The 56418-nt window shown below is 64.0% G+C and carries 53 protein-coding genes (1 of these 53 only partly in view); 26 read left to right on the top strand and 27 right to left on the bottom strand.

What is annotated here, in order from left to right; all coding sequences use genetic code 11:
• Window positions 1-951: the 3' portion of a lipoprotein-releasing ABC transporter permease subunit gene (locus tag BKY26_RS01635; protein ID WP_071688657.1), read on the top strand. 336 nt of this gene lie to the left of the window's left edge; 951 of the gene's 1287 nt are visible here — the last part of the coding sequence; its start codon lies off the left edge, out of view; the stop codon is at window positions 949-951.
• Window positions 944-1636, top strand: coding sequence for an ABC transporter ATP-binding protein (locus BKY26_RS01630; RefSeq protein ID WP_071688656.1), 693 nt, complete (start codon window positions 944-946; stop codon window positions 1634-1636). Before BKY26_RS01635 ends, BKY26_RS01630 begins: the two co-directional genes overlap by 8 nt.
• 117 nt (window positions 1637-1753) lie before the next feature.
• Here BKY26_RS01630 and BKY26_RS01625 read toward each other — a convergent pair whose 3' ends face one another.
• Both BKY26_RS01625 and BKY26_RS01620 read right to left on the bottom strand, forming a co-directional pair.
• Window positions 1754-2698: an alpha/beta hydrolase gene (locus BKY26_RS01625; protein ID WP_071688655.1), complete on the bottom strand. Its 945-nt coding sequence runs from the start codon at window positions 2696-2698 to the stop codon at window positions 1754-1756.
• 6 nt (window positions 2699-2704) lie between these two features.
• Window positions 2705-2998 (bottom strand): SCP2 sterol-binding domain-containing protein, encoded by a 294-nt coding sequence (locus tag BKY26_RS01620; RefSeq protein ID WP_071688654.1) that lies wholly within the window; start codon window positions 2996-2998, stop codon window positions 2705-2707.
• Window positions 2999-3083: 85 nt separating this feature from the next.
• Here BKY26_RS01620 and BKY26_RS01615 point away from each other — a divergent pair, with 85 nt between their 5' ends.
• The 5 genes from BKY26_RS01615 to BKY26_RS01595 all read left to right on the top strand — a co-directional run bounded on the left by BKY26_RS01615 (window position 3084) and on the right by BKY26_RS01595 (window position 8055).
• Complete coding sequence (locus tag BKY26_RS01615; RefSeq protein ID WP_227434870.1) at window positions 3084-3635, top strand: tetratricopeptide repeat protein; 552 nt, start codon at window positions 3084-3086, stop codon at window positions 3633-3635.
• A 38-nt stretch (window positions 3636-3673) separates the two neighbouring features.
• On the top strand, window positions 3674-6502 hold the full coding sequence (locus BKY26_RS01610; protein ID WP_071688653.1) for a helicase-related protein: 2829 nt from the start codon (window positions 3674-3676) through the stop codon (window positions 6500-6502).
• Window positions 6499-6876 carry an RNA-binding S4 domain-containing protein gene (locus BKY26_RS01605; RefSeq protein ID WP_071688652.1) on the top strand — a complete coding sequence of 126 codons (378 nt, stop codon included), beginning with the start codon at window positions 6499-6501 and terminating at the stop codon, window positions 6874-6876. Before BKY26_RS01610 ends, BKY26_RS01605 begins: the two co-directional genes overlap by 4 nt.
• Before the next feature lie 49 nt (window positions 6877-6925).
• Window positions 6926-7261, top strand: coding sequence for a ferredoxin FdxA (fdxA, locus tag BKY26_RS01600; protein WP_071688651.1), 336 nt, complete (start codon window positions 6926-6928; stop codon window positions 7259-7261).
• Window positions 7262-7542: 281 nt separating this feature from the next.
• Window positions 7543-8055 (top strand): CarD family transcriptional regulator, encoded by a 513-nt coding sequence (locus BKY26_RS01595; protein WP_071688650.1) that lies wholly within the window; start codon window positions 7543-7545, stop codon window positions 8053-8055.
• 142 nt (window positions 8056-8197) lie between these two features.
• Here the strand turns inward: BKY26_RS01595 and cobS are convergent, their stop codons facing one another.
• The gene (cobS, locus tag BKY26_RS01590; protein ID WP_071688649.1) at window positions 8198-8953 is read right to left on the bottom strand and encodes an adenosylcobinamide-GDP ribazoletransferase; all 756 of its coding nucleotides are present in this window, start codon (window positions 8951-8953) and stop codon (window positions 8198-8200) included.
• 89 nt (window positions 8954-9042) lie between these two features.
• Between cobS and cobT the strand changes: the two genes are divergently transcribed.
• Window positions 9043-10059: a nicotinate-nucleotide--dimethylbenzimidazole phosphoribosyltransferase gene (gene cobT / locus BKY26_RS01585; RefSeq protein ID WP_071688648.1), complete on the top strand. Its 1017-nt coding sequence runs from the start codon at window positions 9043-9045 to the stop codon at window positions 10057-10059.
• Here cobT and BKY26_RS01580 read toward each other — a convergent pair.
• The gene (locus BKY26_RS01580; RefSeq protein ID WP_071688647.1) at window positions 10056-11966 is read right to left on the bottom strand and encodes a cation:proton antiporter domain-containing protein; all 1911 of its coding nucleotides are present in this window, start codon (window positions 11964-11966) and stop codon (window positions 10056-10058) included. The two genes, cobT and BKY26_RS01580, sit on opposite strands and share 4 nt — an antisense overlap.
• 71 nt (window positions 11967-12037) lie before the next feature.
• Window positions 12038-12493 (bottom strand): Lrp/AsnC family transcriptional regulator, encoded by a 456-nt coding sequence (locus tag BKY26_RS01575; RefSeq protein ID WP_071688646.1) that lies wholly within the window; start codon window positions 12491-12493, stop codon window positions 12038-12040.
• A gap of 141 nt (window positions 12494-12634) precedes the next feature.
• Here BKY26_RS01575 and hppD point away from each other — a divergent pair, with 141 nt between their 5' ends.
• The 5 genes from hppD (at window position 12635) to BKY26_RS01550 (ending at window position 17873) form a co-directional block, all read left to right on the top strand.
• Complete coding sequence (gene hppD / locus BKY26_RS01570; protein WP_071688645.1) at window positions 12635-13747, top strand: 4-hydroxyphenylpyruvate dioxygenase; 1113 nt, start codon at window positions 12635-12637, stop codon at window positions 13745-13747.
• Window positions 13748-13872: 125 nt separating this feature from the next.
• On the top strand, window positions 13873-14559 hold the full coding sequence (locus tag BKY26_RS01565) for a D-lyxose/D-mannose family sugar isomerase (RefSeq protein ID WP_071688644.1): 687 nt from the start codon (window positions 13873-13875) through the stop codon (window positions 14557-14559).
• Between the two features lie 301 nt (window positions 14560-14860).
• On the top strand, window positions 14861-15943 hold the full coding sequence (gene hisC, locus BKY26_RS01560; protein ID WP_071688643.1) for a histidinol-phosphate transaminase: 1083 nt from the start codon (window positions 14861-14863) through the stop codon (window positions 15941-15943).
• Entirely contained in the window at window positions 15940-16875 is a 936-nt protein-coding gene (locus BKY26_RS01555; RefSeq protein WP_071688642.1) for a prephenate/arogenate dehydrogenase family protein, read from the top strand. The genes hisC and BKY26_RS01555 overlap by 4 nt, the downstream gene beginning before the upstream one ends.
• Window positions 16872-17873, top strand: coding sequence for an extensin-like domain-containing protein (locus tag BKY26_RS01550; RefSeq protein WP_071688641.1), 1002 nt, complete (start codon window positions 16872-16874; stop codon window positions 17871-17873). The genes BKY26_RS01555 and BKY26_RS01550 overlap by 4 nt, the downstream gene beginning before the upstream one ends.
• A gap of 175 nt (window positions 17874-18048) precedes the next feature.
• Here BKY26_RS01550 and BKY26_RS01545 read toward each other — a convergent pair whose 3' ends face one another.
• The 8 genes from BKY26_RS01545 to BKY26_RS01510 all read right to left on the bottom strand — a co-directional run bounded on the left by BKY26_RS01545 (window position 18049) and on the right by BKY26_RS01510 (window position 28316).
• Entirely contained in the window at window positions 18049-18942 is an 894-nt protein-coding gene (locus BKY26_RS01545) for a dihydrodipicolinate synthase family protein (protein WP_071688640.1), read from the bottom strand.
• Window positions 18943-18952: 10 nt separating this feature from the next.
• Entirely contained in the window at window positions 18953-19921 is a 969-nt protein-coding gene (locus BKY26_RS01540) for a D-2-hydroxyacid dehydrogenase (RefSeq protein WP_071688639.1), read from the bottom strand.
• On the bottom strand, window positions 19914-21260 hold the full coding sequence (locus tag BKY26_RS01535; RefSeq protein ID WP_071688638.1) for an MmgE/PrpD family protein: 1347 nt from the start codon (window positions 21258-21260) through the stop codon (window positions 19914-19916). The genes BKY26_RS01540 and BKY26_RS01535 overlap by 8 nt, the downstream gene beginning before the upstream one ends.
• Window positions 21257-22000, bottom strand: a complete 744-nt coding sequence (locus tag BKY26_RS01530; protein WP_071688637.1) for a maleate cis-trans isomerase family protein — start codon at window positions 21998-22000, stop codon at window positions 21257-21259. The genes BKY26_RS01535 and BKY26_RS01530 overlap by 4 nt, the downstream gene beginning before the upstream one ends.
• Window positions 21997-23079: a pyridoxal phosphate-dependent aminotransferase gene (locus BKY26_RS01525; protein ID WP_071688636.1), complete on the bottom strand. Its 1083-nt coding sequence runs from the start codon at window positions 23077-23079 to the stop codon at window positions 21997-21999. Before BKY26_RS01525 ends, BKY26_RS01530 begins: the two co-directional genes overlap by 4 nt.
• Window positions 23076-24725 (bottom strand): hydantoinase B/oxoprolinase family protein, encoded by a 1650-nt coding sequence (locus BKY26_RS01520; RefSeq protein ID WP_071688635.1) that lies wholly within the window; start codon window positions 24723-24725, stop codon window positions 23076-23078. The genes BKY26_RS01525 and BKY26_RS01520 overlap by 4 nt, the downstream gene beginning before the upstream one ends.
• Window positions 24722-26821, bottom strand: a complete 2100-nt coding sequence (locus BKY26_RS01515; RefSeq protein ID WP_071688687.1) for a hydantoinase/oxoprolinase family protein — start codon at window positions 26819-26821, stop codon at window positions 24722-24724. The genes BKY26_RS01520 and BKY26_RS01515 overlap by 4 nt, the downstream gene beginning before the upstream one ends.
• A 472-nt stretch (window positions 26822-27293) precedes the next feature.
• Window positions 27294-28316 carry a DUF2125 domain-containing protein gene (locus tag BKY26_RS01510; RefSeq protein ID WP_158514290.1) on the bottom strand — a complete coding sequence of 341 codons (1023 nt, stop codon included), beginning with the start codon at window positions 28314-28316 and terminating at the stop codon, window positions 27294-27296.
• 63 nt (window positions 28317-28379) lie between these two features.
• On the opposite strand from BKY26_RS01510, the gene BKY26_RS01505 reads away from it, so the two are divergent.
• The 4 genes from BKY26_RS01505 to BKY26_RS01490 all read left to right on the top strand — a co-directional run bounded on the left by BKY26_RS01505 (window position 28380) and on the right by BKY26_RS01490 (window position 33755).
• Window positions 28380-28922 carry a gamma-glutamylcyclotransferase gene (locus tag BKY26_RS01505; RefSeq protein WP_071688633.1) on the top strand — a complete coding sequence of 181 codons (543 nt, stop codon included), beginning with the start codon at window positions 28380-28382 and terminating at the stop codon, window positions 28920-28922.
• A gap of 154 nt (window positions 28923-29076) precedes the next feature.
• Window positions 29077-30237, top strand: coding sequence for a biopolymer transporter ExbB (locus BKY26_RS01500; protein WP_071688632.1), 1161 nt, complete (start codon window positions 29077-29079; stop codon window positions 30235-30237).
• Window positions 30238-30240: 3 nt separating this feature from the next.
• Window positions 30241-33381, top strand: coding sequence for a peptidoglycan -binding protein (locus BKY26_RS01495; protein WP_071688631.1), 3141 nt, complete (start codon window positions 30241-30243; stop codon window positions 33379-33381).
• Window positions 33378-33755 (top strand): DUF4440 domain-containing protein, encoded by a 378-nt coding sequence (locus tag BKY26_RS01490; protein ID WP_071688630.1) that lies wholly within the window; start codon window positions 33378-33380, stop codon window positions 33753-33755. Before BKY26_RS01495 ends, BKY26_RS01490 begins: the two co-directional genes overlap by 4 nt.
• A 35-nt stretch (window positions 33756-33790) precedes the next feature.
• Here the strand turns inward: BKY26_RS01490 and clpA are convergent, their stop codons facing one another.
• Together clpA and gloB are read right to left on the bottom strand one after the other, a co-directional pair.
• On the bottom strand, window positions 33791-36121 hold the full coding sequence (gene clpA / locus BKY26_RS01485; protein WP_071688629.1) for an ATP-dependent Clp protease ATP-binding subunit ClpA: 2331 nt from the start codon (window positions 36119-36121) through the stop codon (window positions 33791-33793).
• Between the two features lie 186 nt (window positions 36122-36307).
• Window positions 36308-37075 carry a hydroxyacylglutathione hydrolase gene (gloB, locus tag BKY26_RS01480; protein ID WP_193600169.1) on the bottom strand — a complete coding sequence of 256 codons (768 nt, stop codon included), beginning with the start codon at window positions 37073-37075 and terminating at the stop codon, window positions 36308-36310.
• 63 nt (window positions 37076-37138) lie between these two features.
• Here gloB and BKY26_RS01475 point away from each other — a divergent pair, with 63 nt between their 5' ends.
• The 7 genes from BKY26_RS01475 to BKY26_RS01445 all read left to right on the top strand — a co-directional run bounded on the left by BKY26_RS01475 (window position 37139) and on the right by BKY26_RS01445 (window position 43563).
• Window positions 37139-37927, top strand: a complete 789-nt coding sequence (locus BKY26_RS01475; RefSeq protein ID WP_071688628.1) for a class I SAM-dependent methyltransferase — start codon at window positions 37139-37141, stop codon at window positions 37925-37927.
• A 299-nt stretch (window positions 37928-38226) separates the two neighbouring features.
• The gene (locus BKY26_RS01470; protein ID WP_071688685.1) at window positions 38227-38787 is read left to right on the top strand and encodes a F0F1 ATP synthase subunit delta; all 561 of its coding nucleotides are present in this window, start codon (window positions 38227-38229) and stop codon (window positions 38785-38787) included.
• On the top strand, window positions 38788-40326 hold the full coding sequence (gene atpA / locus BKY26_RS01465) for a F0F1 ATP synthase subunit alpha (RefSeq protein ID WP_071688627.1): 1539 nt from the start codon (window positions 38788-38790) through the stop codon (window positions 40324-40326). It begins immediately after the preceding gene.
• Between the two features lie 12 nt (window positions 40327-40338).
• On the top strand, window positions 40339-41214 hold the full coding sequence (locus BKY26_RS01460) for a F0F1 ATP synthase subunit gamma (RefSeq protein WP_071688626.1): 876 nt from the start codon (window positions 40339-40341) through the stop codon (window positions 41212-41214).
• A gap of 19 nt (window positions 41215-41233) precedes the next feature.
• The gene (atpD, locus tag BKY26_RS01455) at window positions 41234-42658 is read left to right on the top strand and encodes a F0F1 ATP synthase subunit beta (RefSeq protein ID WP_071688625.1); all 1425 of its coding nucleotides are present in this window, start codon (window positions 41234-41236) and stop codon (window positions 42656-42658) included.
• 10 nt (window positions 42659-42668) lie between these two features.
• The gene (locus tag BKY26_RS01450) at window positions 42669-43064 is read left to right on the top strand and encodes a F0F1 ATP synthase subunit epsilon (RefSeq protein WP_071688624.1); all 396 of its coding nucleotides are present in this window, start codon (window positions 42669-42671) and stop codon (window positions 43062-43064) included.
• A 148-nt stretch (window positions 43065-43212) separates the two neighbouring features.
• Window positions 43213-43563 (top strand): H-type lectin domain-containing protein, encoded by a 351-nt coding sequence (locus tag BKY26_RS01445; RefSeq protein WP_071688623.1) that lies wholly within the window; start codon window positions 43213-43215, stop codon window positions 43561-43563.
• Here BKY26_RS01445 and BKY26_RS01440 read toward each other — a convergent pair.
• Together BKY26_RS01440 and BKY26_RS01435 are read right to left on the bottom strand one after the other, a co-directional pair.
• A complete protein-coding gene (locus BKY26_RS01440) occupies window positions 43557-44459 on the bottom strand; it encodes a cation diffusion facilitator family transporter (protein WP_071688622.1) in 903 nt (300 codons plus the stop codon). The genes BKY26_RS01445 and BKY26_RS01440 overlap by 7 nt on opposite strands.
• 70 nt (window positions 44460-44529) lie before the next feature.
• Window positions 44530-45546 carry a ribose-phosphate pyrophosphokinase gene (locus BKY26_RS01435; protein WP_071688621.1) on the bottom strand — a complete coding sequence of 339 codons (1017 nt, stop codon included), beginning with the start codon at window positions 45544-45546 and terminating at the stop codon, window positions 44530-44532.
• Window positions 45547-45637: 91 nt separating this feature from the next.
• Here BKY26_RS01435 and BKY26_RS01430 point away from each other — a divergent pair, with 91 nt between their 5' ends.
• On the top strand, window positions 45638-46237 hold the full coding sequence (locus tag BKY26_RS01430) for a 2-hydroxychromene-2-carboxylate isomerase (protein ID WP_071688620.1): 600 nt from the start codon (window positions 45638-45640) through the stop codon (window positions 46235-46237).
• Entirely contained in the window at window positions 46234-47010 is a 777-nt protein-coding gene (locus BKY26_RS01425; RefSeq protein WP_071688619.1) for an alpha/beta fold hydrolase, read from the top strand. The genes BKY26_RS01430 and BKY26_RS01425 overlap by 4 nt, the downstream gene beginning before the upstream one ends.
• A 108-nt stretch (window positions 47011-47118) precedes the next feature.
• Here the strand turns inward: BKY26_RS01425 and BKY26_RS01420 are convergent, their stop codons facing one another.
• The 10 genes from BKY26_RS01420 to BKY26_RS01375 form a co-directional block, all read right to left on the bottom strand.
• Window positions 47119-48171 (bottom strand): threonine aldolase family protein, encoded by a 1053-nt coding sequence (locus BKY26_RS01420; protein WP_071688618.1) that lies wholly within the window; start codon window positions 48169-48171, stop codon window positions 47119-47121.
• Window positions 48168-48620, bottom strand: coding sequence for a YcgN family cysteine cluster protein (locus BKY26_RS01415; RefSeq protein WP_071688617.1), 453 nt, complete (start codon window positions 48618-48620; stop codon window positions 48168-48170). Before BKY26_RS01415 ends, BKY26_RS01420 begins: the two co-directional genes overlap by 4 nt.
• The gene (locus BKY26_RS01410) at window positions 48617-49546 is read right to left on the bottom strand and encodes a bifunctional riboflavin kinase/FAD synthetase (RefSeq protein ID WP_071688616.1); all 930 of its coding nucleotides are present in this window, start codon (window positions 49544-49546) and stop codon (window positions 48617-48619) included. Before BKY26_RS01410 ends, BKY26_RS01415 begins: the two co-directional genes overlap by 4 nt.
• Before the next feature lie 178 nt (window positions 49547-49724).
• Window positions 49725-50168: a MaoC family dehydratase gene (locus BKY26_RS01405; protein WP_071688615.1), complete on the bottom strand. Its 444-nt coding sequence runs from the start codon at window positions 50166-50168 to the stop codon at window positions 49725-49727.
• A gap of 119 nt (window positions 50169-50287) precedes the next feature.
• The gene (locus BKY26_RS01400) at window positions 50288-51160 is read right to left on the bottom strand and encodes a TIGR01459 family HAD-type hydrolase (RefSeq protein WP_071688614.1); all 873 of its coding nucleotides are present in this window, start codon (window positions 51158-51160) and stop codon (window positions 50288-50290) included.
• 153 nt (window positions 51161-51313) lie between these two features.
• Window positions 51314-51835 carry a hypothetical protein gene (locus BKY26_RS01395; RefSeq protein ID WP_071688613.1) on the bottom strand — a complete coding sequence of 174 codons (522 nt, stop codon included), beginning with the start codon at window positions 51833-51835 and terminating at the stop codon, window positions 51314-51316.
• 105 nt (window positions 51836-51940) lie between these two features.
• A complete protein-coding gene (locus BKY26_RS01390; protein WP_071688612.1) occupies window positions 51941-52864 on the bottom strand; it encodes a manganese-dependent inorganic pyrophosphatase in 924 nt (307 codons plus the stop codon).
• Between the two features lie 91 nt (window positions 52865-52955).
• Complete coding sequence (locus BKY26_RS01385) at window positions 52956-54269, bottom strand: ferredoxin reductase family protein (RefSeq protein WP_071688611.1); 1314 nt, start codon at window positions 54267-54269, stop codon at window positions 52956-52958.
• Window positions 54270-54437: 168 nt separating this feature from the next.
• The gene (locus BKY26_RS01380; protein WP_158514289.1) at window positions 54438-55910 is read right to left on the bottom strand and encodes a bifunctional diguanylate cyclase/phosphodiesterase; all 1473 of its coding nucleotides are present in this window, start codon (window positions 55908-55910) and stop codon (window positions 54438-54440) included.
• 118 nt (window positions 55911-56028) lie between these two features.
• Window positions 56029-56418: Hint domain-containing protein (locus BKY26_RS01375; protein WP_193600168.1), on the bottom strand; the 390-nt coding region annotated here is incomplete at its 5' end.

The raw sequence follows: 56418 nt of genomic DNA, 5'->3' as shown, positions 1-56418 counted from the left end.
ATTCGCGGGCAGGTCATGGCCACTGCGAACGGGCGCAATGCGGGTGTGGAAGTCATTGGAATTACGCCGGAAAATCTGGATGAGGTGCCCCTGGTCGCCAACCCGGAACTGGCCTATGGCACGCTCAGCGACTTTCCCTATGGCGTGGCTTTGGGCGTCGGCGTGGCGCGGGAACTGGGCGTCAGCGTGGGCGACCGCATCCGCCTGATTTCCCCTGATGGTGCGCGTACGGCCTTTGGCACCAGCCCAAGGATCAGCGCCTATGAAGTAACCTATATCTTTCAGGTTGGGCGTTACGACATAGATCGCATTCGCATCTATATGCCGTTTGACGAGGCGCAGACCTATTTCAACCGCGACGAGGTGGCCGATGAGATCGAGGTCAGCGTGGCGGACCCCGATACCGTCCTGAACATGGTCATTCCCCTGACCCGCGCGGCTGAGGCCGACGTGATCATCTGGACCTGGCGCGACAGTTCCGGCGCGTTTCTGCGGGCCTTGCAGATGGAGGATAACGTGATGTTCATCATCCTCTCGATCCTCGTCCTGATTGCCACCATGAACATTGTGTCCGGCCTGATCATGCTGGTGAAAAACAAGAGCCGCGACATCGGCATCCTGCGCACCATGGGGCTGTCAGAGGGTTCAATTCTAAGGGTTTTCTTCATCTGCGGCTCCTCCATCGGCGTCGCGGGAACTCTGGCGGGCGTCGCCCTTGGCTGCGCCTTCGCGATCTGGATCGACCCCATTTTCGCCGCCGTGAACTGGATGGCGGGGGGCGGGGTCTGGGACCCGTCGGTGCGGTTCCTCTCGACGCTACCGGCGCGGCTGGAACTTAGCGACGTGTTGTCGGCGGTGACGCTGTCGCTTGGGCTGTCGTTCGTGATCACCATATTCCCGGCCCGGCGGGCGGCGCGGATGAACCCGGTGGAGGCGCTGCGTTATGAGTGATCCGGTGCTGGACCTCGATGGGATCGAGAAGGGCTACAAGCTTGGAAAACCAGGGGAAATCCGGGTGCTGCGGGGTGCGTCCGTGGCCATTCAGCCGGGCGAAGTGGTGGCGTTGGTGGCGCCCTCTGGGGCGGGGAAGTCGACGCTGCTGCATATCGCGGGGCTGCTCGATACGGCGGATGCCGGAACAGTGCGAATCGGGGGCGATGACCTGACCCGCGCAAGGGACCGGGCACGCACGACGGCGCGGCGGCAAGGTGTTGGATTTATTTATCAATTTCACCATCTACTGCCGGAGTTCACCGCCGCCGAAAACGTCATCCTGCCGCAGCTGGCCAATGGCATCCCGCGAGCTGAGGCAGAGGCGCGGGCGGCGGAGCTGCTGGCGCGCGTGGGGCTGGAAAACCGCGCCGATCACCGGCCCGCGGCGCTGTCTGGCGGCGAACAACAGCGCGTGGCCTTCTGTCGGGCCCTGGCAAACAAGCCATTGATTTTGCTTGCAGATGAGCCAACAGGAAACCTCGACCCCGGCACTGCAGACGTGGTCTTCGACGCGCTTTTGACGCTGGTCAGGGAAACCGGGATGGGGGCACTGATTGCCACCCACAACCTGGAGCTTGCCGCCCGGATGGACCGGGTTCTGCACCTTCAGGACGGGGTGCTGGTGGCGCAGCCCGAGGGCTGAAAACAGGGGGGTGCCATGCGTACACCCCCTGTACACCCCCCGTACACCGGGCGTGCAGACAGATGGCGGGTACAGGCACTGGTTTCTGAGCTGGCAGAAGCTGTGCGGGCAGACGGCTTAGCCGGTCTTGCGTTTGACGGTCAGCACCTCGGCGCACCAGTCGGCGATCATCTTCACCACCGGGCCGCGCATCGCGTCGCCCTCCATCAGGATCTCGTGCCGCCCGCCGTCGATCTGCTGCAACCGGCTGTCCGGCCAGCTTGCGGCGCGGGTGTGGATGGCAGGCGGTTCGACGATGCGTTCATCGCTGCCCAGAAACACCAACATCGGCATATCGGGCGGGTCCATCTCCATCAGCGCGGCGGTTTCTTCCAGCGCTGCATTGACCCACCGGATCGAGGGGCCGCCGAGCGCCAGTTCCGGGTGTTTGGCGACCTGACCTTCCATGTAGTTGAACATGTCCCGGTCATTGGTCAGCGGGTTGTCGTTGTATTCCATCGCGGTGGCGGGGCCGGTGGTGGGGGCAAAGTTCTTGTCCAGCCCGAACGGTTTGGACAGTCCCATGACCACGCCGGAAATCGCCTTGAGGAAGCCCGACATGCGGATGCCCCACATCGGTGAGGAAAAGATCACGCCCGACACCGGCAGCCCGTCATAGATCGCCCGCAGACCGATCGCGCCGCCCATGGAATGGCCCAGAAGGAACCAGGGTTTCGGCAGGTCGAGTTGGTCGAGCACGGCGCGCAGGGCGTCCACGTCTTCGCGGTATTCATCGAAGCTGACCACATGGCCCATGTCGCGGCGATGCGCTGGCCGGTCGGACAGGCCCTGACCGCGCCAATCCATCGCCAGCATGCCATAGCCGAGCCCCGCGAATTCCCGCGCGAGGCGGCCGTATTTCTCGATATATTCGGTCCGGCCCGGAAACATCAGGATGGTGCCCTTGGGTCCCGCCGGCCAGACGCCCACGCGCAGGCGCGTGCCGTCCCTGGCGCGAAGCCAGTAGGCATTGGCCCCTTCGGGACCTTCGGCGATATCCTGAAGAAACGGGGCCGGTTCCATCGTTGCTTATCCCAGAAGGCCACCCAGACGCATGGCGGTGCCCATGTCGCCGTCAAGGCGCAGGCGCCCACCCATGAAGGCGGAGGTCGGGTTCAACTCGCCCGACAGAATCTCCTGAAAGGTGTCGGCGTCGGCAGACAGGGTCACGTCGGCCTCGTCGCTGTCATCGGCGGCACGCACGCCGCTGCCGTCGACCATGATCGCGCCTTCGCCGTCGATGGAGAATTTCGCGGTGCCGTCAAAGCCGCCCGACAGTTTTTCGGAAAGTGCGGCCACGGCTGCTGTGATGATCTCGCTCATGTGATGCGTCCTTCGTCAGTTTCAGGCCGGAAATCACTGGAATGACCGGCCCCAGATGCTAAGTTCGGGAATGACCATGCGGAATATGCGTTCAACATACAACAGTGTCGTGACGGCAGCCATTGCCTTGTGTCTGTGGCTGCTGCCGGGGCAGGGCGTTGCCGATCAACTGGACGAGCTGTTCCGGCAACTGGCCGACCCCGGCACTACAAACTGGGAAACGGTGGAACGCGATATCGAGATCCAGTTGAGCCTGTCAGGCTCGGCTTCTGCCGATCTGCTACTGCGGCGCGGGCAGGACGCGATTGAGGAACAGGATTTCGAGGCGGCGATTGACCATCTGACCGCCCTGACCGACCACGCGCCGGAGTTCGCAGAGGGCTATAACAGCCGCGCGATTGCCTATTTCCTTGCCGGGCTGATCGGGCCGGCGCTGGACGATCTGCGCCATGTTCTGGTGCTGGAGCCGCGCCACTACGGGGCTCTGGCCGGAATCGGGGCGATTCTGGAAGAAGTTGGTGATCAGGAGGCCGCACTTGCCGCTTATCGTGCCGCCTTCGCTATACATCCGCACCGCGCCGACCTACATGGTGCCATAGCCCGGCTGGAACGGGCGACCGAGGGCACCGCCCTTTAAGTACCGCGATCCCGAGTGAAGGGCGACAGAGCAGAACCATGCAACGCCAGGGGCGCATCACGGCCGTTCTCGGGCCGACCAATACCGGCAAGACTCATTACGCCATCGAGCGGATGCTGGCGCATCGCACGGGGGTTATTGGTCTGCCTTTGAGGTTGTTGGCGCGCGAGGTCTATGACCGGATCGTCGCGCTGCGCGGGCCGCGCGTGGTGGCGCTGATCACCGGCGAGGAACGGATCGTGCCGGATAGCGCCCAATACTGGGTCTGCACGGTCGAGGCGATGCCCACGGGCATGGGCTGCGATTTCCTGGCGGTTGATGAAATCCAGCTGTGTGCGGACCCCGAGCGGGGGCATGTCTTTACCGACCGGCTGCTGCACGCGCGGGGGCTGCATGAGACGCTGTTCCTCGGCTCTGACACCATGCGCAGCGCGATTGCGGCGCTGGTTCCGGGTGCGCAGTTCATGCGGCGGGAGCGGTTTTCGGAGCTGACTTATACCGGATCGAAGAAGATCAGCCGGATGGTGACGCGGGCGGCGATCGTGGGGTTCTCGGTCGAGAATGTCTATGCGATTGCTGAATTGCTGCGCCGACAGCGGGGCGGGGCCGCCGTGGTGATGGGGGCGCTTAGCCCACGCACGCGGAACGCGCAGGTGGAGCTCTACCAGAACGGCGACGTGGATTACCTGGTGGCGACGGATGCCATCGGGATGGGGCTCAATCTCGATATTCGGCATGTGGCCTTTTCGGGCCTGCGCAAGTTCGACGGGCGCAAGATGCGGATGCTGGCGCCCAATGAACTGGCCCAGATCGCGGGCCGTGCCGGGCGGCATACGCAGCCGGGGACGTTCGGGGTGACGGGCGAGGCCAGTCCGTTGGAGGATGAGGTGGTCGAGGCGATCACCAACCATTCCTTCCGGCCCGTGGGCAAGCTGTTCTGGCGCAATGCGCGGATGGCGTTCGGCACCGTGGACCGGCTGATTGCCTCGCTGGAGGCCCCGGCGGAGGATGAATGGCTGACCCGTGCGCGCGAGGCCGACGATATCCGCGCGCTCAAGACCATCGCGGCGATGCCGGAAATGGCCGACCGGATCAGCGGCGCGAAGGATGTGCGCCTGTTGTGGGATATCTGCTGTATCCCCGACTTCCGGGGCATCAGCCACGCCGAACACGCGACCCTGCTGGCGCGGATTTACGAATTCCTGCACGGGGTGGGCCGGGTACCGGATGACTGGATGGCCCGTCAGGTGAAGCGTCTGGACCGGACAGATGGCGACATTGACACGCTCTCGAAACGATTGGCCTATATCCGCACATGGACCTATGTGGCGCAACGTTCCGGCTGGGTTGATGACGAAAGCCATTGGCGCGGAGCCACGCGTGCCGTAGAAGACCGCCTGTCAGATGCTCTGCATGAACGTCTGACCCAAAGATTTGTTGACCGGCGCACAAGAGTATTGATGCGCCGGTTGAAGCAGAAGGAGGGCCTTGTGGCCGACGTGAACGACAAGGGTGAAGTGACGGTTGAAGGCGAATTCGTCGGCCGTCTGGAAGGGTTCCGCTTCCGGCAGGATGCCAGCGCAACCCCGGATGAGGCAAAGACGCTGCGCCAGGCGGCGGTTGCGGCTTTGCGGCCCGAATTCCACTTGCGCGCCGACCGGTTCTACAACGCCCCCGATACGGAGTTCGACTTTACCGAACAGGGTGGCCTGATGTGGGGCGACCAGGCGATTGGCAAGCTGGTGAAGGGGGCGGAGCCTCTGAAGCCCGTGGCCGAAGCCTTCGTGGATGACGAAGCCGGCCCCGAGGTGATGCAGAAGGTGCAGCGCCGGTTGCAGCATTTCATCGACCGCAAGGTGGCGACCCTGTTCGAGCCGTTGCTGGCGATGTCGCGCGACGAGGCGATCACTGGGCTGGCCCGCGGCTTTGCCTTCCGTCTGGTCGAAGCGCTGGGCGTGCTGCCGCGCGCCGAGGTGGCCGAGGACGTGAAGGCGCTCGATCAGGACGCGCGCGGGTTGCTGCGCAAGCATGGTGTCCGCTTCGGTCAGTTCACGATTTTCCAGCAGCTGCTGCTGAAACCCGCGCCCACACGGCTGCGTCTGGTGCTGTGGGGTCTGGCCAATGACCATGACGAGTTCCACGAAAGCCCGCCACCGGGTCTGGTGACGATCCCTGCCGTCGAGGGCGCGCCGCGCGAATATTACACCAATTCGGGCTATCGCCTTGCCGGCGCCCGCGCGATCCGCATCGACATGCTGGAACGCCTGGCCGACATGCTGCGCCAGCAGGACAGCCGGGGCGGGTTCGAGGCAACCGCCGACATGCTGTCAATCACCGGCATGACGCTCGATCAGTTCGCCGATCTGATGGGCGGGCTTGGCTATGCCGCCGAGAAGGGTGAACGCGCCAAGGTGAAAGCGGCCCCTGCCGCTGCGGGTGGTGAGCCTGAGGCCCCCGCCGAAGTGCCGGGCGATGCGCCTGCGGAAGCGCCCGAGGCACCTGCCGAGACCCCTGCAGAGACGCCTGTCGAAGCGCCGGTCGAGGCCCCCGTCGAAACCCCGGCGGACGCGCCCGTTGAACTACCGGATGAGGGCAGCGCCGAGGCGGCTGAGCCCGAGATGGAGACCTTCTACACCTTCACCTGGGCACCCCGCCGCCGGACCGGCCCGCAAGGCCCGCGCCGCGAGGGTGGCAAACAGGGCGGCAAGCCGCGTGGCAAAGGCAAGCCGCAGGGCAAAGGCGGACCCAAGGGGCCCCGCAATGACAAGCCCAAGTCCTATTCGGCCAAGCCCGAGCGTCGCGAGAAGAAGATCGACCCCGATAACCCGTTCGCGCAGGCGCTGGCGGGGCTCAAGGGCAACTCCTGACCGAGGGGGCGACCCCTCGGCTGCGGCTCGACAAATGGCTGTGGCACGCGCGGTTCTTCAAGACTCGCACCCTGGCCGCACGCGTCGTGTCAGGTGGGCATGTGCGGGTGAATTCCCAGAAGGTCCACAAGCCTGCGGTGACGGTCGGCCCCGGCGATGTGCTGACCTTCGCGCAGGGGCGCGAGGTGCGGGTTGTGCGGGTCGTGGCCATTGGCGAACGCCGTGGACCGGCCCCGGAAGCGCAACAACTCTATGACGATTTGACACCGGTCAAGGAAACCGTCCCGCAAAACCCGTCATACGAGGGAAAGGGGCGGCCCTCGGGCAAGGATCGCCGGGCGCTTGGTTCTTTACGCCGCAGCCCGCTTGAATGATGCCCCGGCCCGGATTAAACCGGCCCCAGAGTTGCTGAACGGAAGTGCCATGACCTACGCCGTGATCGAAAACTGCATCAACTGCAAATACACCGACTGCGTCGAGGTATGCCCGGTGGATTGCTTCTACGAGGGGGAGAACTTCCTCGTCATTCATCCCGATGAATGCATCGATTGCGGCGTCTGCGAACCGGAATGTCCGGCGGATGCGATTCGGCCCGATACCGAGCCGGACATGGAAAAATGGGTGGAGCTGAACCGGAAATATTCCGAGATGTGGCCGGTTATTGTTTCCAAGAAGGATCCGCTGCCGACGGCAGAGGAATTTGACGGCAAGGACGGCAAGCTGCCGCTTCTGTCGGAAGCCCCGGGCGAGGGCGGCTGACCGATTCGCCCCGGCGCCGGCGGCGTTGCTGGTGCCAAATGTGATGTTGCACTGCGGCAAAACCCTGTGAAAACAGGGCTTTTGGCGATAGTTGCATTGCGAATCTTTGAAATGGTCGAATTTTGTGCTATATTCCTGTTACAAAGGATGTCTCGTGAACGCACAAGACGCGGTCGTGCCACACCGCGCATGAAATCAAAGAATGACAGCCCGTAGTGGAAAGTCCCGCTTTCCTCGCGGTGTTTTTGTCGCCCGTGACCGGGTTGTAAAAGGAAAACCATATGAGCAAATCGCGCAAATCGCAGGACTTTCGCCCGAACGACTATGTCGTCTACCCCGCGCATGGGGTCGGGCAGATCGTGTCCATCGAGGAACAGGAAATCGCCGGGCTGTCGCTCGAGCTTTTCGTGATTTCCTTCGAGAAGGACAAGATGACCCTGCGGGTGCCAACGGCAAAAGCCACCGAGGTCGGGATGCGCTCGCTGTCCAGCCCCGATGTGGTGAAGAAGGCCATGGATACGCTCAAGGGCAAGGCCCGGGTGAAGCGCGCCATGTGGTCGCGCCGGGCGCAGGAATATGAACAGAAGATCAATTCGGGCGACCTGATTTCGATCGCCGAGGTGGTCCGCGACCTGCACCGTGCCGATGATCAGCGCGAACAGTCCTATTCCGAGCGTCAGCTTTATGAGGCGGCGCTGGAGCGTCTTACCCGCGAATTGGCTGCCGTGAACGGCATGGATGAGGCCGGGGCGCAGAAGCGCGTCGATGAGGTGCTGACCGCCCGCGCCGCCTGATCCGTCCCTTCGGTTGAAGAGATTGACCCCGTTGCATTTTGCGGCGGGGTTTTTTCTGGGCGGGGAAGGGCCTTCGAAGGCCCTTGAAAGCGGTTTCGAAACCGCTTCCCCAAAGGCGCTTGCAAGCGCCTTGTCGCCTGGATCAAAGCGTTGTGGCCAGAATGGCGAGCGCCGCGATTTCGGCAAGCTGTTGGCTTGCCCCCAGGATATCGCCGGTCTGCCCGCCGATCTTGGCCCGTGCCAGCGCACCGATGCCGAGCGCCACGAGCGACACTGCCAGCGCCGCCCAGATCGCGGCCCCCCCGGTCAGGATCAAGGCCAGCAATAGCGCCACGCCTGCGCCGATCGCTGCGGCCTCCAGAGGGGGCCGTCCCACCGCCCGAGACAATCCGCCCTCGCGGGCGGGTGGCATCCAGGCCATCAGCGCCACCATCGGCACACGTGACAGCAGCGCGGCCGCCATCAACGCCGGCAAAGCCTGCCCTGCCGCAATCAGCCCGGCCAGCAGCGACCAGCGCGCCAATACCGACAGGATCAGCGCCAGCACCCCGTAGGTGCCGATATGGCTGTCCTTCATGATCTCCAGCCGCCGCTCCACCGTCCAGCCGCCCCAGAGCCCGTCTGCCGTGTCGGCCAGCCCGTCCTCATGCATCGCGCCGGTGACCATCGCCATGACCGCAAGCGCCAGGGCTGCCGACAGCCCGGCCCCGAGACCCGAGGTCAGCCAGATCGCAAGACCGGCCAGCAGGGCAGGGGCCAGTCCCGCCAGCGGCCAGGCCCAGGCCGCCGCCGCGCCACGGGTCAGGTCGGGCTCACCCGGCAGGGGCAATCGGGTCAGCAACCCGAGGGACAGGCGCAGATCGCCGGTAATCTGTTGCAGAATGTCGCGCGGGGCCATGATCCCGGATCCTTTCGGTCGCATTCCAATGGACAATCCGGCATATCCGCCCAAACGCCCCTTTGGCAATGACAGAGAGACCGACGCCGATGACCACGCCCTTCACCAGCCTTGCCGAGTTCCGTGCCCTTCTGGCGGAGGCCCCCGGCCCGGACAGCGCTGCCATTTCGGGTGCACAGGACCGCAACGGGCAGCTGACCAAGCCGCCGGGGGCGCTCGGTCGGCTGGAGGATCTGGCGATCTGGTATGCGGGTTGGCGCGGCGATGCGCGGCCGTCGCTCAATGCCCCGCAGGTGTTGATCTTCGCGGGCAACCATGGGGTGACGGCGCGCGGTGTCTCGGCCTTTCCGGCGGAGGTCACGGTGCAGATGGTCGCCAATTTCGAGGCGGGCGGTGCCGCGATCAACCAGCTGTCGAAGGCGGCGGGGGCGTCCATGCAGGTCCATGCGCTGGATCTGGACCGGCCCACGGCGGATTTCTCGACCGGCCCGGCGATGAGCGAGGCGGAGGTTCTGGTGGCACTGGCGACTGGCTGGAATGCGGTCGATCCCAAGGCCGACCTGCTGGTCACCGGCGAGATGGGCATTGGCAACACGACCTCTGCCGCCGCCATCGCGCTGGCGCTCTTTGGCGGGGAGGCCGCCGACTGGACGGGCCGGGGCACGGGCGTCGATGACGCGGGCCTGGCGCTGAAGGCGCAGGTCGTGGCCGAGGGGCTGGCGGCGAACCCGCAGGCGGGCGAGGATGCGCTGGAGGCGTTGCGCTGCCTTGGCGGGCGGGAGCTTGCGGCGATGGCGGGCGCGATTGCCCGCGCGCGGGTCTTGCGCGTTCCGGTCATCCTCGACGGGTTCATCTGCACGGCGGCAGCGGCCACTCTGGCGCAGGCCGTGCCGGGTGCGCTGGATCACGCGGTGGCGGGGCATCTGTCGGCGGAAACCGCCCATGGCGCGGTTCTGAAACGGCTTGGCAAAGAGCCGCTCTTGGCGCTGAACATGCGGCTTGGCGAAGGGTCGGGCGCGGCGCTGGCGATCAACGTGCTGAAAGGCGCGATTGCCTGTCATTCCGGCATGGCGACCTTTGCAGAGGCCGGTGTGTCGGACGGCTAAACGCCGTCGCGCGAGGACTCTTCGTCCTCGACCGGCTCTGGCAGCTCGGCCTCGTCCAGATGCGTGGCGATGGCGGTTTCCAGATTGGCGTTCAACTCGCGCGAGCGGGCCACATAGGCGTCATTCTCGGCCAGCGGAACGCCGGGCTGCCAGAGCTCTGCCAGTTCGCGCAGCACGTGACGGTCGTGGCGGTAGAAGGCCATTTCCATCTCATGCGCCTCGTATTCCGACAGCCCCATGTTTTCCAGCACGTAGCGCCCGGCGCGCAGCGAGCTGTCGAACATCTCGCGCACGATGTCATTGGCGCCCGCTTGGTAGAGTTCATAGGTGTGCACCCGATCATAGGCGCGGGCGACGATGTGGATATCGGGGCGGCGGCGGCGGGCGTAGCGCACTAGTTTCAGCACGTCCTCCTTGCCGTCCATGGCCACGACCAGCACCTTGGCATGGTCGAGCCCCGCCGCATGCAGCAGTTCGGGCCGCGTAGGGTCGCCGAAATAGCCGTGAATGCCAAAGCGGCGCAAAAGCTGGATCGTGGCGAGGTCCGCGTCCAGCACCACGGTCTTGAAGCCCGACAATTGCAGCATCCGGTTGACCACCTGCCCGAAGCGGCCTGTACCTGCGATGATGATGCTTTCGGGGTTGTCGATCTCATCGTGGGCGGGGCCTTCCTCGGCGGTGTCTTTCACCAGCTTTGACAGGAGCTCGTAGAGGATGAAGAAAAGTGGCGTCAGCAGCATCGACAGGGCGACGACCAGCAGCAGGATTTCAGAGATGTGATTGGGCAGAACGTGACTGCCGACCGCGTAGGAGATCAGCACGAAGCCGAACTCGCCCGCCTGCGCCAGGCTGAGGGTGAACAGCCATTGGTCGCGGCCCCGCAGGCCCGCTGCAAGGCCGATCCCGTACAGGATGAGCCCCTTGGAGATCATCACCGCCAGCGTCAGGCCAATGATCGTGAAAAGATGCGTCCAGAGCACATCGAAATGAATGCCTGCGCCCACGGTGATGAAGAAAAGCCCCAGAAGCAGGCCCTTGAAGGGCTCGATATTCGCCTCAAGCTCGTGCTTGAACTCGGAATTGGCCAGCACCACGCCCGCGATGAAGGCCCCAAGCGCGGGGGAGAGGCCGACCAGCAGCATCAGGAAGGCGATGCCCACGACGATGACCAGCGCCACGGCGGTGTACATCTCGCGCAGCCGCGCCATGTGGATGAACTGAAACAACGGCCGTGTCAGGAAGCGCCCCCCGACAATGACGGCGGCAACGGCGGCGATGGTGATCAGCGTCACGCCCCAGGCGGGCAGGCCCTCGACCAGCGACATACCGGTCTCGGCGGCGGCCTCCATGCCGGGGCGCTGGATCGAGCCATCGGGGGAAAACTGGGCGGCAGGTATGGTGGCAAGCAGCGGCAAGAGCGCCAGCATCGGGATGACGGCGATATCCTGCGTCAGCAGGACCGAGAAGGCGGATCGCCCGCCACCGGTGCGCAGCAGTTTCTTTTCGGTCAGGGTTTGCAGGACGATCGCGGTTGACGACAGCGCGAAGATCAGCCCCACGGCCAGCGCCTGTTGCCAGGGCAGGCCGAGGATGAAGGCCCCGCCCCCAAGAACCGCCGTAGACAGGCCGATCTGTGCGCCGCCAAGCCCCACCAGCTTGTCGCGCATTTCCCACAGGCCCTTGGGGTTCAGCTCCAGCCCGATCAGGAACAGCATCATGACAACGCCGAACTCCGCCACATGTTGCAGCCCGTGCGGATCGGCCCCAACCTGATAGAGAATGGGGGCCAGCGCGATGCCGGCGATGAGATAGCCCAACACGGACCCAAGCCCGAGCCGCACCGAAAGCGGCACCGCGATCACCATCGCGGCGAGGTAGAGCGTGGCCTCGAAAAGGATGGAATCCATGTGTAGCAGTCCTGACGTGTTCGCAGGTGCAGCATCGCGGGTCTGCGGAGGTTTGGCAACAGGACAGGCTGTCAGGTGGGCAGCGGCGCGTCGGGTTTCTGCTGGTCCATGACGATCTGGCTTTGCACCCGCGCGACGGCGGGGGTGGGCAGGATGACCTCGTGAATCAGCCGGTGCAACGCGCCCAGATCGGTGCAGTAGACCCTGAGCAGGTAATCAGCCTCGCCCGTCAGGGTCCAGGCCGAGATGATTTCGGGCCGCGTATCGACGATCCGGGTGAAGGCGCGGACCTGCGCGGGATCATGGGTGGCCATCTGGACCTGCACGAAGGCCTGAACGGTAAGGCCGAGCGCCTCGGGCGAGACCACGGCGCGGGACCCGGTGACAATGCCCGCCTGTTCCAGCCGCTGGCGGCGGCGGCCTGCCTGGCTGGCCGACAGGTTCAGCCGGTCGCCCAATTCCTGCGCGGTCAGCCCCGCATTGTGCTGAATCGCCTTCAACAGGCGGCGGTCGATGTCGTCGATCATATGCGTTTATCTCGCGTGATATTCAAAAATTACGCTAGTTCATCGCGCAGAAATCAGCAATGGCAATGAAGTTCGCGCATTTCATGCGGGGTGTATGCGGTAAATTTGACCCAAGCGAACACCAGACAGGAGGAAACGCCCATGGGCCCGTTCCCGCATGACGCCCCCCGCGCCACCATTTCCAAAGAGAACCCCGCCGGAACCGACGGGTTCGAATTCGTTGAATTCGCCCATCCCGATCCGCAACAGCTTCGCGATCTCTTCGCCAAGATGGGGTTCGTTCACACCGCCAACCACAAGACCAAGGCGGTAGAACTGTGGCAGCAGGGCGATATTTCCTACATCCTGAACGCCGAGCCGGGCAGTTTTGCCGCCACGTTCGTCGAGGAGCATGGCCCCTGTGCCCCCGCCATGGCCTGGCGCGTCGTCGATGCGCAGCACGCCTATGAGCATGCGATTTCCAAGGGCGCGGAACCCTATGAGGGCGCGGACAAGACGCTCGACTGGCCCGCGATCAAGGGGATCGGCGGCAGCCTGATCTATTTCACCGACCGGTATTTCGATACCTCGCCCTATAACGAGGAATTCGACTGGATCAGCAGCGCCCATCCGCAGGGGGCAGGCTTCTACTACCTCGATCACCTGACCCACAATGTCCACAAGGGCAACATGGACGTCTGGTTCAACTTCTATGGCGACCTGTTCAACTTCAAGGAAATCCGCTTCTTCGATATCGAGGGCAAGTTCACCGGGCTTTATTCCCGCGCGCTGACCTCACCCTGCGGGCGCATCCGCATTCCGATCAACGAGGACCGGGGCGAGAAGGGGCAGATTGTCGAATATCTCAAGCGCTACAAGGGCGAGGGCATTCAGCACATCGCCGTGGGGACCGAGAATATCTATGCCTCGACCGACCTGATTTCGAATGCCGGTATCCGTTTCATGCCCGGCCCGAACGAGGCCTATTACGACCTGTCTTATGATCGTGTGAAAGGCCATGACGAGCCGAAAGAGAAGATGATGAAGCACGGCATCCTGATCGACGGCGAAGGCGTGGTCGATGGGGGGGAAACGAAGATCCTGTTGCAGATCTTCTCCAAGACCGTGATCGGGCCGATCTTCTTCGAGTTCATCCAGCGCAAGGGCGATGACGGGTTCGGCGAGGGCAACTTCAAGGCGCTGTTTGAATCGATCGAGGCCGAACAGATCGAACGCGGGCTGTTCACGGAGGAAGAAAAGGGTGACGCGGCCTGATCAGGGCGACGCGTCAAAGACCCGGGGAGGGCCCCCGTCCGGTGATCCGGGCGGGGGTTTTCATTTGCCGGAACAGGTTTCGGAGGGCAGAAGGGGACGCAGTTAGCGGACAGGAGGCCCCTCAAGTGAAACGCTCCGAGATCAACGACATCATGGCCGAGGCAGATGCCTTCATCCGGTCCTTCGGCTTTGCCCTGCCCCCTTTCGCCTATTGGACCCCCGAAGAGATGAAGGCGCGCCGGGGGGAGATTTCGCGGCTGATCGAGGGCCGAATGGGCTGGGACATCACCGATTACGGCGCGGGCCGGTTCGAGGATATGGGGCTGTTTCTGTTTACGCTCAGGAACGGACGGCAGGTGGATCTGAAGCGGGGCGGCGGCATGTGCTATGCCGAGAAACTGCTGATTTCCCGCAAGGATCAGCTGAGCCCCATGCACCGGCATTACCTGAAGGCGGAAGATATCATCAACCGGGGCGGGGCAGTCATGGCGATCGAGCTTTTTGGCTCGGCCCCGGATGGCAGTCTCGACGAGAGGGCGGGCGGCACGGTTCTGTGCGACGGGATCGCGCGGGACTATGCGCCCGGAGAGGTGCTGCTGTTTCAGCCGGGTGAAAGCATCACGCTGGTGCCCGGCGACTGGCACGCGTTCTGGGGCGAGGGCGGCGATGTGCTGATCGGCGAGGTGTCCACCGTGAATGACGACGAGGCGGATAACTGGTTCCGCGATCCGATCGGGCGGTTTGCAGAGATCGAAGAGGATGTTGCGCCGACGCATCTGCTGGTGTCGGATTACGGGCGCTGGTTGGGATGATCTGGAGGGATTTCGCCGTGCCTTCGGCACGTCGACCCGCGCGGCCCTGACGGGCCGCGTTCGAGGCCGCGGCAGGTTTCGACCGGGGATGCGGGCGCTGCCCCCGCCGCCTTTCGGCGGCTCCCCCGAGGTATTTTGGCCAAGATGAAAGGGTGAGGGTGTTTCGGGGTGGAGCGCCTGTTAACCTTAACGAAAGCATTGATGTCGCAGACTGATTGCCGCCGGAGTGTCGGGCGCGGCTTCCCAAGGGCGGGTGGGGCCGCTAAAACGCGCCGGACAGGTTACCAGAAGGTTCCGAAACATGACCCAGATCCGCCCGCAACCCGGCATTATGGAGATCGCGCTCTACCAGGGCGGGGGGGCCTCCATCGCGGGGCAGGAAAAGCCGCTGAAGCTCAGCTCGAACGAGAACCCGTTCGGGCCGGGGCCGAAGGCCGTGGAGGCGGTTCAGGCTGCGGCGGGGGCGATGCATCTTTACCCGTCCACCGATCATGCCGCGTTGCGAAACGCCATTGGCGAGGTGCATGGGCTGGACCCCGACCGGATCATCTGCGGTGTCGGCTCGGACGAGATCATCACCTTCCTGTGCCAGGCCTATGCGGGGCCGGACGACGAGGTGCTTTATACGGAACACGGGTTCCTCATGTACAAGATCTCCGCCCTTGCGGCGGGGGCAACGCCCGTGGTCGCGCCGGAACGGGAGCGGACGGTCGATGTCGACGCGATTCTTGACAAGGTGACCAGCCGCACGCGGCTTGTCTTCATCGCCAACCCCAACAATCCCACCGGCACCATGATCGGCGGAAACGAGGTGGCGCGACTGGCGGCGGGCTTGCCCGAGAACTGCCTGCTGGTTCTGGACGGGGCCTATGCGGAATATGTGGATGGGTTCGATGGCGGCGCGGGCCTTGTGGATGCGCGCGACAACGTCGTGATGACCCGGACCTTTTCCAAGATCTATGGGCTTGGCGGGCTGCGGGTCGGTTGGGGTTATGCCCCCCGCGCCGTGATCGACGTGTTGAACCGGGTTCGCGGGCCGTTCAACCTGTCTACGCTGGCGCTGGCGGGGGCCGAGGCTGCGGTGCGCGATACCGGATATGTGGATCATTGCCGGGCCGTGAACAGCGCACAGCGCAAGCGGCTGGCGGAGGGCATGGCGGCGCTTGGCTACCCCTCCGATCCGTCCGAGGGCAATTTCATCCTCTGCCGGATGGGGGATGCGGCAACGGCACAGGCCGCCGACGCGCATCTGAAATCGAAGGGCATCATCGTGCGGCTGGTGGCGGGCTATGGCCTGCCCGACTGCATCCGCATCACGGTCGGGTCCGAGGCGGATGTCACCCGCGTTCTGGATGCGATGGCGGATTTCGGAGGCACGGCATGAGCGTGATTTACCAGAAGGTGGCGCTGATCGGCCTAGGACTTATTGCCGGCTCGATGGCCCACGCCATGCGGCGCGACGGGTTGGCCGGTGAGATCGTGGGCACCGCGCGGTCGGCGGAAACGCGCGACGTGGCAAGGGAAATCGGACTCTGTGATAGGGTCGTGGACAGCGCTTCCGAGGCCGTGGAAGGCGCCGATCTGGTGGTTCTGGCGGTGCCCGTGGGTGCAATGGGCCGCGTGGCCGAATCGATGGCGCCGCATCTGGCCCCGGGCACGACGATTACCGATGTGGGATCGGTGAAGAAGGACGTGATCGACAGCGTTGGCCCGCATCTGCCCGAGGGCGTACATTTCATCCCCGGCCACCCGCTGGCCGGGACGGAGCATTCCGGCCCCCGCTCTGGCTTCGCGGAACTGTTCGAGAACCGCTACACCCTGCTGACCCCGGCCGAGGGCAGCGACCCGGAGGCGGTGGCGAAGCTGCGCGCGCTATGGGAAGGCATGGGGGCAAATGTCGAGGAAATGGACGCCGAGCATCATGACCTCGTGCTGGCGGTGACCTCGCATACCCCGCACCTTATCGCCTACACGATGGTGGGCGTCGCCGATCACCTGCGGCGCGTGACCGAAAGCGAGGTCATCAAGTATTCCGCCGCCGGTTTCCGCGACTTCACCCGGATTGCCGCCAGCGACCCGACCATGTGGCGCGATGTGTTCCTGACCAACAAGGAGGCGGTGCTGGATATCCTTGGCCGCTTCACAGAGGAGCTCTTCGTGCTGCAACGGGCGATCCGCATGGGGGATGGCGATGCGCTGCATGATTATTTCACCCGCACGCGGGCGATCCGGCGCGGCATTATCGAGGCCGGTCAGGATACCGACGCGCCCGACTTTGGCCGGGTCAAGCCGCGCAAGGGCGGGGATGCGGGATGAGGCTGGCGCGGGCGGCATTGGTGGCGGCACTGGGCTTTGCCCTGCCAGCCCTGGCCTATGCGCCCGCGCAATCCCTGCGGCCCTTGCCGCGCCCTGTCTCTACCCCGGCACCGCAAAGCCCGGCCGACCGGGTGGTTGGCCCCTCCGATCCGCTTGTGGTGACGATCCGGGCCACCGATCTGGCGCCGTCGGCGTCCCTGCGGCCGATCTACAGGCCCGGACGGGCCGAGCAGGTGACGGAGATCCGCCCGGATCAGACCATCGTGGCAGAACTGCCCCCGGAAGAGACCGAAGAGAGGGGGCCGCCGCGCGGGTTGCTGGCGCTTCTGACGGGGCAAAACCGGCTCAACCCGCCGGGTGTGACGGCGGTGCGCGTGTCCTTGCGCCCCGTGGAACGGCCTGCGGGGCTGGCGGCAGCCATTCGCGCGGCGGAAACGCGGGGCACGCCGGGGCGGGTGACGCAGCCGGGCCTGCGCGGGGCGCTCTGCGGGCAACGCGGTATCATCGGGGACCGGCTGGAGCGGATTCCGGGGCGGATCAACGGCTGTGGCATTGCGGAACCCGTAAGGGTGCGCGAGATCGACGGTATCACCCTGGCGCAGCCAGCCACGATCAACTGCGATACGGCTGTGGCGGTGCAGGAGTGGCTGAACGACGCGGTCATCCCCACAGTGGGGCGCTATGGGGGCGGGGTGGCGTCGCTGCGCGTTGTCGCCTCCTATTCCTGCCGGACGCGCAACAACCAGCCCGGTGCGCGGCTGTCGGAACATGCCACCGGAAACGCCATTGATATCGCCGGGATCGGCCTGGTGGACGGGTCCGAGATCTCGGTGCTGGACGACTGGGACGGCGGGCGAGAGGGTCGCATCCTCAGGCAGTTGCACGAGGCTGCCTGCGGAACCTTCGGCACGGTTCTGGGGCCGGGGGCGGACCGTTATCACCGCGACCATTTCCATTTCGACGTCGCCGCTTACCGCAATGGTGCCTATTGCCGGTAGCGTTTGGCAGCTTAGACCCTGTTCCCAGAGCACATTCGAGTCGCACGCAGCTGCTCGATCAGTGGCGCGAGGGGCAGCAGTGCGGACATAGCTGCCACCTAGCTGGAATGGATAAATGTCGGGTATCGTTTGCCCATTTCGGACATCGCATTGGCCCTTTTGGGAGCTTCTACGGTTAGTGCGGAAGTGTGGTGGCCAGTCTCGGTCCGGCAGCCGGGTCGGCGTTAATATGCGGTGGGCGTAGGTTGAGCCAGCGCTGGTCGTTTGACAGGTGGGCTACCAAGCTCTTTAATCCACCGATCAACCCTTCCTCCTGTGCTGCATTGCGGTGGATTTCCAATCCCTGTTGCAGCGTGTCTACTTCGCCTTGGTCTCCATCCCGCACGGCTTCATACATGGCCCGGATAGCGGTGATGTTCGAATTGCAGCTTGCCGAAATGCAACCGCCAGCGCCAAGCGCCATTGCCTCGGCCAGCAGGATTTCAGAGGCGGGAAAGACCCACAGGCCTGGCGCCGCTTTGATCACGGAGGCGGTATTGTCCCAATCCCCCGAGCTGTCTTTGTAAGCGACAACATGTTCTGGAAAGGCTTCGTTTAGGCGGGCAGACAGGGTGGGGGATATCGGAACACCCGTATTCTGCGGGATATTATAGAGGATGATCCTCGGGGCCTTGTCCCCCAGAGTTTCGATCAACTGGGCATAGTAGCGATACAGCCCGTCATCGCTAGGCTGGTAGAAAAACGGCGGCAGCACCATCGCAGCGGCGCAGCCCAGTTCCGACGCGTGGCGGGTGAGCGTGACGGTATCCTCGAGATTGCACAGCCCGGTGCCCGGCATAAGCTGCCCGGGCCGCGCCGTGCCAGACGTGACAAGGCGCTCGAGCACGCCCATGCGCTCGTTCATGGTGTTCGACGTCGCTTCGCCGGTGGTCCCGAAGGGCGAAAGGTAATGTGCGCCACCCTCCAGACAGAACGCGGCATGGTCCAGATAGAGGCTTTCGGCGATGCTCAGGTCATCCTCATAGGGTGTGAGCAGCGGGGTCACCACCCCTGTCAGGCGGTTCGTCATGGCGGTTCCTTCAATACCCACGGGCCGGGTTCACGATATTGACCAACCCCTCGCCGCGTATCCAGCGGACAAGGTTCTGTATGAAGAGGTCGAACGAGGCATTCTCCCATTCGGCAAATACCGATGAGCAATGCGGCGAGATTATCACGTTCTCATGCGCCCAGAGCGGGCTTGTTTCGGGAAGGGGTTCGGTTTCGAACACGTCCAGAACCGCCGCAGCCACATGCCCGGCTTTCAGTGCTGCGTGCAGGGCGGTCTGATCCACCACGCCACCGCGTGAGACATCCGCGAGGATCACGCCGGGCTTCATCGTGGCAATCTCTTGCGTGCCGATCAGGCCGCGTGTGGTCGGGATAAGCGGAGTCGAGACCGCGATGAAATCCGCGCGTGCCAAAAGGCCCGGCAGATCATCCGCTGCGTGCACCTCATCGACATGTTCCATCGGCTCTGGCCGGGCGCGGGTCCCCAGAACCTTCATACCGAAGGCCCTAGCGCGCGCCGCCACCGCCTGACCGGTATGACCCAACCCAACAATCAGAAGCGTCTTGCCTGCGAGCGGCCTGACCGTGCGGCCGTTCCAGACCCGCGCGGCCTTGTCCTGTTGCAGGCCCGGGATATCCAGCGTGAAATGCAAAAATCCGCCGAAGATGTATTCCGCCATCATCCCAGCGGCCACGCCCGCTGCATTGGTGACAGTGGTCTTCCGAGGGTTCCATTGGCCGAAATGGTCAGTTCCCGCCCCGCCATTGGCGACCCAGCGCGGGCCGCCCGCGCCAAACAGCGCGTCGCGCGGAAAGCCCGGCGTGCCCGCGAATCGCACCGAGTAGACAATTTCGGGCCGGTAGCTGTCGATCAGGGCGGGAAGCGTTTCATAACTGTTGCATTCACGATATTCCGCCTGCGGGAACGCGGCGCGCAACCATCGGGCAAGCGGTGCCGTATCGCTGTTATGCAAAACAATACGCGGGGTGTCAGGCATCGGTCTCCTCCACAGTTGCGCGGACAAGCTGCGCCAGTTCACTGAATTTGGCGTCCGGCTGCATCAGCCGCTCGCGCATCTCCCATAGCGCCGAGACGCGATTCTCGGGGAGTGCCGCGGCCATCACGCGGAATTTCGCCTCAACCTCGCTCAACGCCATTGGCGCCTCGGGTCCGCCGCGCGCCGGTACGTCGCCCGAGGCAAGCCGGGTGCCGTCCTTCAGCGTGACACTGACATCGGACCACCGCCCGGCGGGAAAGCGTTTGCTGTGGCGGGCATCCTCGCGCACCGCGATGCGCGAAAGCACGTCGGCCAACTTGGGGTCGCTCAGCGATGCGCCGGAAATATCTTTTGGCCCGATCCGACCATGCACCAACATCACGGCAAGCGCGAAAGGCAGGGAATACTGCGCCTGCGATGTGGTCGCGGGCATATCGGGAAACAGCGCGGCGGATTCGGCGAATGTGTTCACCTCGATCCGGGTCACGTCATCGGCGGGGAAACCATGCTCGCGAAGCAGACCGGACAGAGCATCGAGCGCTGCGTGCGCCCAGCGGCAGATCGGGTAGGGTTTGATATAGTTTTGTTCAATCGTCCAAAGCTCGCCCAAATCGACCCAGTGCCGGGTTACATCGTCAGACTCAACCGTAATTGCAGGCGCGCCTGCAAACCCGTCCTGCGCCATCAGCGCCGCCATTGATCCCACCAGCGCACCCATGCCCGAGCCATCGTGCAGCATGGTCGGGTTGGCAATCTCGCGCATCATCTGGCTGCGCGGGCCGTGGTACTCGGCGATCCCGAGCGCATGGCGGAGATGATCGGGGCTTGACCCCATAAGGCGGCAGCCAAGCGCCGCGACGCCCAGTGCATTCCATGCCCCGGACGTGTGATAGTCGATGACCGTGGCATGAAGGGCCAACGCAGCCCGGGCCGCGACCTCATAGGACATGACAAGCGCAGAAAGCGCATCGCGTGCGGAAAGCTCCGGCCGGGCTTCGGCGAAGGCGAACAGCGTGGGTACAACGGCGCAGCCGATATGGCCCTTGGTCGGATTAAGCCCATCATGGGCATCGAGATTGTCGATCTGCGTGGCAGCGGCAAAGGCGGCGCCCGGGATCGAGGCGCGTCGGCCATCGAACATCATATGGGCCGCGTGTTCAGGAGCACCGGCGCCGTGGAACGCAAACGCATGATCACGAGCGATCCGCCCCGCCTCCATGCGCGCTGCCCCCGCCGCCACGCCAACCGTGTCGATCAGCAGCGTCGCGGCCATGTTAAGCGCGCTTTGCGGCATGTCTTGGCCCGCAAGCACGAATTCGGCGATCCGGTCGAAGTTCATAGCCGTTCCCTTTCCAGTAACTGGCCATATCCCGGCAGGGCTTCGCCGATACCGGCAAGCTGCATGGCCTGGAAAGCCATCGCTTGATTTGACGTGATGACTGGTTTGTCCACAGCCTGTTCCAGACGGGCAATGATCTCGACACTGCGCATGTCGGTGCAGGACAGCACAATCGCTCTGGCCTCGGGATGGTTGGCGGCAAAGCCCAGATCGAACACCGCCTGTGGGTCCAGATTGCCCTGTCCGTAATTGTCCAGATCATCGCCCACTTCAGAGCGCATTACGGTTTCAATTCCGGTATCAGCCAGAAATCCAACAGCCATGTCATTGATCGCGGACACGTAAGGCGAGGCAAAGCCGATCCGCTCCACCCCCAGAGTGTTCAGCGCATTTACCAGAGCCCCTGCCGCCGTCACGGTCTTGGCCCCGCTGGCGGCCTTGATCCGCTCAGCAAGCCCCCGGTCGAAAGCAGGGCCATGGGTAAGCGTGGCCGAGGTGCAGCCATACAGGATCACATCCGGGTGGACGCCCTCCAAAAGACGCAGGGGTTCGTCCAGATCGGACGCACCCAGCCCACGCATCTGGTCTGCATCGGGGACCTCGTCCTGATCATACCCCCCCAAGCGGGCGAAATGCAGTGATACCCCTTCGGGGCGCAGCAGCGACATGTCAGGTTCGAGATTGGTATTGGTGAAGGGGACAAGAATTCCAAAACGGGCACGCCCGCGTGACTGTGTCATGTCTTTCCTCCATTCATCCAATGTTCCAAAAGACTGGCCGTAAGGTCGAGTCGCTCCGAGGCGCCGATAGTCGCGCGCAGGCAATCGGCAAGCCCGACGCCGCCCTGCGGACGCAGAAACACGCCTTCGGCGCGAAGGGCCACGTCAGCGCGGTGGGCCTCTTCGGCGCTTTTCATCCGGATCAGGATGAAATTGGTGAAGCTTTCCGGCACGTCCAGCCCGGCCTTTACCAACCGTCCGCGGAACTCGTCGCGCAACGCCGCCGTTTCCCGGCAGGTCTCTCGCATATAGGCCTGATCCACGAGCGCCGCGGTGGCTGCCGCCTGCCCTGCGGTCGTGATGTTGTTGGGGTTCATCACTTTGCGCACCTCTCGGGCGATTTCAGGCGGGAACAGGCCCCAGCCAATCCGCATCCCGGCCAGACCATATGCCTTTGAGAATGTGCGCAGAACCACCGTATCGCCGCATCCGACCAGATCGAACATTGGCTCACCCAGATGATCGGCAAACTCGCCATAGGCTTCGTCGATCACCAGCAGGATATCACCCGGCAAACCTTCTCGCAGGCGTACCAGCTCGGCGCGCGGGATACGGGTGCCGGTGGGGTTGCCGGGATTGGCGACAAAGACGATGCGAGTGTCGTCCCGGACGGCAGCGAGAAGGGCATCCACCGAAGCGCATCTGTCTTGCTCCGGGGCTGTGTCGTAGCGCGCCCGCGCCAATTGAGCGGCAGTTCGGAAAAACGGGTAGGCATAAGCCGGGGCCAGCACCGTGTTTTGTTCATCTGCAAAGGCTTGCGTGAGGCATGAGATCAGTTCCATCGACCCGCAGCCACACAGAATGCCTTCGGCAGGGATGCCATGAAGCCCGGAAAGCGCCGCGCGAAGCTCACTCCAGTCCGGATCGGGATAGAGATGTCCGGCCTTCATCGCTTCCGCGGCGGCCTCGATCGCAAGAGGGCTGGGCGGGCGCAGGCTTTCGTTCTGAGACAGTGAGATCAGGGGCTTTCCCTCTGGCGCCTCCAGTTGAGCCAGCGCATAGGGCGACATTGCGGATATATGCCCTACGGAACGGATCATGGTTTGAACCCATAGATATCGCGCGCAGCTTCCCGGCTGATCAACCCCTCGTCCAGATCACGGCGAACCTCGTCCCGGCTGCGTTTTTGTGGGTCGCCAAAGCCGCCGCCGCCCGGAGTCTCAAAAAGCAACGTTTCTCCGGCCTTCACCCGAACCTCTCCCTTGCCGGGCAGGTTAGATCCGCCATGGCCGATGCGGATACGCCCCGGCGCACCAGCCTCCCCGCCGAAACGCCCGCGCGCAGGGTTCAGAATCCGTTCGACCGAAAGAAACAGCATGAAATCCTCATTCACGGCGGATCGCATCTCGATATGCTGACCCAGCCCGCCGCGCGTTCGTCCGGGCCCGCCGCTGTCTGGTATTAGCTCGCGCCGGGTGATCAGAACCGGCGCAACCGCCTCGGTGGTTTCCACCTGCGAGCCCCAGACGCCCGAGGGAAAAGCGGTGGCCGACAGCCCGTCCAGACCGGGCCGCGCGCCGGTGCCACCGCTGAACACAAGCTCCAGCGCAAATTGCGCATCGCCACGCGAAACCGCTTCGGGCGTGTGGCGCAACGGCAGGTCGTACATGCAGGATGCGCCCTCGGCAGGCACCTGATCCGGCAGAACCTGTGACAGGCAGCCATAGACCAGATCGGGCGTCATCTGCCCCAGCGTATGGCGCATGGCCACCGGTGCGGGGGGCTGGGCGTTCAGGATACAGTTCTTTGGCCCTGTGACGCGGAAAGGCTCAAGCGAGCCCGCATTGTTGGGAATGTCCGGCCCGATGATGCAGCGAAGGGCAAACACCGAATAAGCGGTGGCATAGTTGAGCGGTACGTTGATGCCCTTGTTCGACAGGCCAGATGTGCCGGTGAAATCCAGTTCAACGCGATCTTCGCTGATGGTCAGGGCCGCGTGCAGGTCAATCTCCTGCTCATATCCGTCCACCTTCAGCACATTGTGCCACGTCCCCTTGGGCAGTTCCGCAATAGCCTCAACGGTCCCGCGATATGAGGTGTCGATAATATAGTCGGCCAGTTCATCCAGATGGTCGATGCCGAATTCCTCCATCATGCCCGCAAGCCGCTCTGCACCGGTTTCACAGCAAGCGATCAGCGCATAGATATCGCCTTCGTTGGCGATGGGCTCGCGCGAGTTGGCCTTGACGATCTCCATCAGGAGGGTGTTCAAAGCGCCTTCGTTCATCAGCTTGCAGGGCGGGATAAGCAGCCCCTCGTCATAGATGTCCGCACCCTCGGGGCCCATGCCAAGCCCGCCCAGATCAACCAGATGCGAGGTGCAGGAGGTAAAGCCCACCACGTGACCCTTAAAGAAAACCGGCATCATCAGCAGGAAATCATTCAGGTGCCCCGAGGCGATCCATGGATCGTTGGTCAGGTAAATATCGCCCGGTTTCATATCTTGAAGCTGAAACCGGGCGCGCAGGGTCTTTACCGCCTCGGCCATGGTGTTGATATGGCCCGGCGTGCCGGTCACGGCCTGCGCCAGCATCCGGCCCTGCAAGTCAAAGACACCGGCGGAAATGTCCCCGCATTCGCGCACGATTGGGGAAAAGGCCGCGCGGATCAGCGCCTGGCCCTGTTCCTCAACCACGGCCAGAAGCCGATTCCACATGACCTGCAGGCGGGTGTCGGTGGTGCTCATTGGTCACCCTCCCGGTTGCGTGTGAGCCAGATATTGCCGCCGCCATCCACATGAGCTGAGAAATCCGCGCTGACGAATGTGGTGGTCTGCGGCTCGATGATCAGGGAGGGGCCGTCAAGATGGTCGCCGGGCCTGAGTGCGGCGCGATCATGGATTTCTGCCTCGCGCCATTTGCCGGTGACATCGCACAGGATGCGCCGCTGCCCGGACGGTTGCGCAGGCTGTTTCACGCGGGTTTTGGCGTAATGCTCCAGCGCGGGCGGCTCGGAGGCGACCTCAAGCGTCCAGTTCAGGATCTCGATCTTCATGCCCGGCACAGCGCGGCTGAATTGGCGGCTGTATTCCTCCTCGAAGGCTCGGCGCAGGGCGGGAATGTCCGCCTCTTCCAAGGCGCGGTCAGGCAGTGGGATTTCAATCTCGTGCCCCTGTCCGTGATAACGCATGAACGCCTGCCGTCGCCGGGTCAGCAGGCCCTCTGGCGCACCTGCCCTCACCACAGCCTCGGCCTCGTCGATCATTGCGTTGAAGAAGGCGTTGAGCCCGCCGAGGTCGAGCGCATCGAGCGTACTATAGCGCGAGCGAATGATTTCAAACGAGACCGGCGCGAACAGGAACCCCACCGCCGAGCCGACCCCGGGATCGCGCGGGATCAGGATGCGGTCCACATGCGCACGCCGCGCCACCCGGGTGGCGTGCAAGGGGCCATTGCCGCCAAAGGCGATCATCAGCCGGGCGCCCAGATCCTTGCCCGATTCCACAGCATGCATCCGCCCGGCGGCGGCCATGTTCTCATCCACGATCTCGCTGACCCCATGGGCGGCCTGTGCGGCGTCAAGCTTCAGCGCCTGCCCAACGCCCGAGGCAAGCGCCCTTTTCGCCGCATCCATGTCGATCCTGAGCCGCCCTTCGGCAAAGCGCCCGGGTTCGATCAGCCCCTGCATCACGTCGGCATCGGTCACCGTCGGCTCGGTTCCGCCCTTGGCAAAGGCGGCGGGTCCGGGCTCAGACCCCGCGCTCTCTGGTCCGACCTGCAGGCGGCCCAACCGGTCCACATGGGCGATCGATCCGCCGCCCGCGCCGATCTCGATCATCTCGATCACCGGGATGCGCACCGGCATGCCAGAGCCCTTGATGAACCGCGCCGCGCGCGCGATTTCGAACTTGCGTGCGGTCTGCGGGCGAAACCGGTCGATCAGACACAGCTTGGCCGTGGTGCCGCCCATATCGAAACTCAACACCTCGCGCTCGCTGGTCTCGGCAGCGATGCGCGCGGCCAGAATAGCCCCCCCAGCAGGGCCGGACTCCACCAGCCGGATCGGCAGACGCGCGGCGGTTTCCATCGTCGTCATGCCACCGCCCGCAGTCATCATCAGGATCGGGCAGGTCAGGCCTTCGTTGCTGAATCGCGCCTGAAAATTGATCAGGTAACTGGCCATCTGAGGCTGGATATAGGCGTTGGCGATGGTGGTTGAGAGCCGGTCGAACTCACGTGCCTCGGGGCTGACCTCGTGCGATAGCGAGATCACCAGATCGGGCATTGCCGCCAGCAGAAGATCGCGCAGCCTCAGTTCATGTGCCGGGTTGGCATAGGCATGCATCAGGCAGATCGCCACGGCCTCGGCACCACAGGCATCAAGCTCCCCGGTCAACCGGCGAACGGCCTCCTCATCAAGCGGTTGCAGCTCCTGCCCACGCGCATCCATCCGCCCGCCTATGATAAAGGCGCGCGTGCGCGGCACGATCAGATCAGGTTTGACAAGGTTAATATCATACTGGCTGTAGCGGCGTTCATAGGCGATCTCGAGAATATCTCGAAACCCCTCGCTCGTCACCGTCGCAACATTGGCCCCGCGCCGCTCGATAAGAGCATTGGTGGCCAGAGTGGTGCCATGGATGAAGCCACCGATCCGCGACCAGTCCGCTCCGGTCCCGGCCAGCACATGTTTTGTGCCCGCAAGCGCCCCAAGGGTCGGATTTTCAGGAGTGGTCGGTGTTTTGGTGGTGGCAAGGATATGCCCCTTCCCATCAACCAGGACCGTATCGGTGAAAGTGCCACCAATATCGACGGCAAGGCGTAGCCCGTTCTTGTTGTGCATGAAGAGAAACCAAAAATGCAGGAAAGTCAGAAGAGGTGTGAATACCCGGTCCAGCAACTGCCGAATCGACAAATAGCCAGCTTCACGTCATACGACGAGATCACAGCCGGTTGCCCGGCGCCCCAAATTTGCCATCATGCGTTGCGCCATATCTGGTCGCTCTCGCTCTTTCCTACTCCAGAAATGAAGCCCGAGCATAGGACAGTCTGTCAACAGAAATGTGGACCTGCCCAGCAAGCACTCTCGATTGCAGTGTAAACTACAAGTGGCAGCAGTTTTCTCACATCTCCGTGTTCGCTTTTCGGGGATTTATCCCGTGACCTACGCCCGGTTTCACCGCATTTCACTCATTCGATCAATCTGCAGCATTTGTCAAAGAGGGCTCTCAGCTGACATTTGTCCGCTTCCCATGGGAGTGCCGAACCAACCTCCAGCATCAAGCGCAGTGAAAATGTTTCTTTGGTTGCGAGGGTTAGCGCAACACCAACCGCGGGGCGGGGCCGAGGGGGATCGGCCCGAAATAGACCTGCCCGTTGGAGAAGCTGAGTGTTGCGTCGAGGTCTTCGGGGCGCCCTGACAGGCCCGCCAGCAGGCCAAGCCCGGTTTCCAGCGTGCCGCGGAACCCTGCGGGTATGGCCCCCGCATTCACCCCGATCTCGATCATCTCGCGCCAGTTCTGCGCCCGGACCGACAGATCGCCCGTAGGCAGCCCATCGGCATCCACATCCAGATCACCCGACAGGCGCAGCGCCAGGTCGCCCCAATCGGCGCGCAGCTCGGCCAGTTCCACGCGGGTGATCGCCGGGCGGCTGCTTTCCAGCGCCGTCAGGTCCCAGGCGCGGGCGAAGCCCATGACGGCCTCGAAGCGGACGGTCTCGATCTCCTGTGGCAGCAGCCCGGCGGGATCGAGCAGCGCCAGAACCTCGCCTGCCGGGGTCACGCCACTGGCGTCGATGCGGATGTCATAGCGGTGGCCGGGTTCGTCGCGTTCCACCACCATCGTCAGGGCCTGATCCACCCGGCTCGACCAGCCCAGGTCGCTCTCCATCTCCAGCGCCGCGATGCGGGTCTCGGATTGCACCAGCGCCAGATAGTCCAGCGGGCGGACATGCAGCATCGCCTCCAACTGGCCGGCGCGGATCGTGATGCGTTCATAGGGGGTGGACAGGGTGTGTTCGGCTGGCCAGATCGCGCGGATCGCCTGCGGCTGGTAGCTGTCCTGTTCCAGGCGGAACCCGTCGAGTTCCGCTGCCCACCCGCTAAACGGATCGGCCAGCATCAGACCGGGCAGGGTGGTGACGAAGCGGAACGGATAGCCCGAGGTCTGCACACCGTCATGAGCCACGGCCCACCCGGCGGCCTCGCGGTCGTTCAGCCAATAGGTCACGAGTCGTTCCGTGGCGATGGACCCGGCCAGCCACACGACCGACCAGATCATGACCAGTGCGCCGATCACCCAGGCCCAGACCTTCATCGCGCGACTCTCCTGTTTCATCCCGTCCGCTGTCTGCATATACGGGGTCGGGCACGAGTGACCATAGGACAAGGTGGTATTGGCATGAGCACGGCGGATCTTTGGGTGTTCGGATACGGATCGCTGATCTGGAACCCCGGTTTTGACGTGGCCGAGACCCGGATCGCACGGCTGCCGGGCTGGCACCGGTCCTTCTGCATGAGCTCGATCCACCATCGCGGCACGGTGGAAAGCCCCGGTCTGGTGCTAGCGCTTGACGCGGCAGAAGGGGCCCATTGCGATGGTGTGGCCTTCCGGGTGGAGGCCGCAAACGCGCCTGCCACCATCGACTATCTTAGGGAGCGGGAGCTGATCTCTTCGGCCTATCTGGAACGCGAATTGCCGATCACTTTCCATGGCGGCGGCGAGGCGATGGCCGTCACCTATGTGATCGACCCCGAGCATGAGCAATATGTGGCGGGGATGAGCCTTGAAAAGCAGGCGCAGATCATCGCCCATGCGGTCGGTGGGCGCGGGCCGAATGATGAATACCTGTATAACACCGCCGCCCATCTGGCCGAGCTTGATCTGGCGGATGAGGATCTCGACTGGCTGGTGCGCCGGGTTCGGGCGCTGAAACAGGGGTGACCTTGCGCCGCGTCACGCGCGACGGCCCCGCAACGCTTGGCAGATTGCTGCGGGCGGGGTAGGGTGTGCTCGAGAAAAACGGGATGGCCAGAACACCGTGACGAGCAGACCAGACGCGCCGCGCTTTACGCAACCGATCCGCCAGATCGCAATCATGCTGATGATCTGCGGGCTGGTCGGTTTTGGCACCTTCCTGGTCTGGGGCAGCATCCAGCCGGTCGTGACCGCCAATACCTATCTCAATGGAACCATCGCGCTTGTGTTCTTCGCGGGCGTTCTGGCCTGTTTCTGGCAGGTTGTGCAATTGTTCTCGTCGATTTCCTGGATCGAGGGGATCGCCAATGGTGCGGGTGAGGATCAGGGCAAACCGCCGCTTCTGCTGGCAGCGCTGTCGGGCATCTTTCAGGCACGTGGTTCGCGGCTGCAATTGACCTCCGCCTCGTCGCGCTCGGTGCTGGATTCCGTGGGCGCGCGGATGGAAGAGGCGCGCGACATCACGCGCTACATCACCAGCCTGCTGATTTTCCTTGGGCTTCTGGGCACGTTCTACGGGCTTGCGGTCACGGTGCCTGCGGTGGTGGAAACGATCCGCTCGCTGCAACCCTCTGCCGACGAGTCCGGGATCGAGGTGTTTTCACGCCTGATGGGCGGGCTGGAGGAACAACTGGGCGGCATGGGTACGGCCTTCGCCTCCTCGTTGCTTGGTCTTGCCGGGTCGCTGGTCGTGGGGTTGCTGGAACTGTTCGCGGGCCATGGCCAGAACCGGTTCTACCGCGAAATGGAAGAATGGCTGTCCACGATCACCCGCGTCAGTTTTTCATCGGGAGAGGGCGAAGGCGGCGGGCTGGACCGGGCCGCGATTGCCACGGTGCTGGATCACATGGTCGATCAGATCGACACGTTGCAGGGTCTCTTCACCCAATCCGAGGCGCGCCATCAGGAAACCGAGGCACGGCTTGGCGAGATGACCGGCGTGCTGGCGGACCTTGCGGAACGGCTCGGACCCGGACAGGTTGCCGCGACCGAACGTCTGTCGGCGGCGCAGGACCGGCTGGCCGAGGTGCTGTCGGCCACGTCCGGCGAGGGCGGCATTGATGCGGAAAGCCGGATGCGGCTGCGGTCCATCGACGTGCAGTTGCTGAAGATCTTCGAAGAAATGGGCAGTTCGCGGCAGGAAGAGATTGGCGCCCTGCGCGCCGATATCGGCGAGCTGACCGGCGCGATCCGGGAACTGACGCGCTCGGCCTCGCAGCCCCGCCAACGCCCCGCCCCGCAACGTCGTGCGCCCCCCGAAGACCCGGCCCCGGAGGGCTGATCCATGGCCTTCCACCGGCGTTCCGGCACGCGATTTACCGCCTCGATCTGGCCCGGTTTCGTGGATGCCATCACCGCGCTCTTGATGGTGATGATCTTCGTTCTGACGATCTTCATGATCGTGCAGTTCGTGCTGTCGGAAACGATCAACAATCAGGATGACGAGCTGAACGTTCTGAACGCGCAGCTTAATGAACTGGCCGACGCACTCGGCCTGGCGCAAAGCCGCTCGGCACAGCTGGAACAGCGGGTTGCGACGCTTGGTGCCAGCCTGTCAGAGGCCGAGGGCGAATTGCAGATGCAGGCCGCGCTGATCGCCTCGCTGACGGCTGAAACCGAGGGGCAGGCCGCGCGCATCGCCGATTTCGAGGCGCAGGTGGCCTCGCTCATTGCGGCCAACACGGATCTGACCGAGGAACGCGACGCGGTGCAGGCGGATCTGGAGGCGCGGGTGTCAGAGGTTGACGCGCTGACGCTGGCCCTTGCCACCGCGCGAGACGAGATCGACGCCGCCGCCGAACAGGCGCGCCTGGCCGCTGCCGAACGCGAGGCGCTGGAGGCGCTGATCGCCGATCTGGAATCCGAGGCTGCTGCGCAGGAGGCGACGCTCGCCGACACGCTGGCCGCCTTGCAGGCGCAGGAAGAAAACTCGGCGGGGTTGCAGACCGACCTGACCACGGCGCTGGCCGCGCTGGCAGGCGAGGAAGCCCTGACCGCATCGCTCGAAGCGCAGATCGCAGAACTGGAGCAGGAGCTGACCGCAGAGGAAGCGGCGCTGTTGGCGGAACAGGCGGCGGCGGCTGCGCTGCGCGAACGGCTCTCGGTGCTGGAAACCGATCTCGACAGCGAGGAGGCCGCACGTCTGGCCGAGGCCGCTGCCGCTGCCGCCCTGCGCGACCGGCTGGCGGATACTCAGGCGCAGCTTTCCGACGAAGAGGCCGCGCGTCTGGCCGAAGCCGCCGCCGCCGAAGCCCTGCGCGCCCGCCTGCAGGAGGCCGATGCCGAACTGACCGCCATTGCGCTTGCGCTGGAACAGCGGCGGCAGGAGGCGGAGGATACCCTGACGCTGCTGGCCGCTGCCGATCAGGCGCGGGAGAACTTTGCAGCCCGTCTGGCCGCGGCGTTGGCTGACAACACCGCGCAGGGCGACCGGATCGAGGAATTGGAGACGAGTCTCGCCGCCGCCAGCGAGGCAGCGGGACGCTTGTCGGATCTGGAGGGTCAACTGGCCTTGGCGCTTGCCGCCCGCGCGCAGGACGCCGCTGCCCTGGCCGAGACACAGGCGGCGCTGGAAGCCGCGCAATCGGTGGCGGAGGAGCGCGCTGGCGAGATGTCATCGCTGGAGGAGGAACTGGCGCGCGCACTGGCCCGGTTGACAGCACAAGCCACGCAAAGCCGCACGCGGATCGCAGAACTCGAAGAGGATATCGCAGCGGCCAATGCCAATGCCGCCGCGACAGCGGCCGCCCTGACGGCAAGCGAGGAAACTGTCGCCGGGTTGGAAACACAGCTTGCCACGGCCCTGCAACAGGCCGACCGGCGCGCGGAAGCGGATGCCGGGCGGCTCGCGCAGCTGGAGGCAGACGTAGCCGCAGCCGAAGGCACTGCCGCCGCGGCTCAGGCGGAACTGACCGAGAGCAGGGCCACATTGACGCGGCTGGAGGCCGAGCTGGCCGCAGCCCTTGTGCGCGCCACGCGCGACGCAGAACGGATCACGGCGCTGGAACAGGATCTGGGAACCGCGCAGGCCGAAGCCGCCGCCGCGCAATCGGATCTCGATAACAGCTCCGAAAGCCTCGATGCGCTGCAAACGCAACTGGCCGCAGCGCTTCAGTCGGCACAGGCGCAGGCCGGCGAGGATGCGGCGCGCATCGCTGCGCTGGAAACGGATCTGGTCGCCGCTCAGGCCGAATCCCAGGCCGCCGAAGAGGGGCTGGCCCGGCGCGGTGCGGAACTGACGGCGCTGGAGGCGGAGCTGGCCGCAGCGCTTGCGCGGGCCACGCTGGCAGCGGACCGGGTGGAGGAGGTCGAGGCCGATCTCTCTGCCGCACAGGCCGAAAGCGCTGTCCTCCGTGAAGAGCAGGCCGCCAACCAGACGGCCCTGACCGCAATGGAGGCAGAGCTGACACAGGCCCTGCTGGATCTGGCGCGGGCCGAACAAACGGCGGAATCGCGCATTGCGGCGCTTGAGGCGGAACTGGCGGCGTCCGAGGCCGCGCGGGAATCGGCGGGAGCAGAAGCCGCAGGCGCACTGTCTGAGCTGGAGGAGCAACTGGCCGCCGCGCTGACCGCGCAGATGCTGGCCGAGACCACCGCCGAAGACCGGTTGAGCGAAGCCGAGCAGCAGTCGGCATTGCTGGCACAGGCCAATCTGGAACTGGAAACGGCAGAGGCGGCCTCGGCAGAAAGTCAGCGACAGATCGCGGCGTTGAACGAACAGGTGGCGGCGCTGCGCACGCAGCTTGGCGAGTTGCAGGGGCTGCTCGATGCTTCGCAGGCGGCGGATGCGGCGGCGCAGGTGCAGGTGGAAACGCTCGGGGCCGATCTGAACGCGGCGCTGGCGCGGCTGGCCGCCGAAAGCGATGCGCTGGCGGAATCCGAAGCGGCCCGCGCCGAGGCCGAGGCGGAAGCGCGGCGACTGGCCGAGGCCGAGGCCGAACGGCTGGCCGCCGAGGCGCAGGAGCTGGAGCGCTACCGGTCGGAGTTCTTCGGCCGCCTGCGCGAATTGCTGGAAGGCCGCGACGGCGTGCGGATCGAGGGGGATCGTTTCGTCTTCGCCTCCGAGGTGCTGTTCGAGGTCGGGTCCGCCGATCTCTCTCCCGAAGGGGAGGCACAGATCGCCAATGTTGCGGAATTGCTGTTCGACGTGGCAGGGGAAATCCCTCTGTCGGTGGATTGGATCGTGCGGGTCGATGGCCATACCGATGACCAGCAGCTGCGCCCGACCGCCGAATACGCCAACAATTGGGAGCTGAGCCAGGCCCGCGCCCTGTCGGTGGTGCTGTTCATGAGCGACGAGCTCGGCTTTCCACCCGCGCGGCTGGCGGCGACGGGGTTTGGCGAGTATCGCCCGATTGCGTCCAACGACACGCCTGAGGGGCAGGCCCAGAACCGCCGGATCGAGCTGAAGCTCACCGAGCGATGAGCGCGCTTCGGGACGAATTGCTGGCCTGTGAAACCCGTGTGTGGGAGGCCCTGGTGGCAGGCGACGCCGCAGCGGATGCCGCCGCCTTGTCAGCGGATTTTCTGGGCGTCTACCCGGACGGATTCGCCGGGAAGGGGGACCATGCCGGGCAGTTGGCGGGTGGACCGACCGTGGTGCGGTTCCATCTGACCGATGGGCAGGTGAAACCGCTTGGCGCAGGCCACGCGTTGTTGGTCTATCGCGCGCGCTATTTGCGGGTTGGTCGGGCAGAGGAAGAGGAGATGTATGTCTCCTCCATCTGGCGTCGCAGCGGTGAGGGTTGGGTCAATATCTTCAGCCAGGACACGCCCGCGACCGGCATTCCGGTTCCCTGAGAAAAAGGCGCCCCGGAGGGCGCCTTCTTTCGTTCCTATTCCGCTGTCAGAAGCGGCGGTTTCTTCGACGTGATCCGCCGCGCGCCCGGTTCTTCGATGCGCAGGTCGATCTGGCCATCCTTGACGCCAACCTTGACATTGCCGCCCTTGGCGAGCTTGCCGAACAGCAGTTCCTCGGCCAGCGGCTTCTTGATGTGTTCCTGGATCACGCGGCCAAGCGGGCGGGCGCCCATGCGGTCGTCGTACCCCTTGTCGGCCAGCCATTCGGCGGCGGGGCGCGTCAGTTCGATGGTCACGTTGCGGTCCAGAAGCTGCGCTTCCAGTTGCAGCACGAATTTCTCGACCACCTGCAGGATCACCTCTTTCGGCAGCGCGCCGAAGGAAATGACCGCGTCCAGACGGTTGCGGAATTCGGGCGTGAAGGTGCGCTCGATGGCGGCGGTATCCTCGCCCTCGCGCCGGTCGCGGCCAAAGCCGATGGCGGATTTCGCCTGTTCCGCCGCGCCCGCGTTCGAGGTCATGATCAGCACCACGTTGCGGAAATCGACAGACCGCCCGTTGTGATCGGTCAGCGTTCCGTGGTCCATCACCTGCAACAGGATGTTGAAGACATCCGGGTGCGCTTTCTCGATCTCGTCCAGCAGCAGCACGCAATGCGGGTGCTGGTCGATACCGTCGGTCAGCAGCCCGCCCTGGTCGAAGCCCACATAGCCCGGAGGCGCGCCGATCAGGCGGCTGACCGCGTGTTTCTCCATGTATTCCGACATGTCGAAGCGCAGCAGTTCTACCCCGAGCGTATCGGCCAGTTGCTTGGCCACCTCGGTCTTGCCGACGCCGGTGGGGCCGGCAAACAGGTAGTTGCCAATCGGCTTTTCCGGCTCGCGCAGGCCCGCGCGCGCCAGTTTGATGGCGCTGGCCAGCGCCTCGATGGCCTTGTCCTGCCCGAACACCACGCGCTTAAGGCTGCGTTCGAGATCCTTCAGAACCTCGGCATCGTCCTTCGAGACGTTCTTGGGCGGGATGCGGGCGATCTTGGCCACCACGGCCTCGATCTCCTTCGCGCCGATGGTCTTGCGGCGCTTGGATTCGGCCACCAGATGCTGCGCGGCCCCGGCCTCGTCGATGACGTCGATGGCCTTGTCGGGCAGTTTGCGGTCATTGATATAGCGCGCCGACAGTTCCACCGCCGCCTTGATCGCGTCATTGGTGTATTTGATGTCGTGGTGATCCTCGAAATAGGGTTTGAGGCCCTTGAGGATTTTCACGGTATCGTCCACCGACGGCTCATTCACGTCGATCTTCTGGAACCGGCGGGACAGCGCGCGGTCCTTTTCGAAATGCTGGCGGAATTCTTTGTAGGTGGTGGACCCCATGCAGCGCAGCTTGCCGCCCTGCAACGCCGGTTTCAGCAGATTCGAGGCGTCCATCGCCCCGCCCGAAGTGGCGCCCGCGCCGATCACGGTGTGGATCTCGTCGATGAACAGCACCGCGTCAGGGTGATCTTCCAGCTCGCTGACCACGGCCTTCAGCCGCTCCTCGAAATCGCCGCGATAGCGGGTTCCCGCCAGCAGCGCGCCCATGTCGAGCGAATAGATCGTGGCGCCCTGCAGCACCTCGGGCGTCTGACCCTCGACGATCTTCTTGGCCAGACCTTCGGCGATGGCGGTCTTGCCTACGCCGGGATCGCCCACCAGAAGCGGGTTATTCTTGCGGCGGCGGCACAGCACCTGAATGCAGCGTTCCACCTCGTGCTCTCGCCCGATCAGCGGGTCGATATCCCCCTTCACGGATTTGGCGTTCAGGTCGACGCAATACTTGGCCAGCGCCGATTCCTTGCCGTCGCCCTCGGAGGCGGTTTCAGCATTGCCGTGAATGCTGTCCTCTTCATTGGCCCCGCTTACGGGACGGGATTCGCCGAAGGACGGGTCCTTGGCGACGCCATGGGCGATGAAATTCACCGCGTCATAGCGGGTCATGTCCTGTTCCTGCAGGAAATAGGCGGCGTTGGATTCGCGTTCGGCGAAGATGGCGACCAGCACATTCGCACCGGTCACTTCGGTCCGGCCAGAGCTTTGCACATGGATCGCAGCGCGCTGGATCACGCGCTGGAAGGCGGCGGTCGGCACCGCCTCGGAGCCTTCCACGTCGGTGACGAGCGTCGACAGCTCCTCGTCGATGAATTCCACTAGCGTCTGGCGAAGCTCTTCTAGATCGACGGAACAGGCCTGCATGACCTTCATCGCGTCAGGCTCTTCCAGAAGGGCGAGCAGCAGATGTTCCAGAGTTGCGAGTTCATGACGGCGCGCATTGGCGTTCGCCAGTGCGGCATGGATGGCCTGCTCAAGGGTGTTCGAAAACGACGGCACTACCTGTGCTCCTTTCGTTGCGCCGGACGGGCGTGGGGCGCTCGCGTCCGACAGTGGCCTCATACTGTTAAGGTTCGGTTTTTGTCCGTGCAGTTCAAGGCATTTCTCTTCAATTTTTCTTTGCGCCCCTGCCATTTTTCGTGATGTCGCCTAATCGGCTGGCAAATGGGTGCGAATGCGCGCCGCTCAGAATCGGTCCTTGCGGGCACGGATTTCGGTGAAGACGGCCACATCGTCGGCTGTCTCCAGTCCAAGCTGCGCGCGGATGGCAGGGTCATGTGCGCGCAGGAAGGGGTTGGTGTCGAGTTCTTCCTGCAGGGTGGAGGGCACCGTGGGCCGCCCTTCGGCGCGGGCGGTTTCGATGGCCTTGCTACGAGAGATAAGCGCCGGATTGCCGGGATCAATGGTCAGCGCGAATTTCGCGTTGCTGGCGGTGTATTCATGGCCGGAACAGACCAGCGTTTCCGGGGGCAGGGCGGCAAGGCGGGCAAGGCTTGCGTGCATCATCTCGGGGCTGCCCTCAAAGAGCCGCCCACAGCCAAGCGCCATCAGGCTGTCAGCGGTGAAGACGGCTTTGCTGGCCGGAAAATGAAACGCGATGTGGCCGACGGTGTGGCCGGAGACCTCGATCACCGTGCCGCTTTCGCTGCCAATGGCCACCGTGTCGCCGGGATTGATGGCGTGATCCAGCGGCGGCAGGCGGCCCGCGTCGGCGGCGTTGCCCCAGGTTTTCGCCCCCGTCGCCTCAACCAGCGGAGCGACCCCGTCGATATGGTCCCAGTGATGGTGAGTGATCAGGATGTCGGTCAGCGTCCAGCCGCGCGCGGCCAATTCCGCCTGGATGGGTTCCGGGTCGGGCACATCGACAACCGCCGTGGCCCCGGTCGCCGCGTCATGCAGCAGGAAGGCATAGTTGTCCGCAAGGCAGGGAACGGTGACGATCTGCAAGGGCATGGCAATTTCCTTCTTCCCGGTTAAGCTGCCCCCCGACCGTCGCCCAAACCCGAGGGGGTTGCAATGCATCTCGACGTGCTGGACCTGCGCCAGTTCTACTACCGGACCCGCCTAGGTCGCATCGCGCAGAAGGCGGTGCGCGATCAGGTCACGGCGTTCTGGCCAGAGGCGCGGGGGCAGACGGTGGTGGGATTCGGTTTCGCGGTGCCGCTGTTGCGCCCCTATCTGGGACAGGCGGAGCGGGTCATCGGCCTGATGCCGGGCGCGCAGGGGGTAATGCCCTGGCCTGCGGGGCAGGACAATGTCAGTGTCCTGTGCCATGAAACCCGCTGGCCGCTGCCTGCCGGGCTTGTCGACAGGCTTGTCTGCCTGCACGGGCTGGAGACCTCTCAGCATCCCGCGGCGGTGCTGGAGGAATGCCACCGCGTTCTGGCGCCGGGGGGCAAGGCGCTGTTCATTGTGCCCAACCGGGGCGGGTTGTGGGCGCGACGTGATGCAACGCCCTTCGGGTTCGGACGGCCCTATTCGCTCGGGCAACTGGAGGAGCAGATCCGCAATCACGGGTTCGAGCCAGAACGCCATCGCGCCGCCCTGTTCGCGCCGCCCAGTCACGGGCGATTCTGGCTGAAAAGCTCGGAGCTGGTCGAAAACATGGGTCGCAAGCTGTCGAATTACTACGCGGGCGGGGTCATCATGCTGGAGGCCAGCAAGCACACATTCGCCCCCACGCGACCGGGGTTGGCCGAGCGGGTGAAACGCCCCCTGCGCATCCTCGATTCTGCGCCCCAGCCTGCCCGCGTGAGGGATAATGACGCCGTGCAGGGGCTTGTTCATCTCTCACGGGACGGGTGAATCGAGGGCATACCGTGGTGTGCCAAGGCATACAGTTGCACCTGACTCGCGCCTTATCCACAGAAAAAGCTTGAAAATTCGTTAGCTTCAAAGCGTCGCAGGACAGCAAAATGCGTCAAAACCCCGGAAAAACAGGGGGTTCAGCGGATTCGTGCCAATTGCCGTGGCTGTTGCAGGCTGCAGAACCCTCTGATACATCCAGCGCGATTTCAGGTGGGCGGGGACAGATACCGCCTTTAGACAGAACCGCCGGGCACATCGCAGGATGTGGTCCCGGCCACTGTATCGGAAGGGTGGACGTGTCGGAAACAGCTTCGATCTCGACCGGCATTGCCTCGCGCTACGCGACGGCGGTGTTCGATCTTGCCACAGAGGATAAGGCGCTCGATGCGCTGGAGGCCGATCTGGCCACGCTGGAAGGCGCATTGGCCGACAGCGAAGACCTGCGGGATCTGATCGCGTCGCCGATCTATTCGCGCGAAGACATGCAGGCCGGTATTGCGGCCGTTGCCTCGGCCATGGGCCTGGGTGCAATCATGTCCAACACGCTGAAACTGATGGCCACCAAGCGCCGTCTGTTCGTGGTGCCGCAGATGGCCGCCGCGCTGCGTGGGATGATTGCGGATCACAAAGGCGAAGTGACCGCCGATGTCGTGTCGGCCAAGGCGCTGACCAAAACCCAGTCCGACAAGCTGGCAAAGGCCCTCAAGGCCGCCGTTGGCAAGGACGTGAAACTGAATGCGACCGTCGATGAATCCATCATTGGCGGTCTTGTCGTTAAGGTGGGCTCGAAGATGATCGACACGTCGATCCGCTCCAAGCTCAACACCCTCCAGAACACTATGAAAGAGGTCGGATAAATGACTATCCAAGCAGCCGAGATCTCTGCGATCCTCAAGGAGCAGATCAAGAGCTTTGGCCAGGAGGCCGAAGTCGCCGAGGTGGGCCGTGTGCTCTCCGTTGGTGACGGTATCGCCCGTGTTTACGGTCTGGACAATGTCCAGGCAGGTGAGATGGTCGAATTCCCCGGCGGCATCATGGGGATGGCGCTGAACCTCGAAGCCGACAACGTCGGTGTCGTGATCTTCGGTTCCGACCGGGACATTAAGGAAGGCGACACCGTCAAGCGCACCAACTCGATCGTGGACGTGCCCGCGGGCGACGGTCTGCTCGGTCGCGTTGTCGACGGTCTGGGCAACCCGATCGACGGCAAGGGCCCGATCGAAGCCGCCGAGCGTCGCATTGCAGACAGCAAGGCACCGGGCATCATCCCGCGTAAGTCGGTGCATGAACCGATGGCAACCGGCCTCAAGTCCGTTGACGCCATGATCCCGATCGGCCGTGGCCAGCGGGAACTGATCATCGGCGACCGTCAGACCGGTAAGACCGCCGTGGCGCTCGACGCGATCCTGAACCAGAAGTCTTACAACGACGCCGCCGGCGACGACGAGAGCAAGAAGCTCTACTGCGTCTACGTGGCCGTTGGCCAGAAGCGCTCGACCGTTGCGCAGCTGGTGAAGAAGCTGGAAGAAACCGGCGCGATCGACTACTCGATCGTCGTGGCCGCTACCGCATCCGACCCCGCGCCGATGCAGTTCCTGGCCCCCTACGCCGCAACTGCAATGGCGGAATACTTCCGCGACAATGGCCGCCACGCGCTGATCATCTATGATGACCTGTCCAAGCAGGCCGTGTCCTATCGTCAGATGTCGCTGCTGCTGCGCCGCCCGCCGGGCCGTGAAGCGTACCCCGGTGACGTTTTCTACCTCCACTCCCGCCTGCTGGAACGTTCGGCCAAGCTGAACGAAGACCACGGCGCTGGCTCGCTGACCGCTCTGCCGATCATCGAAACCCAGGGCGGCGACGTGTCGGCCTTTATTCCGACCAACGTGATCTCGATCACCGACGGCCAGATCTTCCTGGAAACCGAGCTGTTCTACCAGGGCATCCGCCCCGCCGTGAACACCGGTCTGTCGGTGTCTCGTGTGGGGTCCTCCGCCCAGACCAAGGCGATGTCCTCGGTTGCCGGTCCGGTGAAACTGTCGCTCGCCCAGTACCGCGAGATGGCCGCCTTCGCCCAGTTCGGCTCCGACCTCGACGCCGCAACTCAGCGCCTGCTGAACCGGGGTGCCCGTCTGACCGAGCTGATGAAGCAGCCGCAGTACTCGCCGCTGACCAACGCCGAGATCGTCTGCGTGATCTACGCCGGTACCAACGGCTACCTCGACAACGTGGCAATGTCCGACGTGGGTCGCTTCGAGGCCGGTCTGCTGGCACATCTGCGTGGCAAGAACCAGGATCTGCTGGACGACATCACCAACAATGACCGCAAGGTCAAAGGTGAGCTCGAAGACAAGGTCAAGGCAGCACTCGACGACTTCGCCGCCGATTTCGCATAAGGAGGTCAGGCAATGCCAAACCTCAAGGACCTAAAAAACAGGATCGAGTCGGTCAAATCGACCCGCAAGATCACCAAGGCGATGCAGATGGTCGCCGCCGCGAAACTGCGCCGCGCGCAGGATGCGGCGGAGGCCGGTCGCCCCTACGCCGAACGGATGAGCGCCGTCATGGGCGGCCTCGCCGCCTCGGTCGGCAACTCCGACGGTGCCCCGCGCCTTCTGGCGGGCACTGGATCCGACCAGACCCACCTTTTGGTGGTGCTGACGGCGGAACGGGGACTGTGTGGTGGCTTCAACTCGACGATCGTGCGCCTGGTGCGCAGCCGGATCGCCGATCTGCAGGCCCACGGCAAGACCGTCAAACTGCTGACCGTTGGCAAAAAGGGCCGCGAACAGCTGCGCCGCGATTACGCCGATCTGATGGTGGGTCACGTTGACCTGTCTGATGTGAAGCGCGTGGGCTATGCCAACGCCGCCGAGATCGCTGGTGACATCCTTGCGCGTTTCGACGCCGGAGAATTCGACGTCGCCTCGATCTACTTCAACACGTTCCAATCGGTGATCAGCCAGATCCCGACCGAAACCCAGATCATTCCGGCCAAGTTCGATGCGCCCGAGGCGGACGATGCCTCGACGCTCTACGACTATGAACCGTCGGAAGAGGCCATTCTGGAAGACCTGCTGCCGCGCGGTGTCGCAACGCAGATCTTCTCGGCCCTGCTGGAAAACGGGGCGTCCGAACAGGGCGCACGGATGTCGGCGATGGACAACGCAACGCGGAACGCTGGCGAGATGATCGACAAGCTGACGATCGAGTTCAACCGCTCGCGTCAGGCCGTCATCACCAACGAGCTGATCGAAATCATTTCGGGCGCCGAGGCGCTCTGACGAAATCTGGAGAAACGACATGGCACAAGCAGTCGGCAAAATCACGCAGGTCATCGGCGCTGTCGTTGACGTGCAGTTCGAGGATCATCTGCCCGAGATCCTGAACGCGCTGAACACCGAGAACAACGGCAAAGCCCTTGTTCTGGAAGTGGCACAGCACCTGGGCGAAAACACCGTGCGGACCATTGCTATGGACGCCACCGAAGGTCTGGTGCGCGGCGCGACCGTCACCGACACCGGCGCCCCCATCTCGGTTCCGGTTGGCAACGCCACCCTGGGCCGCATCCTGAACGTGATCGGCGAGCCGGTTGACGAAAAGGGCCCGGTGAACGCATCGGAAACCCGCGCCATCCACCAGCCCGCACCGGAATTTGAAGAGCAGTCCACTGCCTCCGAAATCCTCGTCACCGGCATCAAGGTGGTCGACCTTCTGGCCCCCTATTCCAAGGGTGGCAAGATCGGCCTCTTCGGCGGCGCCGGCGTGGGCAAGACCGTTCTCATCATGGAACTGATCAACAACATCGCAAAGGTGCACTCGGGCTTCTCCGTGTTCGCCGGTGTTGGGGAACGGACCCGTGAAGGCAACGACCTCTACCACGAGATGATCGAATCCAACGTGATCAAGCCCGACAACCTGGAAGAATCCCAGGTGGCGCTTGTTTACGGTCAGATGAACGAGCCTCCGGGGGCCCGTGCCCGCGTTGCGCTGACCGGCCTGACCCTGGCCGAGCAGTTCCGCGACCAGTCCGGGACCGACGTTCTGTTCTTCGTCGACAACATCTTCCGCTTCACGCAGGCCGGTTCCGAGGTGTCCGCACTTCTCGGCCGTATCCCCTCTGCTGTGGGCTACCAGCCGACGCTGGCCACCGACATGGGCGCGATGCAGGAACGCATTACCTCGACCAAGTCCGGCTCGATCACCTCGATCCAGGCCGTCTACGTTCCCGCGGACGACCTTACCGACCCGGCACCCGCCACCACCTTCGCCCACCTCGACGCAACCACCGTTCTGTCGCGCGCGATCTCGGAACTGGGTATCTACCCGGCCGTGGACCCGCTCGACTCCTCCTCGCGTATCCTCGATCCGCAGGTTGTCGGTGAAGAGCACTACCAGGTTGCCCGTGACGTTCAGGGTATCCTTCAGCGCTACAAGTCGCTGCAGGACATCATCGCCATTCTCGGCATGGACGAACTCAGCGAAGAGGACAAGCTGACCGTGGCCCGCGCCCGGAAGATCCAGCGTTTCCTCTCGCAGCCCTTCGACGTGGCGAAAGTGTTCACCGGTTCTGACGGTGTGCAGGTTCCGCTGGAAGACACCATTGCCTCGTTCAAGGCGGTTGTGGCCGGCGAATACGACCACCTGCCCGAAGCGGCCTTCTACATGGTTGGCGGCATCGACGAAGTGATCGCAAAAGCCGAGCGCCTGGCCGCAGAAGCAGCCTAAGGAGTAACCGATGGCCGATATGATGCAGTTCGACCTTGTGTCGCCGGAAAAGAGGCTGGCCTCTTTCGAAGCGTCCTCGGTCCAGATTCCGGGTGCCGACGGCGACCTGACGGCGATGCCGGGGCACAGCCCCGTCATCACCACCCTGCGTCCGGGCGTGGTCCGGGTGCAGTCGGCCGACGGCGATAAAAGCTATGTCGTGACCTCCGGCTTTGTCGAGGTCACCGCAGGCTCCGTCTCGGTGATTGCCGAGCGCGCCCATGCTGGGGACGAGGTTCGCAAGGACGATCTCTCCGATCTTCTGGAAGAGGCCCGTGCAAAGGCCGCTTCCGCCGAAGCCGACCAGAAAGACGGGGCCGAGAAATTCGTCGCCGATCTGGTCCAGCTTCTGGAAGACATGGACTAAGCCCGCTGCCCGGCGGCAAGACAAACAGAAACGCCCCGCGCCGGACTGGTTGCGGGGCGCTTTCTTTTAACCGATTTGTGAACGGCTTTTTTCCTACTACTGCCGTATTCATCCTCCAAAACGCAGGTCGGCCATAGCGATTGAGCAGATGAAAAAGATCAGAAACAACCTCGTTGGCGTCGATCAGGGCAGTCATGTGCTGTTCGAGGATTACGATGTCGGCGGTGAAATGTGGACCGGTTCAGGCAACCGGGAGGTCTGGCATCCCGTGCGCTTTGCGCAGCCGTTCAAGACGCCGCCCGCGGTGCATGTCTCTGTCACCATGTGGGACATGTCGACCGAGGCCAATCAGCGCGCCGATATCCGCGCCGCCAATATCCGCAGCGACGGGTTCGAGCTGGTCTTTACCACCTGGGAAGACACCAAGATCGCCCGTATCCGCGCCGATTGGATGGCCATCGGTGAACTGCCCTACGAGGACGACTGGGATCTTTACTGATCCGGTTCGTCTGGGACGGTGATGGCGGTCGTCTTGGCCTTGTGCTCCGGCTCCACATGGATGGTGATATTGGCATCGGGCACCGCCGCCCTCAGCGCGGCCTCGACCCGGTCGCAGATCTCATGCGAGTTTGTCACCGTCGTTTCCCCCGGCATCACCAGATGAAAGTCGATGAACGTCACCCTGCCCGCGTGCCGCGTGCGCAGGTCATGGGCCTGTACCGCGCCCGTGGCGTGCGAGGCGATGACATCGCGGATCACCTGTAGGGTCTCTTCCGGCACCGCCTCATCCAAGAGCCCGTTGAGCGAATCCTTGATCACCTTGGACCCGGACCAGAGGATATTCACCGCCACAATCGCCGCCATGATCGGATCGAGCAGCCAGAACCCGGTGGCCCAGGCCAGCAGGATGCCCGCAGCAACGCCCGCAGATGTCACCACATCCGCCAGCAGGTGCTTGCCGTCCGCCACAAGGGCAGGGGACCGTTCGCGCCGTCCCCAGGTCAGCAGAACCCAGCACCAGACGCCGTTCAGCCCCGTCGCCAGCCCGTTGATCAGCAGCCCCGCCAGCGGGGCGTCAATGGCACGGGGGGCAAGGATGCCCTCATAGGCTTCGCGCAGGATCAGCAGGGCCGCGATGACGATCATCACGCCTTCCAGCACCGCACTGAAGAACTCTGCCTTGTGATGGCCATAGGGGTGGTTGGTGTCAGCGGGCAGGGCCGCAACCCGCACCGCGATCAGCGCCGCAAGGGCGGTGACCACATTGACCGTGCTTTCCAGCGCGTCCGACAGCAGCGCCACCGACCCGGTGATCCAATAGGCCAGCCCTTTCAGGGCCAGCACCACGAAGCCCAAGATCAGGCTGCCAATGGCGAGTTTGATGGTCGTCGACATGGGCCATGCCCCCCCGACTAGGCATTTGAAACGTCAGGCCAGATCTGTGCCGAAGCCGATATCCGCGAGGTCAGCCGCGCGAATACATGCCCTCGTAGATCGGTGCGAGCGTCTCGTCCTGGAATAACGAAGACACGGACGTGCCCGACCAGGTGTTCAGGATGGCCTGCGCGAACATCGGGGCGGTCGGCACGATGCGGATATTGGGCGCGGATTTGGTGGCCTCTGTCGCCTCGATGGAATCCGTCACGACCAGCGATTTCATCACCGATTTGCTGACCCGCTCGATCGCGGGGCCGGATAGGACACCATGGGTGATATAGGAATGCACTTCCTTCGCGCCATGTTCCATCAGCACCTCGGCGGCTTTGCACAGCGTCCCGGCGGTGTCGCAGATATCGTCCACGATGATGCATTTCTTGCCGGTCACGTCGCCGATCACGGTCATTTCCGCCACTTCGCCCGGCTTCTCGCGGCGCTTGTCGACGATGGACAGTGGCGCATTGATCCGCTTGGCCAGTTCGCGGGCCCGCGCCACGCCGCCCACATCGGGCGAGATCACCATGATATCCTCCATCTGTCCCTTGAAGTGGTGCAGAATATCCAGCGCGAAAATCGGCGCGGCATAGAGGTTGTCGACGGGAATATCGAAAAAGCCCTGGATCTGGGTGGCGTGCAAATCGAGCGTGAGGATGCGTTCGATCCCCGCACCGACCAGCATATTGGCCACCAGCTTGGCGCTGATCGGCGTGCGGGCCTTGGTACGGCGGTCCTGCCTTGCATAACCGAAATAGGGGATCACGGCGGTGATGCGGCTGGCCGAGGACCGGCGCAGCGCATCGGCCATGATCAGCAGTTCCATCAGGTTGTCATTGGCCGGGTTCGAGGTGCTCTGGATGATGAACATATCCTCTCCGCGCACGTTCTCGAACACTTCGACGAAGATCTCGCCATCGTTGAACCGTTCGACGCGGGCATCGACCAGACCCACGGACATGCCGCGATGAAGCGACATCCGGCGGGCGATGGCCTGGGCCAGAGGGCGGTTGGAATTGCCGGAAATGAGCTTGGGATCGGATGCGGACATGGCAGCTGTCTCTCGGTGTGCTTATGTAACAGGGCGTTGACACCCCCTAGCATCCGGCTACCAATCGCGAAAGACCAAAGGAAGACGCAGCATGGCTAACATCGACTACTATTTCTCCACCCTTTCGCCCTTCACTTACCTCGCCGGGACACGGTTGGAGGAAATTGCTGCGAAACACGGGGCTTCGATCACCTACAAGCCGATGGATATCGCCACGCTCTTCACCCGCACCGGCGGCGTGGCGCTACCCGACCGGCACCCGGCGCGCAAGGCCTACCGGTTGCAGGAATTGCGGCGAGGCGCGAAGAAAACGGGGCTGGAGATCAACGAACAGCCCTTCTTCTTCCCCACCAACCCCGCGCCGTCCTCCTACGCCATCATCTCGGCGCAGAAGGCGGGGGGCGGCAATCTGGGCGGGCTGGTGCATGGCATTCTCGCGGCAGTGTGGGCGGGCAACAAGGACATCGCCGATAACGAGGTAATCCGCGCGGTTCTGTCGGAAAACGGGTTTGATCCGGACCTGGCGGATAAGGGCATGCTGACGGCCGCCGAGGAATATGCCCGCAATCTGGAAGACGCGGTGTCAGTCAATGTCTTCGGCTCCCCCTTCTACATCGTGGACGGGACCGAGTGCTTCTGGGGCCATGACCGGCTGGACGATCTGGACGCGCATCTCGCGGGCAAATTGTGAGCGGGTTTGCCCGAACATGGGGGGACGGCCCGCGCGAGGTTCTGGCGCTGCACTGTTCGCTGGCCCATTCCGGTGCGTGGGAGGGCATGGTTCGGGCGCTCGGGCCGGGGCTGCGCGTCACCGCCCCGGATATTCTCGGCCATGGGAAGGCCCCCGATATCGACCCGTCGCGCGACCTGCATGACCAATGCCATGAGGCCGTGCTGCCGCATCTGCCGGAGGGGCGCTTCGATGCCGTGGGGCACAGTTTTGGCGCGACGCTGGCGCTGAGGCTGGCCGAGGAGATGCCGGATCGCATCCGCAGCCTGACGCTGATCGAACCCGTGCTCTTTGCGGCGGCGAAAGGCAGCGGGGAATTCCGCCCCTACCGCGAAACCATTTCGCACTACGATTGGCTGCTGGCGGCAGGGACGCGTGAGGCAGCGGCACGGGAGTTTCTGCGACTATGGGGAGCAGCGGGTGGGCTTGATGATATGCCAGAGGGCCAGCAGCGCTACATGATCGACCGTATCCATTTCATCAAGGCGTCGGATGATGCCCTGTTTCATGACAGCGCCGATCTGGTCTCGCGACTGGCACAGGTCCGGGCTCCGACCTTGCTTATGCAGGGGGGGGAATGCCTGCCGATTACCGCCGCCGTCCTCGACCGGATGGAGCAGGACATCCCAGACACCACTCGCGTCAGTGTCCCCGGCGCGGGCCATATGGTGCCCATCACCCATCCGGTGCCGGTGGCCGGGGCGATTGCCGATCTTTTCGCGCGGTCGGGATAGGGCGCGGGAAGGCGCTTCGAAGCGCCTTGGCAAGAGTTTTCGAAAACTCTTGGCCCGCGCCTCTGGCAACGCAATCACGGAACACGCGGCTGTCCCGCGTTGTGAGGGTCAGCCGCGAAAGAGGGCCAGCAGACGTTCCACCGTCTCGCGCTCGCAGGACCAGTCGCAGACGAAACGGCAGCGGATCGGCTCGTCCTCTGGCCCCTCCAGCGAGGCATTGAAGGGGAAGAGATAGTATTTCGCCCCCGCCGCCATCGCACGTTTATGGGCGCCGCGCGGGATATGGGCGAAGATCATGTTGCCGGCCGGTTCCGCCTCCAGCGAGGCGCCGGGCAGGGTCTTTATCCCCTCCGCGAGCTGCGCTGCCGCCGCATTGGCCTGCTCGGCCAGCCGCAGCCACAGCCCGTCGGTCACGTAGGCGTCCATCTGGGCAGACAGGAACCGGTGCTTGGAGAAGAGATGCGCGCCCCGCTTGCGGCGCAATTCCAGCTCCCACGCCTGCGCGGGGTCGAAGAACACAACCGCCTCCACCCCCATGCAGCCGTTCTTGGTGCCGCCGAAGCTGACCGCATCGACACCGGCTTTCCACGTCATTTCGGCGGGCGTGCAGCCAAGCGCCGCGCAGGCATTGGCGAAGCGCGCGCCGTCGAGATGCACCTTCAGCCCGTAGGATTTCGCCACATCCGTCACGGCGCGGATTTCATCGAGCGAATACGCCGTGCCGATCTCGGTGATGTTTGTGATCGAGACCGGGCCACGCTGAACCCCATGCACGCCCTTGTCGCCCGTCGCCCTGATCGTGGCATCGAGCCGCGCCGGGTCCATCTTGCCATCGGGCCCGTCCACCAGCACCAGCTTGGCGCCATTGGTGTAGAATTCGGGCGCGCCGCATTCATCCTCTTCGGCATGGGCGATGCGATGCACGAAGACCCCGTCCCAAGGGTTGGCCACCGTCGCCAGCGCCAGCGCATTGGCCGCCGTGCCGGTTGCCACAAGATGCACAGATGCCTCGGGTGCTTCGAAGAGATCGCGGATCTTTTGCGTCACACCCGGCATGATGTCGTCATTGCCATAGGGCATCTGGTAGCCCGCATTTGCGCGCATCACCGCATCCATGATTTCGGGCGCGGCGGGGCCGGTGTTGTCGGAGGCAAAGATCATGTGCCGGGCTCCTCGATGATGTAGTCTTCCCACTCTTCTTCCGGCACCTCGAATTCGGGCACCGTCAGCCCGCGCATCGACACGCCGGCGGAATGGACGCTTTCGGGGTCACCAGACACCAGAGGGTGCCAGTGGTAAAGGGGCTTGCCCTCGTGGCGCAGCCGGTAGGCGCAGGTTTCTGGCATGAAATAGGCGACGTCGCCCATGGTCTCGGGCGTCAGCTGGATGCATTCGGGGACCAGCGTCTTGCGGATCTCGTACTGACCACAGCGGCAGGTGTCGTCGTCCAGCAGGCGGCAGGCGACGCGGGTCAGGGCGACCTCGCCGCTGTCTTCATCTTCCAGCTTGTTCAGGCAGCACTTCCCGCAACCGTCGCAAAGCGCCTCCCATTCCGCAGGCGTCAGCTTTGCCAGGGGCAGGGTCCAGAACTCGCGCCGCAAACGGCTCATTCCAGCGCCTTCAGGATCGCGCGGGCCGTGTCGCTGTCGGCATCCATCTGGGTGATCAGCGCGTCGAGCCCGTCGAATTTCAGCTCGGGCCGCAGATAGTCGACCAGCGCTATGGACAGGTCCGTGCCGTAGAGATCGCCTTTGAAATCAAACAGAAAGGTCTCAAGGTTCGGCACATCGCCGTTGAACATGGGCCTCACCCCAAGCGAGGCAACGCCGTGGTAATGGCCCGCATGGGGGCCATCGAGCACATCGACCAGCACCGCGTAGACCCCAAGTTTCGGCAGGTGCAACCCGTCGAGATTCATGTTGGCCGTGGGATAGCCCAGTTGCCGGCCCCGCTTTTCGCCATGCACGATCTGGCCCTCTATCCGGTGCCAATGCCCAAGCATCGCGGCGGCATCACGGGGACGGCCATCGGACAGCGCGTTGCGGATATTGGTGGAACTGATGGCCCCGAGATCGCCATGCAGGATCGGGACGATATCGACGTCGAACCCGAAGCGTCTGCCGAACTCGGTCAGCATCTCGGTGGTGCCGACACGGCCCTTGCCGAAGCAGAAATCGGCCCCCACGATGACGCGTTTCAGGCCCAGACCCTCGGCCAGAACATCGCGGGCGAATTCTTCGGCGGTCAGGTGGGAGAGGGCGGTGTTGAAGGGCAGCTCGTAGAGAATATCGACGCCGAGCTTTTCCAGCCGGTGCGCCTTGGCCTCGGCATTCATCAGCCGGAAGGGCGGGGCATCGGGGGCGAAGAACTGGCGCGGATGCGGTTCGAAGGTCAGGATGCCAAGCGGCAGACCCTCGACGCGGGCCCGGTCGATCACATGCTGGTGGCCCAGGTGAACGCCGTCGAAATTGCCGATGGCGGCAGAGGCACCGCGGTCTTCGGGCAGGGCATATTGATGGTCGCGCAGTATTCTCATGGCACCGGCTTAGCGGGCCTGATGGGCGAGGGCAAGCGGGGGCTGACCGGGAATTGCCTTGCTGGTCATGGGTCGCCCTTCCGCGCCGCCATGCAGGCCGGTTTCGCCGCCTTCGGCGTCGATCCGCGGGGGGCTAGCCCCCCGGACCCCCCAAGGTATTTTGGCCAAGATGAAAGGGTTAGTCGAACTTGCGGGACGGGGCGAGCACCATGGCCTCTCCCTTGAGAACCGGCTTGCCGCCGATGGTGCATTGGGTCTTCAGCGTCACGCGGCGCTTGGCGATGTCCATGTCCATCACCTCAACCTCGGCGCGGACCCAGTCGCCGGGGCGCACGGGGGCGAGGAATTTCAGGCTCTGGCCCAGATAGACCGTGCCATGGCCGGGCAGTTGTTCGCCGATCACGGCAGAGATCAGCCCGGCGGTCAGCATGCCGTGCGCGATGCGGCCTTCAAAGATCGTGTCCTGGGCATAGTCGTCATCCAGATGCACCGGATTGCGGTCGGTGGAGACCTCGGCAAAGAGCTCGATATCGCGGTCGGTCACCTGTTTCATAAGGTGTCGGGTCATGCCGATCTCGATATCTTCGATACAGATCGTTCCACGGGGGAAGTTGTCGAGCATATCTGGAACCTCACGAGTCATCTTGACCCGTCTCATAGCGGAAACCGGCGAATGCTGCAATGCAGAAGTAACAATGTTCTGCAATTAGCCCCTTATGTCGCAACTATGTTGCTTGATGCCTAGCGCAGAAAGCCGATGGACCAGGTGGCCTCGACCTGCGCAGCGGTCAGCGCCTGGTCCAGTTTTTCCGGATCTGGCTGGTCGGTGGTGCCAGTATCCTCGCGGCTGAGGCCGCCGGAAATGAACAGGGAATCAATGGGTTCGCCCTGTGCCCCCAGGATATCGGTCTTCAGCCCGTCGCCTACGGCAAGGATGCGCTCGGGCGGGCAATCGACCCCCGCCTGTGCCAGCCGCATGCGCGCCAGTTCGTAAATCGGCGCGTGGGGCTTGCCGAAATAGAGGCTCTCTCCGCCCATCTCGGTATAGAGCTGCGCCAGCGCGCCCGCGCACCATTCGCGGGTCTCTCCACGATCGACGACGATATCGGGATTCGCGCAGAGGAGTTTGAGGTTTTTCTGTTTTGCATACAGGAACTTAGGGCGCATCACCTCAGGGTCGGCAGAGGGGTCTTCTGGGCCGGTGCAGACGATGCCTTCGGCCTCTTCCAGCGGCACCTGGGTGATTTCGACCGCGTCGCTGACGACCTCCATGGGCGCGAAAAAGCTCTGGTCGTGGGGCTGGCCGATGAACCAGACCTTGCGGCCCACCAGACCGCGCAGCATGGCCGCGCGGGCGCTGTCGCCGGAACTGGCGATCGCATCCCAGCAATCGCGCGGAACGCCGATCTTTTCCAATTGTTTCTCGACACTTGCACGCGGGCGGGGGGAGTTCGTCAGAAGCAGGACATAGCCGCCCTTGGCCTTGAAGGCGCGCAGCGCCTCGACCGCCTCGGCAAAGGGGGTGTAGCCATTGTGCAGGCAGCCCCAGAGGTCGCAATAGAGCACGTCGTAGCGGTCGGAAATCTCGGATAGCGAGCGGATGATGGTGGTCATTTTTGCCGGGCTCCTTCTGGGTCGGTGCCTGATTACGGGAGCAGTCCGTGGAAGGGAAGGGGCGGCGAAATCGGGGGGTGCCGGGCGTGCACCGGGCGTACACCCCCTGTACACCCCCGTTCAGACATGAAGCTGTTTTCGCAAGGTGGCGGCTTAGCGGAACACGCAGACCGTGCCGGACCAGATATGGCTGACGATGCCTTCCCTGTCGGACAGGAGGCCGGAGATCTCACCGGCCTGGAATTCCCATCCGAGCGTGGATTCCATGACCTCCAGCGTTGCGAAACCGCCAAGTCCGGCCAGCGGCGTGCCAAGGCCGACCCCCGATTGCGTGGTCAGGGTCGAGCCGGGGCGCAGCATCCAGCCCGCCAATCGGTCCTCTTGATAGACCAGGTCGATCTGGCGGGTGAAGCTGGCGACGACAACGGGGCCTGCGGGGCAGTCTTCCGGCAGGTAGACCGAAAAATCATGGCCCATGATCATGGTCAGGGTCCGCAGGCTTTCATGAAAGGGCGTGCCGAAGGGCAGGGTGGCAGTTGCGGTCGCATCGGCGGATGACAGGCCAAGCCCTCCCTGGCCGATGGTCACGATATCGCCGGGGGCCGGGCTGTAGCTGTCGGCCAGCACGGGCGTGGCCAGCAGAAGGGTGAAGACAGCGGGCAGGATGGGTCGCATGAGGCACCTCTGGTTGGGCGCCTTCATTTTCTGCCGGGGACACAGACGCAACAAGGGGCAGCCAATGGCCGCCCCTTGCGTAAGCTGAAACTGGCCGATCCGGGATCAGAGCGCCAGGTTCGGGATGATCTGCTTTTTGCGGCTGACGACGCCGGGCAGGACCACGGTGTCGGCATCGCCCACGACGGTGGCGAAGCTCTTCTCGGCCACGGTCTTCACCAGATCGTTGGGAACCAGCAGGGTGGATTCCTCGTTCAGGATATCGACCACGAACAGAAGCACCTGATCGACGCCGTCTTCTTCGGCCACTTGCGGCATGGTGGCGACAAGGCTGTCTTTGCGGGACAGGACGGTGCCGGGCGAGGTGGTTTCCAGAACCGAGACGCGGAACTTGGTGCCCGCGACCTCATAGGCCTTGGAGTCCATGCGCAGCAGTTCGGCGTCCGAGAAGGCGGAGACGTCGGATTTGGCGGCGAACATCTCGGCGGCATAGGCGGCTGTGTCGATGCCCAGATCGGCGGCCAGCGCCTCGACCACTTCACGGTCGCGGTCGGTGGTGGTGGGGCTGCGGAATTCCAGCGTGTCGGAAAGGATGCAAGAGAGCATCGCGCCCTTGATCGCCTCGGGCATCTTGGCGGCGTCGTCCCCCATCAGGTCATGCATAATGGTGGCGGTGCAGGCCACGGGGCGAATGGTGATGTCGATCGGGCCCTTGGTCTCAATCCCGCCGACCAGCTTGTGGTGGTCGATGATCGCCTGAATATCGGCGTCATTGATGGCGTCGGGCAGTTCGGCGGGGTTGTTGGTGTCGACGATGACAACCGGTGCGCCCGCATCGACGGCGTCGATGATGCGCGGCTTGGGCAGGTCCCATTTCTGCAGCACGAAAGCCGCTTCGGTGTTGGGCTCGCCCAGAAGGACGGCTTCGGCGTCGGTGCCTTTCACTTCGTTCAGATACCAGGCCCAGATGATGGGGGAGCCGGTGGAATCGGTGTCGGGGGATTTGTGGCCGAATACGAGCGTGGTCATGGGATGGGGTCCGTTCATCTTGAGTTTGCGCGCGTCATACAGAAGCGGCGCCGGATTGTCAGGTGGAAGTTGTGCCGCAGGACCGGGGTGGTCAGCGGGAAGGCGCGGCGCGGTCCTTCAGCCGATTGGCGATCCGGGCGGCGAGGCGTTTGAGGCCGATACCGGTGCGGAACTCGAACTCCTCGTAATGGATGTCACGGGCGCTGATGCCGTGGCGGGCAAGGCCCGATTGCAGCGCCCGGCGCAGCCCGGCGGGGCCGCAGAACCAGAGCTTCAGCGGCCCATTGGCGGTGGCTGCGATCCGGTCGGCGGTCAGCCGGTCGCCCGTGTCGGAAGCGAGGATATGGAGCGTCAGGTTATCCACGCGGTTGGCGGCGGCCTCGACCCGCTCGATCTGGGGTGCCTCGTCTCGGGACCGGACGCACCAGAAAAGCGTCACCGGGGCGGGCAGCGTGTCGGGCAGTGCCTCGGCCCAGGCCAGGAAGGGGGTGATCCCGATGCCGCCGGCGACCCAGATTTCAGCGGCGTTGGCCCATGTCCGTCGCTGGAACCGCCCGAACGGCCCCTGAACGCGCAACGGGGTGCCCGGCGTCAGGTCGCGGCCAAGACGATGGGTGAAATCGCCAAGCGCCTTGACGGTGATCTGGAGCGTGCCGTCCACCGCCGGAGGGGCCGAGAGGGAAAACGGGTGCGGTTCCGTCAGGCCGCGCGATCCGAAGGTGAAGACGGCGAACTGGCCGGGGGCAAAGCGCAGCGGGCGGCTGGTCGGGGTCATGGTGATCTCGGTCGCGCCGCCGGTCTTGCGGAGACTGCTGACCTGATAGCCGGTCGACCGGCGCAGGGCAGGGGGCAGCAGCGTGACCGCATAGGCCAGCACGCCCAGACCGCAGATCGCACCGACATAGAGCCCGAGCGCGGAGCCATTGGCGAAGGGCTTGAGGATGAACAGGTAGTGGATGGCCCCGGCGATGAAGAAGCCGCCCATGGCCTTATGGGTCCAGCGCCACAGGTGGTACGGGATGAAGGTTGCGATGGAAATCACCACCAGAACCAGCAGCCCGTAAAGGCTCAGCTCCCCAAGGGTTTCGGCGATTTCGGTCAGGGCAGTTTCCCGGCCGATCCCGTCCATATCGGCGTCAATCGTATCATGCAGCAGGATCGCGGTCATCGCGACGATGCCGGACCATTTGTGCAGCACATAGACCTTGTCCATCGGCCCCATCAGCGCCTCGATGCCGGGCGCGCGCGTTGCCATGATCTGCGCCCAGGCCATCAGGATCAGCGCCAGCGTGCCAAGATACTGGCTGAACAGCGCCACGGGGTCGGCAATATCGGGCAGCGTGGCGAAGAGATAGGCGGGGATCAGGCAGGAGAGGACAATGATGACTAGCCCGGTGGCGCGCATTGCTGTGGCCCTTGTGTTGAGCGGATCGGATTGGAGCGACGGGCTAGCGGGCCGGGAGCGTTTTGTCAGGTCGGTATGCAACCTTGACGCGACTCGATCAGGGGGTGGTGCCCGAATGCCACGATCCGGGCGCGCTATCGGGTTACGGGGCTGCGTGCGGATGCGATGTTATTCGGCGGCGATCTGTCCCTCGTCGCCAAGGGCAGAAACCACGCGGTTGCGGCCCTGGTCCTTGGCCCGGTAGAGCGCGAGATCCGCGTGTTTCAGCATATCGGCCACGTGATCGCCGCAGGCCGGGTAGCTGGTCACGCCCGCCGAGGCGGTGATGCGGGGCAGCTTGCCATCGCCATAGGCCAGTTCCAACTCGCTTAGCGCAATGCGGAAGCGCTCCGCGATCTCCAGCGCGGCGGCGTGATCGAGGCTGGGCAGCAGCGCCACGAATTCCTCGCCGCCAAGGCGACATGGGGCGAGCGGCGGGGTAAACACCTCTCGCATCAGGGCGCCGACCTCTCGCAGCACGATATCGCCCGCGTCATGGCCGTGATGATCGTTGAATTTCTTGAAGTGGTCCACGTCGAGCGAAATGAGCGACAACGCGCTGCCCTGCCGCCGGGCGCGGCCAATCTCCTTATGGGCGGCATCGAGGAACCAGCGGCGGTTCCACAGGCTGGTCAGCGGGTCGCGCACGGATTGATCCATCAACTCCTGCCTCAGCTGCACATTGGCTACCGCAAGGCTGATCTGCTCGGCGCAGAGCAGGCCCAGTTCCCAGCGCTGTTGCAGGAAGGTTTCCACCATCTCGCGCGACATGATCGACCTGTCAAAGGCGGAAAAGGCCAGGTGCAGCAGGCCGATGGTTTCGCCATGGGCGATGATCGGCAGACAGAAATAGGGGGTATCTTCACCCTCGACATGGGTGCAGGGAAATTCGATGGCGCGGGTGCCATAGGAATAGGCCCGACCGCGGCGCAGGGCCCAGCAATCCTCGGCATCTATGTGTTTGTGAGGCTCGTGATCGCCCCAGCAGGTTTCCAGATCCAGCGTGTCGCGGGAATTGGAGTAGATATAAAGCTGCCCCTCTGATTCCGGGATCAGGGTATACATGGATTTCTGCACGACCTTCAGCAGCTCCTCCAGCGATTTGGCGGAATAGAGCCATTCGCTGACCTGAGAGAGCAGCTTGCGTTCATGCTGGCGCTGTTCTTCGTTGGCCATCACCTCGCGCGTCTTTTCCTCCATCTTGCGGCGCTTGGAGATGTCGCGGTTGATCGACATGTGATGGGTGTGATTGCCGTTCTCGTCGAAAATGGGCGTCAGGGTCTTGTCGACCCAGATCGGGTCGCCACTGGCGGAATAGTGCAGGATATCGACCGTCAGGGTTTCGCGCCCTTCAATGGCGCGCAGGACCTTGTCGCGCGCGGCGGGGTCCGTATCGGGGCCGTCCAGCAAGCCGCGCGCAGGCTGGCCGATGATGTTTTCCAGCCGGTGGCCGAACATCCGTTCGAATCCGGTATTCACCCAGACGATGTCATTGGCCAGATCGGTCACCAGCACCGCGTCGAGAATATGGCGCAGCGTCAGTTCCGCATAGCGGCGGTGGTCCTCGGACCGGTCCGGTTTGTCGTCTTGGGTCTGTGTCACATGCATGTCCTGCGGGATGCGAGTATCGCGCCCGACGCTATGGCCAAAGCGTGAAGAAAGTCCTGACAGCCCCGGCTTTTCCGAGTGCATTTTAGGCAATTCGCGGATCAGGCGGCGGTCAGGCCCGTCGCTTCCGGGTCTTGTCGGCCTCGGACCCGCGCCCCAGCAGATGATCGCGATATCGTTGCAGATGCTTGCGCAGCAGCAATGGGCGGGCCCGTTCCGTCATCGGGCGGCTGGACGGGTGGCGCAGCAGCAGGCGCAGCACCGGGTCGGCTCGCAGGGCCTGGGCCCCGGTGAAGACGCTTTCGGTCCAGACCCCTTCGGCACAGATCAGCTGATGCCGGTCGAACAGCAGGTGGAAATAGGTCAGCCCCCGAATGGGGCAGGGCGCATGGCTGGCCTTGCCCAGTTCCTCGACGATGTGACGGGCGCGGATCAGCACCTCGCCCTTGCCGCTGGGCCGCGGATCATGGGCCAGGAACGCATGTTGACGCGACACGAGAAG

This window comes from Nioella sediminis, assembly GCF_001879695.1.
In the GTDB taxonomy this organism is placed as follows: domain Bacteria; phylum Pseudomonadota; class Alphaproteobacteria; order Rhodobacterales; family Rhodobacteraceae; genus Nioella; species Nioella sediminis.
The sequence above is the reverse complement of the archived record's forward strand: the minus strand, read 5'-3'. Positions and strand labels throughout refer to the sequence as shown.

Excerpts from the sequence above, each read along its gene's own strand:
- BKY26_RS01420 (WP_071688618.1), bottom strand. The coding sequence starts at position 48,171 with ATGATCTTTGCCTCCGACAACACCGGCCCCGCCGCGCCCGAAATCATG.
- atpD (WP_071688625.1), top strand. The coding sequence starts at position 41,234 with ATGGCACAAGCAGTCGGCAAAATCACGCAGGTCATCGGCGCTGTCGTT.
- BKY26_RS01410 (WP_071688616.1), bottom strand. The coding sequence starts at position 49,546 with ATGAGAATACTGCGCGACCATCAATATGCCCTGCCCGAAGACCGCGGT.
- BKY26_RS01385 (WP_071688611.1), bottom strand. The coding sequence starts at position 54,269 with ATGCGCGCCACCGGGCTAGTCATCATTGTCCTCTCCTGCCTGATCCCC.
- BKY26_RS01610 (WP_071688653.1), top strand. The coding sequence starts at position 3,674 with ATGCAACGCCAGGGGCGCATCACGGCCGTTCTCGGGCCGACCAATACC.
- BKY26_RS01500 (WP_071688632.1), top strand. The coding sequence starts at position 29,077 with ATGCTGATGATCTGCGGGCTGGTCGGTTTTGGCACCTTCCTGGTCTGG.
- BKY26_RS01415 (WP_071688617.1), bottom strand. The coding sequence starts at position 48,620 with ATGAGCCGTTTGCGGCGCGAGTTCTGGACCCTGCCCCTGGCAAAGCTG.
- BKY26_RS01540 (WP_071688639.1), bottom strand. The coding sequence starts at position 19,921 with ATGCCTGACACCCCGCGTATTGTTTTGCATAACAGCGATACGGCACCG.
- BKY26_RS01510 (WP_158514290.1), bottom strand. The coding sequence starts at position 28,316 with ATGAAACAGGAGAGTCGCGCGATGAAGGTCTGGGCCTGGGTGATCGGC.
- BKY26_RS01390 (WP_071688612.1), bottom strand. The coding sequence starts at position 52,864 with ATGACCACGCTCGTATTCGGCCACAAATCCCCCGACACCGATTCCACC.
- BKY26_RS01445 (WP_071688623.1), top strand. The coding sequence starts at position 43,213 with ATGAAAAAGATCAGAAACAACCTCGTTGGCGTCGATCAGGGCAGTCAT.
- BKY26_RS01450 (WP_071688624.1), top strand. The coding sequence starts at position 42,669 with ATGGCCGATATGATGCAGTTCGACCTTGTGTCGCCGGAAAAGAGGCTG.
- BKY26_RS01505 (WP_071688633.1), top strand. The coding sequence starts at position 28,380 with ATGAGCACGGCGGATCTTTGGGTGTTCGGATACGGATCGCTGATCTGG.
- cobS (WP_071688649.1), bottom strand. The coding sequence starts at position 8,953 with ATGGCCCCGCGCGACATTCTGCAACAGATTACCGGCGATCTGCGCCTG.
- BKY26_RS01490 (WP_071688630.1), top strand. The coding sequence starts at position 33,378 with ATGAGCGCGCTTCGGGACGAATTGCTGGCCTGTGAAACCCGTGTGTGG.
- fdxA (WP_071688651.1), top strand. The coding sequence starts at position 6,926 with ATGACCTACGCCGTGATCGAAAACTGCATCAACTGCAAATACACCGAC.
- BKY26_RS01520 (WP_071688635.1), bottom strand. The coding sequence starts at position 24,725 with ATGAGCACCACCGACACCCGCCTGCAGGTCATGTGGAATCGGCTTCTG.
- BKY26_RS01580 (WP_071688647.1), bottom strand. The coding sequence starts at position 11,966 with ATGGATTCCATCCTTTTCGAGGCCACGCTCTACCTCGCCGCGATGGTG.
- BKY26_RS01395 (WP_071688613.1), bottom strand. The coding sequence starts at position 51,835 with ATGCGACCCATCCTGCCCGCTGTCTTCACCCTTCTGCTGGCCACGCCC.
- BKY26_RS01440 (WP_071688622.1), bottom strand. The coding sequence starts at position 44,459 with ATGTCGACGACCATCAAACTCGCCATTGGCAGCCTGATCTTGGGCTTC.
- BKY26_RS01615 (WP_227434870.1), top strand. The coding sequence starts at position 3,084 with ATGCGTTCAACATACAACAGTGTCGTGACGGCAGCCATTGCCTTGTGT.
- hppD (WP_071688645.1), top strand. The coding sequence starts at position 12,635 with ATGGGCCCGTTCCCGCATGACGCCCCCCGCGCCACCATTTCCAAAGAG.
- BKY26_RS01530 (WP_071688637.1), bottom strand. The coding sequence starts at position 22,000 with ATGACACAGTCACGCGGGCGTGCCCGTTTTGGAATTCTTGTCCCCTTC.
- BKY26_RS01460 (WP_071688626.1), top strand. The coding sequence starts at position 40,339 with ATGCCAAACCTCAAGGACCTAAAAAACAGGATCGAGTCGGTCAAATCG.
- BKY26_RS01620 (WP_071688654.1), bottom strand. The coding sequence starts at position 2,998 with ATGAGCGAGATCATCACAGCAGCCGTGGCCGCACTTTCCGAAAAACTG.
- BKY26_RS01545 (WP_071688640.1), bottom strand. The coding sequence starts at position 18,942 with ATGACGAACCGCCTGACAGGGGTGGTGACCCCGCTGCTCACACCCTAT.
- BKY26_RS01430 (WP_071688620.1), top strand. The coding sequence starts at position 45,638 with ATGGCTAACATCGACTACTATTTCTCCACCCTTTCGCCCTTCACTTAC.
- BKY26_RS01400 (WP_071688614.1), bottom strand. The coding sequence starts at position 51,160 with ATGACCACCATCATCCGCTCGCTATCCGAGATTTCCGACCGCTACGAC.
- BKY26_RS01630 (WP_071688656.1), top strand. The coding sequence starts at position 944 with ATGAGTGATCCGGTGCTGGACCTCGATGGGATCGAGAAGGGCTACAAG.
- BKY26_RS01625 (WP_071688655.1), bottom strand. The coding sequence starts at position 2,698 with ATGGAACCGGCCCCGTTTCTTCAGGATATCGCCGAAGGTCCCGAAGGG.
- BKY26_RS01575 (WP_071688646.1), bottom strand. The coding sequence starts at position 12,493 with ATGATCGACGACATCGACCGCCGCCTGTTGAAGGCGATTCAGCACAAT.
- atpA (WP_071688627.1), top strand. The coding sequence starts at position 38,788 with ATGACTATCCAAGCAGCCGAGATCTCTGCGATCCTCAAGGAGCAGATC.
- BKY26_RS01535 (WP_071688638.1), bottom strand. The coding sequence starts at position 21,260 with ATGAACTTCGACCGGATCGCCGAATTCGTGCTTGCGGGCCAAGACATG.
- BKY26_RS01495 (WP_071688631.1), top strand. The coding sequence starts at position 30,241 with ATGGCCTTCCACCGGCGTTCCGGCACGCGATTTACCGCCTCGATCTGG.
- gloB (WP_193600169.1), bottom strand. The coding sequence starts at position 37,075 with ATGCCCTTGCAGATCGTCACCGTTCCCTGCCTTGCGGACAACTATGCC.
- BKY26_RS01555 (WP_071688642.1), top strand. The coding sequence starts at position 15,940 with ATGAGCGTGATTTACCAGAAGGTGGCGCTGATCGGCCTAGGACTTATT.
- cobT (WP_071688648.1), top strand. The coding sequence starts at position 9,043 with ATGACCACGCCCTTCACCAGCCTTGCCGAGTTCCGTGCCCTTCTGGCG.
- BKY26_RS01525 (WP_071688636.1), bottom strand. The coding sequence starts at position 23,079 with ATGATCCGTTCCGTAGGGCATATATCCGCAATGTCGCCCTATGCGCTG.
- BKY26_RS01475 (WP_071688628.1), top strand. The coding sequence starts at position 37,139 with ATGCATCTCGACGTGCTGGACCTGCGCCAGTTCTACTACCGGACCCGC.
- hisC (WP_071688643.1), top strand. The coding sequence starts at position 14,861 with ATGACCCAGATCCGCCCGCAACCCGGCATTATGGAGATCGCGCTCTAC.
- BKY26_RS01435 (WP_071688621.1), bottom strand. The coding sequence starts at position 45,546 with ATGTCCGCATCCGATCCCAAGCTCATTTCCGGCAATTCCAACCGCCCT.
- BKY26_RS01595 (WP_071688650.1), top strand. The coding sequence starts at position 7,543 with ATGAGCAAATCGCGCAAATCGCAGGACTTTCGCCCGAACGACTATGTC.
- BKY26_RS01405 (WP_071688615.1), bottom strand. The coding sequence starts at position 50,168 with ATGCTCGACAACTTCCCCCGTGGAACGATCTGTATCGAAGATATCGAG.
- BKY26_RS01515 (WP_071688687.1), bottom strand. The coding sequence starts at position 26,821 with ATGCACAACAAGAACGGGCTACGCCTTGCCGTCGATATTGGTGGCACT.
- BKY26_RS01550 (WP_071688641.1), top strand. The coding sequence starts at position 16,872 with ATGAGGCTGGCGCGGGCGGCATTGGTGGCGGCACTGGGCTTTGCCCTG.